Origin of the sequence: Tenacibaculum sp. 190524A05c, assembly GCF_964036595.1 — a bacterium.
GTDB lineage: Bacteria > Bacteroidota > Bacteroidia > Flavobacteriales > Flavobacteriaceae > Polaribacter > Polaribacter platacis.
Map to the genome: position 1 here is coordinate 57,672 of NZ_OZ038523.1, position 57,671 is coordinate 115,342.

The 57,671-nt window shown below is 31.3% G+C and carries 30 protein-coding genes (1 of these 30 only partly in view); 24 read left to right on the forward strand and 6 right to left on the reverse strand.

Features of this window, described 5'->3' with window-relative positions; translation table 11 throughout:
• Positions 1 to 826, reverse strand: partial view of a hypothetical protein gene (locus ABNT61_RS00290; RefSeq protein ID WP_348744372.1) — the 5' portion only. It extends 533 nt beyond the left edge of the window; 826 of the gene's 1,359 nt are visible here — the first part of the coding sequence; its start codon is at positions 824 to 826; its stop codon lies off the left edge, out of view.
• Between the two features lie 180 nt (positions 827 to 1,006).
• Between ABNT61_RS00290 and ABNT61_RS00295 the strand changes: the two genes are divergently transcribed.
• Complete coding sequence (locus tag ABNT61_RS00295) at positions 1,007 to 2,629, forward strand: ABC-F family ATP-binding cassette domain-containing protein (RefSeq protein ID WP_348744373.1); 1,623 nt, start codon at positions 1,007 to 1,009, stop codon at positions 2,627 to 2,629.
• Between the two features lie 55 nt (positions 2,630 to 2,684).
• Here the strand turns inward: ABNT61_RS00295 and ABNT61_RS00300 are convergent, their stop codons facing one another.
• Positions 2,685 to 3,626 (reverse strand): LysR family transcriptional regulator, encoded by a 942-nt coding sequence (locus ABNT61_RS00300; protein ID WP_348744374.1) that lies wholly within the window; start codon positions 3,624 to 3,626, stop codon positions 2,685 to 2,687.
• Positions 3,627 to 3,725: 99 nt separating this feature from the next.
• Between ABNT61_RS00300 and ABNT61_RS00305 the strand changes: the two genes are divergently transcribed.
• From ABNT61_RS00305 to ABNT61_RS00410, 22 genes are all read left to right on the forward strand, one after another.
• Positions 3,726 to 4,199: a Dps family protein gene (locus ABNT61_RS00305; RefSeq protein ID WP_348744375.1), complete on the forward strand. Its 474-nt coding sequence runs from the start codon at positions 3,726 to 3,728 to the stop codon at positions 4,197 to 4,199.
• A gap of 269 nt (positions 4,200 to 4,468) precedes the next feature.
• Positions 4,469 to 6,007 carry an alkaline phosphatase PhoX gene (locus tag ABNT61_RS00310; RefSeq protein WP_348744376.1) on the forward strand — a complete coding sequence of 513 codons (1,539 nt, stop codon included), beginning with the start codon at positions 4,469 to 4,471 and terminating at the stop codon, positions 6,005 to 6,007.
• Between the two features lie 3 nt (positions 6,008 to 6,010).
• Positions 6,011 to 7,807, forward strand: coding sequence for a cytochrome-c peroxidase (locus tag ABNT61_RS00315; protein WP_348744377.1), 1,797 nt, complete (start codon positions 6,011 to 6,013; stop codon positions 7,805 to 7,807).
• Positions 7,808 to 7,921: 114 nt separating this feature from the next.
• The gene (locus ABNT61_RS00320; protein ID WP_348744378.1) at positions 7,922 to 8,689 is read left to right on the forward strand and encodes a hypothetical protein; all 768 of its coding nucleotides are present in this window, start codon (positions 7,922 to 7,924) and stop codon (positions 8,687 to 8,689) included.
• 141 nt (positions 8,690 to 8,830) lie between these two features.
• Positions 8,831 to 10,525 (forward strand): sodium:solute symporter, encoded by a 1,695-nt coding sequence (locus ABNT61_RS00325; protein WP_348744379.1) that lies wholly within the window; start codon positions 8,831 to 8,833, stop codon positions 10,523 to 10,525.
• A gap of 218 nt (positions 10,526 to 10,743) precedes the next feature.
• Positions 10,744 to 15,444, forward strand: coding sequence for a hypothetical protein (locus ABNT61_RS00330; protein ID WP_348744380.1), 4,701 nt, complete (start codon positions 10,744 to 10,746; stop codon positions 15,442 to 15,444).
• Positions 15,444 to 17,543 (forward strand): hypothetical protein, encoded by a 2,100-nt coding sequence (locus tag ABNT61_RS00335; RefSeq protein ID WP_348744381.1) that lies wholly within the window; start codon positions 15,444 to 15,446, stop codon positions 17,541 to 17,543. Before ABNT61_RS00330 ends, ABNT61_RS00335 begins: the two co-directional genes overlap by 1 nt.
• A 28-nt stretch (positions 17,544 to 17,571) precedes the next feature.
• Entirely contained in the window at positions 17,572 to 18,861 is a 1,290-nt protein-coding gene (locus ABNT61_RS00340) for a hypothetical protein (RefSeq protein ID WP_348744382.1), read from the forward strand.
• Positions 18,851 to 20,161, forward strand: coding sequence for a hypothetical protein (locus tag ABNT61_RS00345; protein ID WP_348744383.1), 1,311 nt, complete (start codon positions 18,851 to 18,853; stop codon positions 20,159 to 20,161). Before ABNT61_RS00340 ends, ABNT61_RS00345 begins: the two co-directional genes overlap by 11 nt.
• A gap of 25 nt (positions 20,162 to 20,186) precedes the next feature.
• A complete protein-coding gene (locus ABNT61_RS00350) occupies positions 20,187 to 30,056 on the forward strand; it encodes a SprB repeat-containing protein (RefSeq protein ID WP_348744384.1) in 9,870 nt (3,289 codons plus the stop codon).
• Positions 30,056 to 31,411: a PKD domain-containing protein gene (locus ABNT61_RS00355; RefSeq protein ID WP_348744385.1), complete on the forward strand. Its 1,356-nt coding sequence runs from the start codon at positions 30,056 to 30,058 to the stop codon at positions 31,409 to 31,411. Before ABNT61_RS00350 ends, ABNT61_RS00355 begins: the two co-directional genes overlap by 1 nt.
• A 6-nt stretch (positions 31,412 to 31,417) precedes the next feature.
• Complete coding sequence (locus ABNT61_RS00360) at positions 31,418 to 37,726, forward strand: deaminase domain-containing protein (protein ID WP_348744386.1); 6,309 nt, start codon at positions 31,418 to 31,420, stop codon at positions 37,724 to 37,726.
• A 2-nt stretch (positions 37,727 to 37,728) separates the two neighbouring features.
• Complete coding sequence (locus ABNT61_RS00365; RefSeq protein WP_348744387.1) at positions 37,729 to 38,007, forward strand: hypothetical protein; 279 nt, start codon at positions 37,729 to 37,731, stop codon at positions 38,005 to 38,007.
• A 4-nt stretch (positions 38,008 to 38,011) separates the two neighbouring features.
• Entirely contained in the window at positions 38,012 to 38,629 is a 618-nt protein-coding gene (locus tag ABNT61_RS00370; protein ID WP_348744388.1) for a hypothetical protein, read from the forward strand.
• Between the two features lie 3 nt (positions 38,630 to 38,632).
• Entirely contained in the window at positions 38,633 to 40,054 is a 1,422-nt protein-coding gene (locus ABNT61_RS00375) for a hypothetical protein (RefSeq protein WP_348744389.1), read from the forward strand.
• Between the two features lie 28 nt (positions 40,055 to 40,082).
• Positions 40,083 to 41,402, forward strand: a complete 1,320-nt coding sequence (locus tag ABNT61_RS00380) for a hypothetical protein (RefSeq protein ID WP_348744390.1) — start codon at positions 40,083 to 40,085, stop codon at positions 41,400 to 41,402.
• 24 nt (positions 41,403 to 41,426) lie between these two features.
• The gene (locus tag ABNT61_RS00385; protein WP_348744391.1) at positions 41,427 to 42,794 is read left to right on the forward strand and encodes a hypothetical protein; all 1,368 of its coding nucleotides are present in this window, start codon (positions 41,427 to 41,429) and stop codon (positions 42,792 to 42,794) included.
• Position 42,795: 1 nt separating this feature from the next.
• Entirely contained in the window at positions 42,796 to 44,124 is a 1,329-nt protein-coding gene (locus tag ABNT61_RS00390) for a hypothetical protein (RefSeq protein ID WP_348744392.1), read from the forward strand.
• Between the two features lie 27 nt (positions 44,125 to 44,151).
• Entirely contained in the window at positions 44,152 to 45,522 is a 1,371-nt protein-coding gene (locus ABNT61_RS00395) for a hypothetical protein (RefSeq protein WP_348744393.1), read from the forward strand.
• A 27-nt stretch (positions 45,523 to 45,549) separates the two neighbouring features.
• A complete protein-coding gene (locus ABNT61_RS00400; RefSeq protein ID WP_348744394.1) occupies positions 45,550 to 47,919 on the forward strand; it encodes a hypothetical protein in 2,370 nt (789 codons plus the stop codon).
• Between the two features lie 501 nt (positions 47,920 to 48,420).
• Positions 48,421 to 48,828, forward strand: a complete 408-nt coding sequence (locus ABNT61_RS00405; RefSeq protein WP_348744395.1) for a hypothetical protein — start codon at positions 48,421 to 48,423, stop codon at positions 48,826 to 48,828.
• Positions 48,829 to 48,880: 52 nt separating this feature from the next.
• Positions 48,881 to 50,065 carry a hypothetical protein gene (locus ABNT61_RS00410; protein ID WP_348744396.1) on the forward strand — a complete coding sequence of 395 codons (1,185 nt, stop codon included), beginning with the start codon at positions 48,881 to 48,883 and terminating at the stop codon, positions 50,063 to 50,065.
• Positions 50,066 to 50,079: 14 nt separating this feature from the next.
• On the opposite strand, the gene ABNT61_RS00415 is transcribed toward ABNT61_RS00410, so the two are convergent.
• On the reverse strand, positions 50,080 to 50,601 hold the full coding sequence (locus ABNT61_RS00415) for a DUF4442 domain-containing protein (protein WP_348744397.1): 522 nt from the start codon (positions 50,599 to 50,601) through the stop codon (positions 50,080 to 50,082).
• Positions 50,602 to 50,695: 94 nt separating this feature from the next.
• Positions 50,696 to 51,541, reverse strand: a complete 846-nt coding sequence (locus ABNT61_RS00420; protein WP_348713996.1) for a DUF2911 domain-containing protein — start codon at positions 51,539 to 51,541, stop codon at positions 50,696 to 50,698.
• Positions 51,542 to 51,654: 113 nt separating this feature from the next.
• On the opposite strand from ABNT61_RS00420, the gene ABNT61_RS00425 reads away from it, so the two are divergent.
• The gene (locus ABNT61_RS00425; RefSeq protein ID WP_348744398.1) at positions 51,655 to 52,317 is read left to right on the forward strand and encodes an MIP family channel protein; all 663 of its coding nucleotides are present in this window, start codon (positions 51,655 to 51,657) and stop codon (positions 52,315 to 52,317) included.
• Between the two features lie 166 nt (positions 52,318 to 52,483).
• Here the strand turns inward: ABNT61_RS00425 and ABNT61_RS00430 are convergent, their stop codons facing one another.
• Both ABNT61_RS00430 and ABNT61_RS00435 read right to left on the reverse strand, forming a co-directional pair.
• Positions 52,484 to 54,652 carry an InlB B-repeat-containing protein gene (locus ABNT61_RS00430; protein WP_348744399.1) on the reverse strand — a complete coding sequence of 723 codons (2,169 nt, stop codon included), beginning with the start codon at positions 54,650 to 54,652 and terminating at the stop codon, positions 52,484 to 52,486.
• A gap of 101 nt (positions 54,653 to 54,753) precedes the next feature.
• The gene (locus tag ABNT61_RS00435; protein ID WP_348744400.1) at positions 54,754 to 57,615 is read right to left on the reverse strand and encodes a tetratricopeptide repeat protein; all 2,862 of its coding nucleotides are present in this window, start codon (positions 57,613 to 57,615) and stop codon (positions 54,754 to 54,756) included.
• Positions 57,616 to 57,671 lie beyond the last annotated feature (56 nt).

Consider the following 57,671-nt stretch of genomic DNA (forward strand, 5'->3'; position numbering starts at 1 on the left):
CTTTAAGTAGTCTGTTTTTTAATACTCTCGATTCTATTTTATCATCTACAGTTTCTAAAACAGCAATTGTAAAGTCGTCACCTTCGTCTTTTACATTCTCTGCATATACATCATAATAGATATTATTGTAAACATAATCACGATATGGAGAATAGAACATCAACGAATCTCCATTAATTCCTACCTCGGGTCTGTGTGAAACAAATCTTTCTTCTTTAAGAGTTTCCGGTTCTTCCTTTAAACGATTGTTGATTGAATAGGTTTCTAGCTTGGTAAATAGAGGATAGAATAAAGCAACTTTTAAAACATCAATATAATTTTCAGATGTTTCTGGATAATCCGTTATGAAATTTTCTAAATAATCATCCTTAAGAACTTTTAAGGAATCTACAGTTCTTAAAAAATCTTCTGAATTAAGTTGGTAATATTTGTAAAAATCTTTTGACTGTTTCTCGTTTATTAAGAAGTTTTCGATTAATGCATTATTTTTTTCTGCATTACTACCACTAAAAACTAAAGACTCATCAAAATCCCAAGTATTAAGACGAAGAAGTAAACTATCTTGAGGCTCCAAGAAGATATATTGAAATTCAGAACCATGTCTAAAAAGGTATAATCCTTCTTTAATATTCTTAAAACTTCCAATAAATGTATTATCAGGATTTAATTTAATAGTGTCTATAAGTTCCTCATAATGATTTTGTAAGGTCACAAAATCAGCCTTAGGATTGATGATTTTTCCGCCTAAATATGTTAAGTTCTCTTTTTTAGTTTCGTTACAACTAAGTAAGAAGACGGATAAAAGGGGAACTATATATTTAATCATTCTATTCAAAGTGGCATATAAATTAACGCTCAAAAATAGAAATATAGAGTAAATCAAGATGTTAATTCGATGTTAATATTCCAAAAAATAAGAGATTTTTAACGATGTAATTTATAGGTCATAAATGCTGAAAAAGTCCCTAGATTTTATACTTTTGCATCGAATTTAAAAAATCAAAAAATGTTAACAGTTTCTAATTTATCAGTTCAGTTTGGTAAGAGAGTGTTGTTTGATGAGGTAAACACTAAGTTTACACAAGGAAATTGCTACGGAATTATCGGTGCGAATGGAGCGGGAAAATCTACTTTCTTAAAAATATTATCGGGTCAAATAGATCCTACTTCTGGACAAGTTCATTTAGAACCTGGAAAAAGAATGTCTGTATTATCTCAAGATCACTATGCGTTTGATGAGTTTCCTGTTTTGGAAACTGTGGTAATGGGGAATAAAGATTTATATAAAATTAAGAAAGAAATTGACGCGTTATATGCCGACTACACAGATGAAAATGCTGAGAAAATTGGTGAGCTTCAAGTTCAATTCGAAGAGATGAACGGTTGGAATGCTGATTCTGAAGCTGCAGCAATGTTATCTAACTTAGGAATTAAAGAAGATTTACATTATTCTTTAGTTAAAGATTTAGATGGTAAGCAAAAAGTACGTGTATTATTAGCGCAAGCATTATTCGGAAGTCCAGATGTGTTGATCATGGATGAACCTACCAATGATTTGGATTTTGAAACTATTTCATGGTTAGAAAACTTCTTAGCTAATTATGATAATACGGTAATAGTTGTTTCTCACGACCGTCACTTTTTAGATGCAGTTTGTACGCATATTTCAGATATTGACTTTGGAAAAATCAATCATTTCTCTGGAAACTACACGTTCTGGTATGAATCAAGTCAATTAGCAGCAAAACAAAGAGCACAACAAAATAAGAAAGCAGAAGACAAGAAGAAAGAATTAGAAGAGTTTATTCGTCGTTTCTCAGCGAATGTTGCAAAGTCTAAACAAGCGACTTCACGTAAAAAAATGATTGAGAAGCTAAATGTTGAAGAAATTAAACCTTCTAGTCGTAGATATCCTGCAATTATTTTTGAAAGAGATAGAGAAGCTGGAGATCAAATTTTAAATGTTGAAGGATTAGCTGCAAAAGATGCAGAAGGAGAATTGTTATTTTCTAATATTGATATCAACTTAAATAGAGGAGATAAAGTTGCTGTAATTTCTAAAAACTCTAAAGCTACAACTGCTTTTTATCAAATTATAGCTGGAAATGAAGATGCATTAGAAGGAAAATTCAGTTGGGGTGTTACTACAACTCAATCATATTTACCATCTGATAATTCTGAATTTTTCCAAAATGGAGATTTAAACTTGGTCGATTGGTTACGTCAATATGCTAAAACTGAAGAAGAAAGAGAAGAGGTTTTCTTACGCGGTTTCTTAGGTAAAATGATTTTCTCTGGTGAAGAAGCATTGAAGAAAAGTAATGTGTTATCTGGAGGAGAAAAAGTTCGTTGTATGTTATCTAGAATGATGATGACAAGAGCTAACATCTTGAAATTAGATGAGCCTACAAACCACTTAGATTTAGAATCTATTCAATCATTAAACAACTCTTTAATTAACTTTAAAGGAACTGTTTTATTCACAACTCACGATCACGAGTTTGCTCAAACTGTTGCGAATAGAATTATTGAGATTACACCAAATGGAGTAATTGATAAGTATGCTACTTTTGATGAGTATTTAGATGATTCTAAAGTAAAGGAGTTAAGAGAGAAAATGTACGCATAAGTTGCGTTTATTATAAAATAAAAAAGGAAGCTTATTTAGCTTCCTTTTTTATTTTTTATTCTTTTCTAATTGGACTAATAATATCTACATCACTAAATGCTATTGCGCCTCGAATAATTCCATCGATGCTGGATTTTAGAGCTTCAATTAACTGCATTTTTAATTGAGATTTATGATATATTAAACTTACTTCTCTTGCTGGAGGAGGAGTTGTGAATTCTCTTAAGTGAGTCCTATCCTCTTCGTTTAAGTCTAAAGTGTTTAAGTACGGTAGTAACGTCATTCCTAAACCGTCTTTTGATAGTTTAATTAACGTATCAAAACTTCCGCTTTCTAGGTGAAACCTTTTCTGATCGTCCTTTTTATTAATCTTACAAAGGTTAATAACACTATTTTTAAAACAATGTCCGTCTTCTAACAATAGAATATCTTCTAATTCTAAATCTTCTACAGTTAGCTTTTCATTTTCGTATAATCTGTGCTCTGTTGGAATTAATCCTACAAATGGTTCGTAATATAAAACACGTTCTTTAATGGCTTCATTACCTAATGGTGTTGCAGCAATTGCAGCATCAATATATCCGTCCGAAAGTTTTCTTATGATTTCTTCAGTAGTTAACTCTTCAATGATCAATTGAACCTTAGGATATGTTTTAGTGAAGTGTTTTAAAAACATCGGTAATAATGTTGGCATTATGGTAGGAATAATACCTAGTTTAAATTCTCCTCCTATATATCCTTTTTGTTGATGAACAATATCAATAATTCTATTACTTTCATCAACAATAACTTTTGCCTGTTCTACAATTTTTTCTCCAACAGGAGTTAGTTCAATAGGTTTTTTTGATCGATTAAAAATTTTAGCATCCAATTCTTCTTCTAGTTTCTGAATTTGCATACTAAGAGTGGGTTGAGTTACAAAACAATGCTCTGCGGCAACCGTAAAGTTTTTATGTTCTGCAACTGCAAGTGTATATTTTAATTGAGTGATTGTCATTAATAATAATTTTCGATAAAGATATTAAAACTATCAATTAAACTAATAATTGTTAGCTTTAATTTTGATCTAATTTTGTGCTTATAAAACAGACAAAATATGACAAAGACTATAATAGGATTAGATAAATTAAAATCAGAGAAGCTTGTTGAGGAGTTAAATTTATTACTTGCTAATTTTCAGTTATACTATCAAAATTTAAGAGGATTACATTGGAATATAAAAGGAAAAAATTTCTTTGAATTACATGCAAAGTTCGAAGAGTTATATACAGATTCTCAAATGAAAATCGATTTAATAGCAGAGCGAGTTTTAACTTTACAAGGAGAGCCTTTACATACTTTTGAAGATTATATGAAAATAGGATCAGTACCAATTGGTAAAAGTATTAGTAAAGATGAAGAGGCGATTACTTTGGTTCTAAACTCACTTACAGAGTTGCTGAAAATTGAACGTGATATACTTGAAACTTCGGATGACGCAAATGACGAAGGAACAAATTCAATGATGAGTGACTTTATAGCAGAACAGGAAAAAACCGTATGGATGTTAAATGCATGGTTAGCGGGTTAGTTTAACGAAAAGTTTACAATAAATATTAAAAAGAGTAGTCATTTTAGGATTACTCTTTTTTGTTTTATTGTTTTTAAACAATTGTAATACAGTTTTTTAGACTGTATTTTATTTTGTTGTGTTGGCTTGTTTAAATTAATTCTAATTATTAAACCTTAGTTTAATTGTGTAACATTTTCTTAAAAAGAAATTAAAATACGATTGATTTAAACTTTAAATAGGTGGACTTGTTTTGTATCGATTAAAAACAAAAACTTAATAAGGACACAATGAAAAATCTAAAACTAACTTTAACTGCTTTATTAGCAATTTCTATCGGTTTTACAACTTTAACATCTTGTGAAGATGGAAAAGACGGAATTGATGGAGTAGACGGACAAGATGGTGCTGTAGGAGCGACTGGTGCAACAGGGGCTACAGGTGCTGATGGAACAGATGCATCAGTATATTTAGCATCTTCTAAAACACCGAACTTTTTAAAAGTAACTAGTGAATTTGTTGGGTTAAAAATTACTCCAATTTTATCTTCTGAAGATGTTATTCCAAATACACCAGATTTCGTTTACGGTTCAATGGCAGACGGTGCTGGTTTATTAGCTGAAGCTGATGGAACATTTACTTTAATTAACAATATCGAAGCTGATTATTCAATTGCTAGAATTAAATTAAACAAAAACTTAAGACCATATTACGGAGAGTATATTTTAAACGCTTCGGCTACTGCTGAAACAGCTCAATGTTCAGGATCTATGATTTCTATGCAAGAGCATGGATTTGGACCAATGTACTTATCTGGAGGTGAGTGGGGAGGATCTTCTAAAGGTGTTTTTGCCACTGATCCATATAAATCAGCTGCTGAAGCTGGTACTGGAAAATTATTATCTGCATTCGGCCAATGGTCTACTGAGAATGCAGTTGTAATTGGTAAAGATGCTTACCCAACTAAAACAGTTGCTTTTATTGGTGATGATCATTCTGATAATGATGTACCTTCAGGACAATTAGGAATGTATGTTGGAAACAGAGGAGATTTAGAAGGTGGAAAATTATACGGATTAAAAGTTACTACTGCTGGAATCGATTACGAAGTTGATATGGTAGAAGGAACTGAGTATGATGCTGAGTTTGTAGAATTAACAGAAAGAGAAATTAGTGCTTTAGATGCAGAGGCTAAATCTAAAGGGGTTATGGGATTCTCTCGTTTAGAGGATATCGACTGGAGAAGAGGAGTTGCTGGAAATCAAAGAGAGGTTTACTTCGCTGTAACTGGACGTAGTAAAGCTGGTTTAATTGGAAAAGGAACTACTTTAGGTCGTATTTATAAAGTTGTTTTAAATGATGCTGATCCAACTGGAGCTGCAAAAATTACATGTGTATTAGATGGTGATAAAGTTGGAGGAAAAGCTGACGGATTCCATTCTCCTGATAACATTTTAGTTACTGAAAACTACGCATATATTCAAGAAGATCCTAACGGATATGCTTCTTTAAATGCTGCAATTACTGGATATGCTAAATTATATCAATACAATTTAAATACTGGTGAAATTAAAACAGTATTAGAGTGTGATCAAGATAGAGCTAATGATATGGGTTACGGACCAAACACAAGAAACTGGGAAATTACAGGTATGATTGATGTTACTGAAGTTGTAAACAATGGAAAGAACACTTTTATCGTAATTACTCAAAATCATGGATGGGAACCAGCAGATGGAACTTCATTTACAGATCCATTAGCAAATCCTGATTTAGGAAACAGAAAAGAAGGTTCAGTATTACATATTATCACTGGATTAGCTAGATAAAACATGAAAGACATATTACGTCGAGCTAAGGCATACCTCTGTGTATGTCTTTTGCTTTTATCAATAGGATGCGGAAAAGAGGAAAAAAAGTATGAATCTGTGGATAATTTTTCTGCAGAAATTTCTGCTTTGTACAATGATTATTTAGCTAAAGCAATTAGTAACTTAGATAAAATTGATTTAGAAGAAACATCTCCTTCTGATCGAAAAAAATACTATGTTAAGGCTAGAAAATATTTCAAGTTGGTTGAGCCTATTTTGTCTTATTCAGATAAAAACAATTATAAATCATTAAATGCCCCAAACATAATTCAAGTTAAAGGTGAGGACACTCAGGATACTAGAATTTTAAATCCAATAGGTTTTCAAGTTATCGAGGAGAATCTTTACGAGGAGCAAATTGATACAGTTACGTTAACCCGAGTCGTAAACGTAACTCGAGACAGATTAAAGCTTATTAAGGAGAATAATAATTTGAAACTTAAAGATTATCACATTATTTGGATGTTAAGAGATCAAATTGTTAGAATTGCAACTGCTGGAATTACTGGTTTTGATTCTCCAGTATTAAGTCAATCGTTGTTAGAAAGTAAATACACTTATAATACAATTGTTGATATTATAAAAATGAACGAGAGTAGATTTCAATCAAAGGAATTAATGAAAGATTTCATTGGTGCTATTCAAGCCGCTCAGAAAGATTTGGATTATGACTTTGATACGTTTGATAGGTTTGGTTTTATTAAAAATCATACAGATAAGCAATTGAAATTATTAGTTGAAATTCAAAAAGATTGGAAGGTTACTTTTCCTTTTGAAATGGCGCTTTCTAACACAATGACAACTCTTTTCTCAAAGGAGGCTTTAAATATTGATTATTTCTCTGATCAATTAAGTGATACTACCAATCTTGCTAAAAAAGTTGCATTTGGTGAAATGTTATTTAATGATAAGTCATTGTCTAAAGATTACAATATGGCTTGTGCTACTTGTCATATAAAAGATTTAGCATTTACTGATGGAAGAAAAACATTCGATGCTAATCAAGCTAGAAATACACCAACAGTTACCTATGCAGCATATCAACAATCATTTTTTATGGATGCAAGATCAGGAAGTCTTGAAGGACAGGTTGTAGGAGTTGTAAAAAATCATAATGAGTTCAATATGTCAATGGATTCAGTGGTGAGTAGAGTACTGAAAAACGATAGTTATAAAAAGCAGATTTCAGAATTATATAATGATAAAAAAGTAAACTATAATATCAGACACGCTATTGCTTCTTACATAAGAAGTTTGAATACGTTTAATTCTAAATTTGACAAAAATATAAGAGGGGAGGAGAATACTCTAACGGAAGAAGAAAAATTAGGATTTAATGTGTTTATGGGAAAAGCCATGTGCGCAACTTGTCATTTTGCTCCAGTTTTTAATGGTACAGTTCCTCCAAATTACGTAGATACAGAGTTAGAGTTTATCGGTGTTCCTGCTTTTAAAGATACTGTTAATGCAAAGTTCTCTTCAGATTTAGGAAGGTATGAATTATTCAAAACTCCAGAACGCAAACATTTCTTTAAAACTCCAACAGTTAGAAATGCAGCTGTAACAGCTCCGTATATGCATAATGGAGTGTATTCAAACTTGAAAGAAGTTATGGATTTTTATAATAAAGGTGGTGGTGCTGGATTAGGAATAGAAAACGACTATCAAACATTACCGTTTGACAATTTAAACTTAACCGAAAAAGAAATAAATGCGCTAATAGCATTTACTAAAACGTTAACAGATGCCGAATATTAGGGGCTGTGTAGTTGTGTTGTGTAAGCTCCTTGATATTATCTCAAGGAGTTTTTTTATGTTAAAAATGTAATGTTATGAAATAACTTCGACGAAGTAATATAAAATCAATTTTCAATGAAAAAACTAATAACATTATTTTTACTTGTTGCTTTAGTTAGTGCATGTAAATCAGAAGAGAAAAAAGAGTCTAAAGAAGAAACTAAAACTGAGGTTGTAAAGGAACCAACGTATCCAAAAGTTTTAGGAGAAATATTGGAAAAACATGGTGGAATAGAGGCTTGGAGAAAAGCAAAATTCTTATCATATAAGGTGAAAGGAGAGGAGCATACTACAGATTTACACTCAAGAAGAGCAGTAGTTCATGGAGATAAATACTCTCTTGGGTATGATGGTAAAGAAGTTTGGTTAAGTCAAAAGGACACTATTTTTAAAGGTAATCCAGAGTTTTACTATAACCTTTATTTCTATTTCTACGCAATGCCTTTTGTACTTGCAGATGATGGAATTGTATATTCTGATATCGATCCAATTGAATTTGAAGGAGTAAAGTATCCTGGAGTGAAAATTTCTTACAAAGCGAATGTAGGAGTTTCACCAGATGATAATTATTTTATATTTTACCATCCAGAAACTAAACAAATGGCTTGGTTAGGGTATACAGTTACATATTTTAGTAAAAAGCCATCTGATAAGTTTAATATCATTAGATATAATGATTGGGAAAACGTTAACGGTTTCTTATTACCAAAAACAATAACTTGGTACAAGAAAAACGAACAAGGTATTCCAACTGAGCCAGCCGGTGATCCAATTGAATTTTCATCAGCTTTAGTAAGTCAAGCACCATTAGCTGATAACTTTTTTAGTAAGCCAGCTGAATAATTAGAATCAACAAAACAAACTAAAATATTATGAGTAAAAAGTATATGTGGAAAAAAGAGTACACACTCGTCTTGGTAGCAAATTTTGTGTACATCGTTCTTTTTTATTTAATCACTAACGCATATACTAAATAACATACTCATGCAAATTTTAGACTGGATTGTACTTTCACTTACCTTATTATTTATTGTATTATACGGAACTTGGAAAACAAGAGGAAGTGAAAATGTAGAACAATATATCAAAGGAGGAAATGATACAAAGTGGTGGACTATCGGATTGTCTGTAATGGCAACTCAGGCTAGTGCCATCACTTTTTTATCTACTCCTGGGCAGGCTTTCCATAGTGGAATGGGATTTGTCCAATTTTACTTCGGGTTACCTCTTGCGATGGTAATCATCTGTTTAGTATTTATTCCTATTTATCATAAATTAAATGTTTATACTGCTTATGAATATTTAGAAAGTAGGTTTGATCTTAAAACAAGAACTTTAGCGGCAATTTTATTTTTAATTCAAAGAGGATTAGCTGCCGGTATTACCATTTTTGCTCCTGCGATAATCTTATCAGCTGTATTAGGTTGGGATTTAGTTATTCTGAATATTATTATCGGTATGTTAGTGATTGTTTATACTGTGAGTGGAGGAACAAAAGCAGTTAGTGTAACTCAAAAACAACAAATGGCAATTATATTCTCAGGAATGTTTATTGCATTTTATTTGATTTTACAGTATTTACCAGACGGAATTACTTTTGGAAAAGCACTTGAAATTGCTGGAGCTAGTAATAAAATGAAAGTCCTTGATTTTTCATGGGATTTGAATAATCGATATACCGTTTGGACAGGTTTTCTTGGAGGAACGTTTTTAATGCTTTCATATTTTGGAACAGATCAAAGTCAAGTCCAACGATATTTATCTGGAAAATCAGTTCGTGAAAGTCAGTTAGGATTAATTTTTAATGGATTATTAAAAGTTCCTATGCAATTCTTCATTTTATTAGTTGGTGTAATGGTTTTTGTATTCTATCAATTTAATGCGTCACCATTAAACTTTAATCCGAAAGCACAAGAAGCTGTAATTAATTCTCAGTATGCCTCAGAATATAAAGTTTTAGAAGAAAGACATAGCGAGATTGAAGCGGAAAAGAAAACACTTATTTTAAGTGGAATTACTGAGGAAAATAAACCGAAGTTACAAGCTTTAAATGAGGAAGATTTAAAACTGAAAAAAGAAGCTAAAACAATCATAGAAAAATCAGATGCTAAGGTAGAAACTAATGACAAGGATTATGTGTTCATTCATTTTATATTAAATAATCTACCAAAAGGGTTGATAGGATTATTATTAGCTGTAATTCTATCTGCGGCTATGTCATCTACAGCTTCAGAGTTAAACGCATTAGCTTCTACAACTGCAATAGATTTATACAAGAGAAATGTAAAGGAGGAGAAGAGTGATCAGCATTATGTGAAAATGTCAAAATGGTTCACTTTAGGTTGGGGGATTCTTGCAATATTAATTGCTTGTGTAGCCAATTTATTTGATAATTTGATTCAGTTAGTAAATATAATTGGATCCATTTTTTATGGAAATGTGCTAGGTATGTTTCTAATAGCATTCTTTCTAAGGTTCGTAAAATCAAATGGCGTGTTTATTGGCGCAATTATTACACAAGTGATAATAATATGTATTTATTATTTCGGTATATTCTTACCTGAACAAAATGGAGAGCAGGCTATGATAAGTTATTTATGGTTAAATGCACTTGGCTGTGGATTAGTTATGTTGTTGTCTGTGATAATTCAATTTTTTGTTCCTAAATCTTCGGAATAAAATCATAAAACTAAAATATAAATTGTTCTAGTTTACTGATTTTCTGTATAAATGGTTTTATATACATTATAAACGGTTTTTTCTAGTTTTTAGGTTGCTTAAAGACCTAATGGTTAGGTTGTTGTTTGGGGAATGATTTTGGTTTTTATATAGTTGTTTTTCAAAAAAACTATATATTTGCACCCGAATTTAATGTTTGTTTCACACTCCCATTGCTTATGAAAAAAAATACTTTATTATTTTTTTCGATACTATTTTATTGCCTAAATTTATTTGGTACCACACCAATAGATTCTATTCAATCAACCCAAAAATTAATTAAAGGACTAACGTTTTCACATGACGTTAAAGGAGAGTTTACTAGTGATTATATAAAGAGTAATTACACACAGGATCCTCGAATTGATACTCTAGTGAGTAAAGCTAAAGATGTGTTTAATGCCATCGAAGAAACAGGTAGTTATGCTAGCGTTTTAGGTACTGATGATATGATTGCTCTTCCTGTTGGGGTGAAAAAAGTAATTGGTAAAACAACTACAATAATGGGAGTGAGCGAGGCGAAGTTCTACCCTGATTATACCGAAGTTACTTTATTTATAAAATTAATTCTGCCACAATCTGGAGCAGATGGTAAACAAAAAGAATTATTCTTTGGAGCTAATAATGTCAAAATTTCTCATTCTGGAGGGATTTATGGTGACATGAATATTTCTCTTTTAGGAGATGTCGCCATTCCTGTTAGTGGTAATAAAGCCTTACTTAAATTAAAAGGAGGTTTTAATATGAAAACTGGTATAATTGAAGATAAAACTTATGTTACTATTGATTGTACTGGGATTAAAGAAATTGGTGTAGCAGCAGATGTTATATTTTCAAGAACACTTTTAGAACCTCTTAATCAAGACTTCTCGTTAATTACTGATAAAAAAGAGAAGGTTATGGGATCTTTCCAAATCAAGGTTTCTGATTGGAATGATATTCTAGCTGAAGTTAATATCAATCATCCTTTTCAAATTACAAATGATAAAAGTACAAATGGTACGGGTAAAGGAGGTTTAGTTTTTGAAGTAAGTAACGCAATTTTTGATTTTAGTGATTTGAGAAATTCAGAAAATATGAGTTTTTCAAATAGTTATAAAGAAAAATACTTGATACCTGGTAATAATGAATTATGGAGAGGTGTCTATATAAAAACTATAAAAGTTAGTTTACCCAAGGAATTTAAAGAAAAAGGAAGTCCAGAAAGGATTACAATTGGAGCGGAAAATTTACTTATAGATTCTGAAGGTATTACTGGAGAATTTTCTGCAGACAATGTTTTGGATTTAGGAAAAGGAAATGCCTCTGGCTGGCAATTTTCGGTTAAAGATCTTCATGCTGAGTTAGAAGCTAATAAACTTATTGGTGGTGGATTTGGAGGTCACATCGTCTTACCACTTTCTAAAGAAGTTTCTCAACAAGAAGCGAATAGCTTATCGGAAGATGAACTAGCAAAGAAAACTATTAAGTATACAGCAGTTATTGATGTTGAAAATGAGGAATATAGTTTGGTGTTAGAGCCATTAAAGCAACTAGAGTTTAATGTATTTAAGGCGAAAGCAATCTTAGAATCTAATTCTAAGGTTGAATTAAAAATTGCTGATGGGAAGTTTAAGCCAAAAGCAAATTTATATGGTAGTTTAAATATTAATGCTAGTAATGGTGAGCTTGAAGATGGAAAAAAAGGTGTTGTTGATTTTAAAGGAGTAACCTTTCAAAATCTTCAATTGCAAACAGAATCACCTTATTTTTCAGTAGATTACATGGGGTATACAGGAGATGTAAAGTTTGCTAAATTCCCAGTGACTATTTCAGAAATTGGTGTAACAGCGAATGATACTAAGGCTTCTTTAAAATTTGCAATAGATGTAAATCTAATGGGGAAAGGATTTGCTGGAGGAACAAAATTAGAGATTCAAGGTAAGTTTGAAAATGGTGAGGGTTACCAAAGATGGAAATACGATCGTCTAAAAATTGAAAGAATAAATATCGCAGCTGATTTAGGTAAAGTTAAGTTTAAAGGATTGGTTGATATTAAAGACGATGATCCGGTATATGGAGATGGATTCTATGGAGAGTTAGAAGCCGATTTTAATGCGATTAATGTAAAAGCAACTGCTTGGTTTGGAAAAACTGACGTGAGATATTGGTATGTAGATGCATATGCGGACTTATCAGGAATGCCAACAAAACCAATGATTGGTCCTGTTGAAGTTAATGGTTTTGGTGGAGGAGCTTACTATCACATGACCAAAAAATCTAATCCGCAACCTTTAGTTTATGAAGGAAAGCCAATTAAAACTCCTGGGCCTCCATCTGGAATGGATTATGTGCCAGATTCTAAATCAGGACTTGGTTTTAGAGCAATGGTAGGATTTGCTTTAGGAAATGAAAAAGCATTTAATGGGAAGGTCGGATTTGAAATGGCCTTTAATACTTCTGGAGGACTGAATAGAATTATGTTCTTTGGAGAAGCCCATATTATGAAAACCATTGATTTTAAGTTTGGTGATAAGTTCAAGAACAAGCTTACTGCTATGCAAAATAAAATCAATGATTTTGGAGAAAATAATTCAGTAATTCAAGATCTTAAGAAAAAGAACTTAGTTGAATATAGTAAAGTAGCTTTCCCACAAGACGGTCTAACATTCGATGCAGGTATTGATGCTAACTTTTCAATGGAAATGGATTTTGTAAATAATTCATTCCATGCCGAAATGGAAGTATATCTAAATACACCTGGAAACTTCTTTAGTGGAGTAGGACCAAGAGGTAGAGCAGGATGGGCCGTTTTCCATACAGGTCCAGATGGATGGTACCTACACATGGGAACCCCTAAAGATAGAATTGGAGTAAGAGTTGGAATTGGAGGATTTAGTGTTCAAGCGACTACCTATTTAATGATTGGAGATAAAATTCCAGGAAGTCCACCACCACCTCAAGCCGTAGCAGATATCTTAGGAGTTGAATTAGATAATTTAGATTACATGCGTGATTTAAATGCCTTAGGAGATGGTAGAGGTTTTGCTATTGGTATGGATTTAAGTATAGACACAGGAGAAATGACTTTCCTAGTATTCTATGCTAGATTTAGAGCTGGTTTAGGTTTTGATATAATGATTAAGGATTATGGAGAAACTGCATGTAAAGGAAGTGGACAAATTGGTGTAGATGGTTGGTATGCAAACGGTCAAGCCTATGCATATCTTGAAGGAGAGCTGGGTATTAAAATAAATCTGTGGTTTTTCAAAGCAAAAATTCCAATTATAAAAGCTGGAGCCGCCGTCTTACTTCAAGCAAAATTACCAAATCCATCCTGGTTTAGAGGATATGTTGGAGGTCATTTTAGTGTCTTAGGAGGTGCAATTAGAGGTAGATTTAGATTTAAAATTGAATTAGGAGATGAGTGTGAGATTATAAATGGAGCACCTTTAGGAGGATTAAAAATTATTTCAGGTGTTTCCCCAGACGACAATTCGACTGATGTTGATGTATTTGCCTCGCCTCAAGCAGCTTTTAATATGAAAATTAATGAGCCTTTTGAATTAGAAGATGACGAAGGAGTGAAAACTTATAGAATTTTATTAGATGAGTTTTCTGTTAAAAAAGAAGGGGAAGAAATTCAAGGAGAATTGCAGTGGAGCGCATCAAATGACGTAGCAAATAATCTTTCTTTCGACGTATTACCACCGAATTCAACAATTAATGTAAAAGTAGCAGTTAGTTTTCAAGAATTAAAGTCGGGCTCTTGGGTTACTTTGATGCATAACGGTAGCAAGGCTCAGGAAATAGAAGAAAGAACTTTTACTACTGGAGATGCTCCTGATTACATTCCTATGACAAATATAGTCTACACATACCCTGTGGTAGATCAGGCTTATTTTTATCAGGATGAGAGTGATTCTGGTTATGTTAAATTAAAGAGAGGACAACCATATTTATTCAAGCCAGATACGGAATGGAATCAAAAAGTAAGATACTCGAATGAAGATGGACAAATTTTAATTAATGATGTTTCCTACAACAAAAGTCAAAAAGAAGTAAGCTTTAATTTTAAAGAGTTTGCCTTCCAGAAAAAATATACACTAGAAATAATTAGTCTACCTCCGGGAACTGAAGCAGTTGAGAATGCTACAAATTATGATGAGCTAGATACTGGTGGACAAGAAGGAAATACTGTAGAAGTAAGAAATAAAGAAGTACAGAATACCATAAACAACGATGCTGAAACACTTATTCTTAAGTATGAGTTTACAACAAGTAAGTATAAGAATTTCTCAGATAAATTAAAGGATAAGGATATAGTACAACATTATTTAGAACCTATTTATTCTGATGTTCATGCAATTCAAACAGATGTTGAAGAATCAGAACGTATGGATGTATTGGAGCTTGAAGGAGGTGAGTATACTCAAGGAAAAGCTTTGGTTACGGTTGAGGCTGTATTAGATGATAATTATTATGAGGACATTATTTATCCTTTAATTTATGAAAACTACCCTCTAGAACCTGAGTTTACCGTAAATAGAGATGTTGAAGAATTAGGATTACCTCCTAAAAAGGCTGTTGATATTCTTACTTGGTTTGTACCATATTTAAAACAAAACCCAACGTATTCTCTACTTGATAGAAGAATTCCGTTTAGGTATCATTTACCTTACTACTATAAGCATGATTTTATTGATATACAATATAAAATTGTAAACAAGTATTTGAGCAGCCCAGAACAATATGCATCTCAAATTAGTAAGTACGATTATATAATTAATGGTGCATTCCCAGCAATTAGATCTGGAAAATATAAAGTTAAAATGCAATATGTAATGCCTGGTAATAAAACAGGAACTAGTTACATATTTAAATATAAAAATCCTTTTTAATGTTAGATAATAGATATATATCATTAAAAAAAGTAGTGTTATTAATAGGACTATTATTAGGAACTACGGGGCAATCTCAAGCTACGAAAGAAGAAAATGCTATAATGGTTTTAGCAAGACCTCAAACAGATAACAAAATTATGTTACGTTGGGGACCAACAACACCTAGAGCATTCCGAAAATTGAACAAATTCGGATATAAATTAAAACGTTATACCATAAGTATTAGTGGTAAAACACTTTCTAAGCCTATAGAAGAGGATTTAGGAAACTTCAAGCCAGCTGAACCTTTGGAGTGGCAAAAAATTATTGAAAAAAATAATAATGCCGCTATTATGGCTCAATCCATTTTTGGTGAAAGTTTTAACGTTGAAGGAGTTGGAACTTTGCAGGGTATTATTAATATGTCACAAGAGCAAGAACAAAGGTTTACATGGGCTTTATATGTAGCTGATCAAGATTTTAAAGTAGCAAAGTTAGCAGGATTAGGATATGAAGATATTAATGTGAAGTCTTCTGAAAAGTATGTATATAAGGTATATCCATTAGTTCCAAAAGAACAATTAGATATAAAAGATGGAGGAGTTTTTGTTGGTTTACAAGATTATCAAGAATTACCTAAACCTTTGGATTTAGCTGGGATTTTTAATGATAAACAAGTTATGCTTAACTGGAATTATGCCATTCATAAACAGGAGTATAATAGTTATTTTGTTGAAAGATCAGAAGATGGTATCAACTATAAGCAATTGAATAAACTTCCGTATACAACACTTAATAGTGGAGGTAGAGTAGATACTAAAAGAATTTATTATGTGGATTCAATTAAGAACAACACAAAATACTACTACAGAGTAAAAGGAAGAACTCCTTTTGGTGAATTAAGCCCTCCTTCAGATGTGATCTCTGGTAAAGGAATAAAAGTATTACCATATGTTCCTAAAATTTCTACTAAAGAGATTGTGAATGAGGAGAAGAGTGTAATATTAGAATGGCAATTTTTAAAAGAAGGTAATGAATTTATTAAAGGTTTTGAATTAAACAGGAGTGATAAGGCTAATGGAATTTACAAAACTGTAATTAGAAATATTTCACCTACAGCACGTAAAATCAGATATGATAATCTGAAACCTACGAATTACTTTAAAATTTCTGCCATTGGAAAAGAAGGAAATAGCAGAGATTCTTATCCTGTTTTGGTACAACCAATAGATTCTATTCCACCGGTAAAACCAGTCGGACTAAATGGAAAAGTCGATAGTTTAGGTGTTGTTACGTTATCTTGGAAAGCAAATGCTGAATTAGATATGTTGGGATATAGAGTTTTTAAGGGGAATAATAAAAACGAAGAATTTTCTCAAATAACAGTATCTCCTCATTTAGCAACTACTTATTATGACAGTGTCTCTGTTAAAAGTTTAAATGATAAAGTTTATTATAAAATTGTGGCAGTTGATCAGAGGTATAATATGTCAAAATATTCTGATGTTTTAGTACTGGACAAACCCGATTTTATTGCACCATCTGATCCTGTAATTACTTCTTATAAAGTAAAAGATAAAAAGGTTTTATTAAAATGGGCTAATAGTAGCAGTACGGATGTAGTTAAACATGAAGTGTATAGAAAATTAAGAGATAGTATTAACTGGAAATTAATTTCAACTGTTGAGAAAGATACCTTAAAACCATCATATACTGATTGGCAAGATACAAATGTAGATGGAGGTTATGATTATAATTATTTAATTAAAGCCGTTGATGATAGTGGATTAGTATCAAAAAATGAAAAGGGAATAACGATTGAAGTTCCAAGATTCGAACTTTTAACAGGGATAAAGAATTTCGGTAGTTATGTAGATAAAACAAACAATTTCATTGAATTATTCTGGAAGGTTTTGGATGAAAAAAATATAGCGGAACTGATGTTATATAAAGAGGTTAAAGGAAAGAAAATGTCTTTATTAAGAGTAATGCCTCCAAAATTTAAAAGGATAGTAGATGAAAATATAAAACCAAATAATATCTATACCTACATTATAAGACCTGTATTTATAGATGGAAGTTTGGGACAAATTAAACGATTAGAAGTTAAGTATTAGTGAATATACTTATTAAATAATCCCCATTATGAAAATAAAATTACTCACAATTATTTTGTTGCTGTCTTGGTCTTTAACTCAATCTCAGTCTGAGTTATATGTTCTTTCTAAAGATATTAGTTTAACGAACAATGCGGACTGCGATAGAATTGACGATCGAGGACTTTTTAAATCATATGATCAAGGTAGATTTGTGATTAGTCAAAATCAAGCAACAGTAAATGTAAATGCTTTTATAGATATAATTGTAGAGGATGAAGGTGATTTTGGATGTGGAGGACCATGTGGTCAAGGAAATATCGAGACTGAAAATTGTTCCTTCACTAATGGTGATCAAGTAATAGCCCATTATCAAAAGATTTATAGTAAATATACAGGTTCTGAACCTGCAAATTGTTTTACTTGTATGCCATTAAGTTATCAGGCAATATTATTACCTAGATTGATTACTCCAGTGGATAAAAAATGTGAAAAGGAAATTTTATTTCCGCAATACCCAGGAGGACAAAATAAGTTTGTTCCTGAATTAAAATGGCAATATGAAAATGCATCTGGTCAGTTTGTTGATTTACCAAATCATAAAAACAGATATCCACTTAATGTGAGCTTACTCGATATTTTTGGAACAAATTGGAGATCCAACTTTAATGGAAATCTGAATTTGCAATTTGTAATATCTGCTGATTTTACAACCCAAGTTGTCAAGTCCAGTATAGTTACTATAAGTATAAACGAATGTACTCCTGATTTAGTTGCAGGTCCAATTCCTGTTGATTTAGAATGTTCCTATGATGAAAATGCTAGTTTTGAATTAAAATTGGGGCGTAATTTATTCACGGATAGAAATGAAGAATTAATAGTTACGTTAAACAGTCTTCCAGATAATCAACTAATAGGTCAAAAATCAACAACTTCATTAATCAGTAATTCTGATGGTACGTATAGTTATAAATGGCCGGAAGAATTAAAAGGAGGAAATTATAGTGTTATATATCAAACGAAAATAGGAAATAATCCTTCATCTCTTTCTCCATTAAGTTCTTTTGAGATTAAAACTCCTTCAAATTTTCAGTTTAAAGTAGAAAAACTTAATGATAAATCTTGTTTCGAAAATAGTGATGGAATGGTTAGAATCACTGTTGATAAGTTTGAATCTGGAAGAACTTTTCAATATAGACTATACAAAGTCTCTGGATCTGCAGTAACTGTATTTAAAGATTGGACTGACTTTTCGAGTGATAGTTTTGACGTAGGAGGATTAGATGAAAGTACATTTAGAATTAAAGTTCGAGATAATAAAAAATGCTATGCGAGGTAAATTTTATAAGATAAATAAACTGGCTTTTGGGACACTCTTACTACTGTTTTTTATTTATAGTTCAGTAAATGCTCAAAAATATAGAATAGTCTTTTCTGCTGAGGCAGCTGCAGAACCATGTAGTCCTGACCCAATTAGAAACTCAAGAGATATTGTAAAATTAGAGAATACAAATACTGGTAGAGCAGCTATTTTGGCAATTGGTGTTTGTGCAGATTTGGTTGATACGCAGGTGAATGCTGTTAGAATTATTGATTTTCTTCCGAATGCAGTTTCAAGAGAACGTTATGCAGAAACCAATAGCGGTTCTGTAGTAGTTGATGAATTTCAAAGAGTAAATGTCAATTTTAATCATTGCGATTCAAGGTCAACAACACTTTCTACTTTTGGTGCAACTGTACTAGTGAGTATTGAGCCTCATGTAGATATTATTGATAGACCCAATAATAATGCCATATGTCAAGTAAATTTAGAGGTAGATGTTGAAGGATTTGCACCTGAAGTGTATAAATGGCAGTTTTATGATCAGTTTAGTTCTGCTTCAAATAAATGGACAAATTTTCCTAGTGCTTTACAAGGATCACATATTGCAAGTTTTGATTTAGATCAATTAGTAGGAAACAGAGCATCACAATTTCATAATACTTCAATGAAATTCAGAATGCAAAAATATTGTACAGGGAATTATACCCCTGAGGTTATTTATTCAATAATTGCTTGTTCCCCCGGATTGATAGGTAATCCGAATCCAAAAGATTTAGATTGTTCCTATGATGAAGATGCAAGTTTCGAACTAAAACTAAATCGTAATCTAATTACAAGTAAATCAGAAAGGTTAATTGTTACTCTTTACGATGCGAATACGGGAATTTTAAAGGACCAGGACGATGTACTTTCATTAACAAATAATGGTGATGGGACATACAGTTATAATTGGACCAAGCGATTGGTTGGTGGAACATACGAGGTAAAATATCAAACTAAAACAGGAAACGACGTAGCGACATTGGTAGAGCCGAATTCCTTTATTATTGATACACCAGATGCTCTGAATTTTAATGTAGTTAAAGTTAATGACAAGAGCTGTTTTACCAATGCCGATGGAAAAATTAGAATTACGATTACAAACAGTGAATCTGGAAGAACATTTCAATATAAAATTTATAGAGAAACCACTTCAGGTGTTATAACCTACAGAAATTGGACAAATTTTTCTGCTTCATCTATAGAAGTGGGAAGTTTAGAAGATTATGATTACAGAATAAAAGTAAGAGACAATAAACAGTGCTATGCAAGATAAAAGTAGAAAGTATAATAATTTACAAATGAAAAATTTGAAGAATTTAATATTATTATTTGTTTTACTAATAAGTTCTACATTCAACTTATTTGGTCAAACCCCAGATCCTGCTGATGATAATAACATTTATTATCAAATAACTATTAACGGGCCATCAGCTGTTTTATCATCAGGGCTATCAGAATCGGCTCCAATACAATCTACCAATGCCACAACTGGAGCTGTTAATATTACAGCATCTGGAGGTACACCACCGTATAGGTATTTCTTATATAAATCAGGAACTTCAGCTCATGTCGCTACAGGAAGTATTGCTAGTAATAATGGATCTCAAGAAATAACAGGATTAGGACATGGGACTTATTATGTAGATATTTATGATGCAAATTATTCTGGTAGTTTAACTAATCCTACATATAGCGCAAGTAATTGTAATAACAAGAGGAGTACTACAGTACTTCTGGCTAATCCTAACCCTTTATTTATTAATGCTTCGATTCGAACAGTAATTGATTGTAAGGGAGAAAAAGGAGCAATTAATGTAGATGTTAAAGGAGGAGTTCAACCCACAGTAAATAGTGGGAATTATAGGGTAGAACTATTATTAGGTGGCGTACTTCAAGCAACAAAGTTTGCTAGTTTTAATGCAACAACAAACCAACGTGTATTTTTTGATAATTTGTCTGCTGGAAATTATTCTGTAAGAGTTACTGATAGATTCATTAACAATACGGATACCCAGTCATTATCAGAACCTAGTGCGTTTGTAACTTTTCAAAAGATTACAAATAGTGAGGTAGATGCAACTTGTAATGGAGTTTCTAATGGTAAGGTTACTGTTAAAGCTGGAGGTGGAACACCTCCTTATAGTGTATTCTTAGATGGAAGCAGTTCTGCTTATGCTACATTCTCTACAACAAGTAATTTTCAAATAACAGGATTAGGAGCTAAATCGTATACGTTAAAGGTTAAAGATTCAAATGGGTGTACTCCAGTTGGTGATCCTACATATACATTTACAATTGGAGAACCAGATGAATTACAGGCGATAAATCCTATCGCAACAACTACTGTTAGTCAAGGAACTTCAAGCGGAGGAACTATTCAAGTTGAAGTAATTGGAGGAACTGAAGCGTACACTTATGAATTAAAACAAGGCTCTACAACATATACGAACTTTACAATTGAAAGTTTACCAGGAAATAGAGAAAAGGTTAAATTTTTAAATTTATCGAAAGGAACATATTCTTTTAAAGTCACGGATAGCAAAGGATGTGAAGATACAATTACATCTATTCAGGTTAAAAACCCAGCAATTCTTGAAATTCCATTTACTTCGGCTAATGCTACTTGTTTTGGAACTGATGGAAATATTAATATTAGTGCTTCTGGAGGATTCACCAATAACTATCGATATGAATGGTTTAAAAAATCTGGAGCTACTTTTAATAAGTTGAATTCTTTAACTGGTAATTCAGAGAATATTAGTGCTGGAATCTATAAAATTACAGTTAGTGTTTTATCAACCTCTAATTCTGTACTGGAATCGAAGGATACTCCGGAAATAACGATTACACAACCAACTCAGATTACTTTAGATTCTTCCACGGCGATTACACATTTAGGATGTAAAGGAAATGGGAGTGGAGCAATTACTTTAGGTAATGTAACAGGAGGAACTCCATTATCTGGTAACAATTACAATTATAGCTGGACAAATTCAAGCTGGTCAACAAACAGAACTACTCGAAATCTTACAGGATTAGCTGCAGGTGTGTATGAAGTTACAATTTCTGATGCTGTAGCCGGATGTTCTATAACAAGATCATTTACTGTTGAAGAACCTTCTTCTGAACTTACAGTAAGTTTAAGGGGAGCAGTAACTAATCCATCAATTAATTCAGCGAATCTCGGAGGAGTAGCTCCAGATGGTAAAATTGAAGTGAATGTTTCTGGTGGTTGGGGTGATTATACATATAAATGGACCAATGGATCAGGAACAGTTGTTAGTACAGATAAAGATTTATTAAATGTAGGTGCTGGAATTTATTCTTTAGAAGTTACGGATAAGGATGGAAGAGGAAATACTTGTGTTGATACTTCAATCATGGAAACACTAACCGAACCAGCTGAACTAAAAATTACTATAAATACAAGAACTGGAGGAGAATTATTTTGTAATGGAAATAGTGATGGTAGTTTAGAAGTTTCTGTGACTGGAGGAACAGGAAATTATAACTACGCTTGGTATAAAAAGAATGGAGCGTCAAGAGATTTTATATCTGGGCAATCAGGAACTATTAATGATTCTACTCTTGCAACAATTACAGGTTTATCAGCTGGAACTTATGGTGTACGAATCAATATGACTAACGCAAATGGTACAGTTATTAATTATTCAAATCCTGATTTCAATTTAACTGAACCAACGAAGTTAGAATTAAACCGAGCAAATGTTCAAGTGAATACAATAGATTGTTTTGGAGAATCAGGTTCAGTAACAATAGCTGCTACTGGTGGTACTCAAAACTATATTTATTTTTTAAGTAAAAATAGCGTTTTGACTAATCCATCTGGTACTGCTTTTACAGGAACCAGTACAACAGTATCAGGATTATCAGAAGGAACTTATTCAATTGAAATTCGAGATCAGAATGGTTGTCGAATTAGAAAGAGTGATAATTCATTAGATACAATTGACTTTACTCTTACAGAACCAGATGAGCTACAGATTATTTCTGGTAGTACGGTTGCAACAGATGCATCTGGATTTAATATTGCAGATGGTACTATAATGTTAGCAGTTAATGGAGGTACACCATCATATTTTTATAGAATTAGTCGTGGTGGAGCAGCTTATAGTTCTTGGACTACATTTAATTCATCAACCGTAATAACAGGATTAGCAGCAGATAATTATAGCGTGCAAATCAAAGATGCAAATGACTGTTTATTAAAAGAATCAGGAAGTACAAAAACTTTAGATTTTACAATTAATCAACCGGATGAGTTATTAGTTAGTTTTAATACAAATCCAGTAACAACAAGATGTAACGGAGAAACAACAGTACTTAACCCGACAATAAGTGGTGGGTTTTTGTCGACTCCAACAACTGATTATACTTATGCTTGGTCATTAGCTAATGATCCAACAAATACAGTTATCCATACAGAAAGAAGCTTAATTCGAGGAAAAGGTAGATACAAGTTAGTGGTGACTGATTCGAATGGAAACTTTAATTCTGCAACTGTTGAAGTAGTAGATAACCCACTTTTAGAAATACAGTATACTGCATCAGATGTAAGCAATGTTAGTTGTTTTGGAGGTAATGATGGAAGCATAAACGTTAGTGTAACAGGAGGAACAGGATCGTATGATTATAAATGGAGTAACAATGCAACAACTCAAGATCTTAATAATCTTACAGCAGGATCATATACGTTAACAGTTGAAGATACTAATGGATGTAAGGCTGATGTAACTATAGTAATTACAGAGCCAGCAACAAGTGTGGCTATTGATACAAGTTCAGAAAATATAGTTAATGTAACAGGTTTCGGAAAGTCTGATGGAAGTATTACAGTTTTAGGCTTAGCAGATTCAGGGACACCATTTGTTGATGTTTCAGGAACAAAATATTATCAGTATTCATTAGCAAACAAAGTTACTGGAGTTGTAGTAGGTACAACAAGTACAGTAACAGGGTTAGCAGGTTCAGTTTCAGGAATTGTTTATACAATGACAGTAACTGATGCTAATGGATGTTCAGTAAGTAAGGATTATACAATTACTCAACCCGAAGCATTAGTTGTTAGTGTAGTTGTTAGTAGTGAGATTGCATGTAATGGAGAACAAGGAACATTGAGTTCTACAGTTACAGGAGGATTCTTAAATCCAAGTTCGAATTATACCTATGCATGGTCATTAGCAAGTGATGCTACAAATACTGTAATCGGAACCAATAGTACCTTAACAGCAGTAGCAGGAAGTTATAAGTTAGTTGTAACTGATTCAAATGGAAATACTGCTGAATTTACAGCTACATTAACTGAAAACCCACTTTTAGAAATACAGTATACTGCATCAGATGTAAGCAATGTTAGTTGTTTTGGAGGTAATGATGGAAGCATAAACGTTAGTGTAACAGGAGGAACAGGGTCGTATGATTATAAATGGAGTAACAATGCAACAACTGAAGACCTTAATAATCTTACAGCAGGATCATATAAGTTAACAGTTGAAGATACTAATGGATGTAAGGCTGATGTAACTATAGTAATTACAGAGCCAGCAACAAGTGTGGCTATTGATACAAGTTCAGAAAATATAGTTAATGTAACAGGTTTCGGAAAGTCTGATGGAAGTATTACAGTTTTAGGCTTAGCAGATTCAGGGACACCATTTGTTGATGTTTCAGGAACAAAATATTATCAGTATTCATTGGCAAACAAAGTTACTGGAGTTATAGTAGGTACAACAAGTACAGTAACAGGGTTAGCGGGTTCAGTTTCAGGAATTGTTTATACAATGACAGTAACTGATGCTAATGGATGTTCAGTAAGTAAGGATTATACAATTACTCAACCCGAAGCATTAGTTGTTAGTGTAATTGTTAGTAGTGAGATTGCATGTAATGGAGAACAAGGAACGTTGAGTTCTACAGTTACAGGAGGATTCTTAAATCCAAGTTCGAATTATACCTATGCATGGTCTTTAGCAAGTGATGCTACAAATACTGTAATCGGAACCAATAGTACCTTAACAGCAGTAGCAGGAAGTTATAAGTTAGTTGTAACTGATTCAAATGGAAATACTGCTGAATTTACAGCTACATTAACTGAAAATCCAGTATTAGCAATTTCATATAGTGCATCAGATGTAAGCAATGTTAGTTGTTTTGGAGGTAATGATGGAAGCATAAATGTTAGTGTAACAGGAGGAACAGGGTCGTATGATTATAAATGGAGTAACAATGCAACAACTGAAGACCTTAATAATCTTACAGCAGGATCATATACGTTAACAGTTGAAGATACTAATGGATGTAAGGCTGATGTAACTATAGTAATTACAGAGCCAGCAACAAGTGTGGCTATTGATACAAGTTCAGAAAATATAGTTAATGTAACAGGTTTCGGAAAGTCTGATGGAAGTATTACAGTTTTAGGCTTAGCAGATTCAGGGACACCATTTGTTGATGTTTCAGGAACAAAATATTATCAGTATTCATTAGCAAACAAAGTTACTGGAGTTGTAGTAGGTACAACAAGTACAGTAACAGGGTTAGCAGGTTCAGTTTCAGGAATTGTTTATACAATGACGGTAACTGATGCTAATGGATGTTCAGTAAGTAAAGATTATACAATTACTCAACCCGAAGCATTAGTTGTTAGTATAGTTGTTAGTAGTGAGATTGCATGTAATGGAGAACAAGGAACGTTGAGTTCTACAGTTACAGGAGGATTCTTAAATCCAAGTTCGAATTATACCTATGCATGGTCATTAGCGAGTGATGCTACAAATACTGTAATCGGAACCAATAGTACCTTAACAGCAGTAGCAGGAAGTTATAAGTTAGTTGTAACTGATTCAAATGGAAACACTGCTGAATTTACAGCTACATTAACTGAAAATCCAGTATTAGCAATTTCATATAGTGCATCAGATGTAAGCAATGTTACTTGTTATAACGGTAATGATGGAAGTATAAATATAACAGTGACTGGTGGTACAGGAGCAGGAACTTATACTTATGAATGGAGTAATGGTGCTACAACTGAAGATATTAATACTTTAGTTGCGGGGGATTATGAAATAAGAGTTACGGACAATAATGGTTGTAGAACTTCTCAAACGATAACAATTACGCAGCCAGATACCTACGAAATAGTTGTGGACAAATTTGTGAGACCAACAGGATTTGGTGTTTCAAATGGTGAAATTTCATTAATAGTAAATGGAGGAACAGATCCTAAAACATATAGCTGGAAAAATGAATCAGGTACTGAATTCAGTACTTCATTAAATATTTCAGGTTTAGCAGCAGGGAAGTATTTCTTTACATCAACTGATGCAAATAATTGTGTTCTTACAGCTGAATACAACTTAGATCAACCAGATCCATTATTAATTTCAATTAAAGAAATAGGAGCTATTCAATGTAATGGGGATAGTTCTGGAATGTTAGAGTTAGAAACTTCAGGAGGTTTTGGAGGTAATGTTTACTCTTGGTTCAATGCAACTACAAATACTCAAATAGGAGGAAACTCAACTTCTATTTCGAATTTATTAGCAGGTTCGTATTACGTAAGAGTTGTTGATGCAGGTGGAAATGAAACTACAAGTACAACTTATACTATTACTCAACCAACATTGTTACAAGTATCAAGTAGTAAAACAGATTTATCTTGTTTTGAAAGTTCAAATGGAGAAATTTCATTAACAGCTACCGGAGCCACAGGTCCATATTTTTATAGGTCAAGAAAAGATGGAGGAGCCTATAGTTCTTGGATTCAATTCAATGGAAATACTACAATTTCAGGGTTAACTATAGGTACTTATGATGTTCAAATTAAAGATTCTAATGATTGCTTATTGAAGGATTCATCAGGATTTACGCAAACACTAAATTTTGTATTGACTCAACCAAACATTTTAGCAGTTACTGAGGTTATTACTAATGTTACTGGATTTGGTTTAAGTAATGGAGATGTAAATATCACAGTTACTGGAGGAACATTGCCATATAGTTTTATTTGGAAAAATGCTAGTGGAACAGTGATCGCAAATACAGAAGATGTTTCAAATCTTCCTGCGGGATCTTACAGTGTTGATATTGAAGATGCTCAAGGATGTACAATATCTGATAGTTATACTATTACTCAGCCTGATTTATTGGTAATTTCAATCAGAGAGATTGGAGCTATTCAGTGTAATGGAGATACTTCAGGTACTTTAGAATTAGAAACTACTGGAGGAATTGGAGGAAATGTATTTACTTGGTTTGATGCAAGTAGTAATACTCAAATTGGAAGTAATTCATCTACAATTACTAATTTATCTGCAGGATCATACTATGTTAGAGTAGTTGATGCCAATGGTAATCAAGCAACAAGTTCTACATATACAATAACCGAACCTACGTTGTTACAAGTATCAAGTAGTAAAACAGATTTATCATGTTTTGAAAGTGCCAATGGAGAAATTTCATTGACAGCTACGGGAGCAACAGGTCCATATTTCTATAGATATAGAAAAGATGGAGGAGCTTATGGAGCATGGAATCAATTCGCTGGTTCAACAACTTTATCAGGATTATCAATCGGTAATTATGATGTTCAGGTAAGAGATTCTAATAATTGTGTTTTACAGGAATCAGGATCAGATAAAATAATTTCATACACATTAACACAACCAGATATTTTAGCAGTTACTGAAATTATTACTAATGTTACTGGATTTGGTTTAAGTAATGGAGATTTAAATATCACTGTTACTGGAGGAACATTACCTTATAAATTTACATGGAAAGACGCTAGCGGAACAGTTATCGCAAATACAGAAGATGTTTCAAATCTTCCTGCGGGATCTTACAGTATTGATATAGAAGATGCTCAAGGATGTACAATATCTGATAGTTATACTATTACGCAGCCTGATTTATTGGTAATTTCAATCAGAGAGATTGGAGCTATTCAATGTAATGGAGATACTTCAGGTACTTTAGAATTAGAAACTACCGGTGGAATTGGAGGAAATGTATTTACTTGGTTCGATGCAAGTAGTAATACTCAAATTGGAAGTAATTCAACTACAATTACTAATTTATCTGCAGGATCATACTATGTTAGAGTAGTTGATGCTAATGGTAATCAAGCAACAAGTTCTACATATACAATAACAGAACCTTCGTTGTTACAAATATCAAGTAGTAAAACAGATTTATCATGTTTTGAAAGTGCCAATGGAGAAATTTCATTGACAGCTACTGGAGCAACAGGTCCATATTTCTATAGATATAGAAAAGATGGAGGAGCTTATGGAGCATGGAATCAATTCGCTGGTTCAACAACATTATCAGGATTATCAATCGGTAATTATGATGTTCAGGTAAGAGATTCTAATAATTGTGTTTTACAAGAATCAGGATCAGATAAAATAATTTCATACACATTAACACAACCAGATATTTTAGCGGTTACAGAGGTTATCACTAATGTTACTGGATTTGGTTTAAGTAATGGAGATGTAAATATCACAGTTACTGGAGGAACTTTACCTTATAACTTTACATGGAAAGACGCTAGCGGAACAGTTATCGCAAATACAGAGGATATTTCAAATTTAATAGCTGGTTCATATAGTTTAGAATTAATAGATGCTCAAGGATGTATTGTTAATAGAACTTATACTATTACACAACCAGACGCATTACAAGTTCAAGTAACACAGCAAAGTATTGTATTATGTAAGGATGATAATACGGCAAATATATCATCTGTAGTAACAGGTGGGGTTTTACCATATTCATATCAATGGTTCGCACAAGGAAACACTAATATTCTAGATACTTCTTCTAGTTTAAGTGGAATTGGTGTTGGTACGTATTATGTAATAGTAACTGATGCACAAAACAATGTTACACAGAGTTCGAATGTTACAGTTACAGAGCCTGAAGTGTTAGCTGTTACCTTAGATGCACAAAGTGCAGGGTGTGGAACAGATAACGATTGGACAATTACCGCGAATCCAACAGGAGGAACGCCACCATATAGTTATTTCTGGAATTCAGGTGAGAAAACTCAAACTATTCAAAACAAATCCTTAGGAACTTACTTTGTTTACATTACTGATGCTAACGGTTGTCAGATTACTGAAAACATTGTACTTGAAAATAATTCGCCGCTTAATGTTCAAGAGACAATTACAGATATTATTTGTTTTAATGAATGTACAGGTGAGATTGATTTAACTATTGAAGGAGGAGTTGCTCCTTATTCTATAGTATGGAGTTCAGGTCAAACAACAGAGAACATTTCTGGATTATGCAGTGGCGAGTACACTGTTCAAATTACGGATTTAGCTGGTTGTAGTATTGTGAAAACATATTCATTACAAAATCCTGCTGAAATTACATTTGAACTAATTCCTAATGATGTAACACTTTGTGTGGGAGAATCAATTGAGTATGACGTAACCATGAACGGAGTTGTTGATTACAGTTGGACATCTACTAATGGATTTACAAGTAACGATAGTGTTGTAGAATTATCAGAAGAAGGAGAATATACGTTAACGATAACAACCACTGAAGGATGTACAGTATCTAAATCTGTAACAATCACAAAGTCAGATGCAGTTGTCGATGCACAATTTATAGTGTCTTCTCAAGCTTTTGTTGGTGAAGAAATAGCAATTATAAATTTATCCAACCCAATTAGTTCTGAAGTAGAATGGGAAATTCCTTCGAATGTTGAAGTAATTCAGAAGGAAAAAGAAGGATTAATACTTAAGTTCAATGCTCCAGGAGACTATGTACTTTCTTTAAAATCAATTGAAGGAAATTGTACTAAGAAAGCAACTAAAACAATTACTGTTTTAAAAGAGAGATTCTTAACAGATGTAGGAGATGCTGCAACACCATTTATTAAAGAGTTCAAAGTGTATGCAAATCCAAACCAAGGACAGTTTAAAGTAGATGTTGAACTAGAGAAGGAAGCAGAAATATCGTTAAGATTATTCGGCTTAGGTGCAAATAATGTGGTAGTTGATAAAACTTTGAATGGACAGAAAGAATATACTGTAGATTATGATATGAATACATCTGCAGGAATTTATATCCTTTTATTAGAAACACCTAAAGCTAAAAGAATAAGAAAAGTAATTATTGAATAATGAGGAGAGTACTATATTTTTTATTAGTTAGTATCGCTTTTGTTGCTTGTATTGATGAAGTAGCATTACCAGTAGAGGCTAAATTTGAAACTGAGATTGTTGATGGAGATAATTCTGCACCGGTAAGAGTTAAAATTACTAACGAAACAGAGGGAGCAGATACTTACAGTTGGTCTTTTGAAGGAGGAAACCCAAGTACTTCTTCCGATAGGAATCCTGGAACTATAATCTATGAGCAAGAAGGAGAATATACAATTATTCTAGAAGCAAGTAATAGAGATGGAAGTATTGATAGACAAGAAGTAAATATTCAAGTTAAACCAGCTATTAATATCGGCTTTACAGCTACAATTATCGATAATAATTTTTCTCCTGTAGAGGTTAAAATTGTAAATACTACTCAAGGAGCTACTTCATTTAATTGGACTTTTGAAGGAGGTAATCCAGCATCTTCAACAGACGAAAATCCTTCAAATGTAATTTTTACAACTCCTGGAGAACATAAAATCAAGCTTCAAGTAAGTAATGGTGAGGAACAATTTGAAATGGAAGAAACCATTGAAGTTGCTCCATTATTAGTTGCAGATTTTGATTATTCAGTAGCACCAGAAGATGATGACTTTCAAGTTCCTGTAAAACTTTCTTTAGAAAATAAAAGTATTAGTGCTACTAATTATGCTTGGACCTTTCAAGGAGCAAGTATCAATTCTTCAATGGAAGAAAATCCTGAAATTGAATTTACAACTCCTGGAGTTTATAATATAGAGCTGAAGTCATCAAACAGTAAAGTTGAAGAGACTATCACCAAAACTATAGAGGTTTTTGAGAATACTAATCTTAGAGTTTTAGAAAATGTTGAATTAGGAATTAATACAGCTCATAATGACAATATTAAAGGAGCTTATTATTCAACAGAAAGCAGAACGGTGTACACAAAGGATGAAGTTACGGATGAAATAGGTAAAACTATAGATATTGCCTTCTTTGGATTAAATAGCGACTTTACATTTAATCGATTTGTGAGTCCAGATGATGTTCAGTCATTCGCTTTTGAGGCGGTACCAAATGCTACAAAAACTAAATTTATCAATCGCTTAGAAGATTGTAATTGCGGAATCAGTTTCACAAGTAGTGATTTTGATGCGATGATAAACGATACTTCAATCAAAGATTTGGTAATAACAGAAACACCAGAAGGACTAAAAGAGTTCGATAATACTGTACTTCCAAGAATTATTATTTTCCAAACGGCAAGTAATAAAAAGGGAGTTATAAAAATAAAAGAGTTTGTTAACGACGGACTAAACTCATTTATAAGAGTTGATATAAAAATGCAAAAAGAGGCTAACCAATAAAAAGTTATGATGAAACAAAGCTGTAGAAAAACACTTCAACGATTATTATTTCTAATAACTATTGTATTTGCAAATGTTGTAGATGCACAAACATTACCTGTTCAGGTAACTCCTCAGTTAATACCACCACATAGTGTGAAGATATCAGATTATGCCACGATATCAAATGAAAAACTATTTGTGAATATTTTATTAACTGATGTCAATGAAATAGGAAGAAGAGTACGTTTAAAAATGTACATCGAAGGACAAGGGTTAAACATTGCGACCATAGAAAATGTTGTAGGAGCAAACCCTATTTTCTTAGATGGTGGTGTAAACTTACGTTTATCAAATTTAGATTTACAACCATATTTTCAATTCAACAACTTAACTGGTATTAGCCCACAACAGTATAATAATCCACTACCAAACGGAGGATATAACTATTGTTTTGAAGTTTACGATTATTTTACTGGAAGAAGAATTTCTGAGAAGAGTTGTACAACTGTATTCTTATTACAGAATGATCCACCGATATTAAACTTACCATCAAGAGATAATATTGTTACAGCTACAAATCCTCAAAACATTTTATTCACTTGGACACCACGTCATACCAATTTGAATGACGTTCAATATGAATTTACATTAAAAGAATTATGGGATACTCAGAATCCACAAGCAATATTTTTAGGATCTGTACCATTTTACCAAACAACAACCAGAAGCACAACATTATTAGTAGGTCCAGAAGCACCTCAATTAATTTCTGGAAAAGTTTATGGTTGGCAAGTAAGAGCTTTTGTTAGTGACGGAATTAATGAAACATCAGTATTTAAAAATAATGGAGGAAGTGAAATCTTTTGGTTTAAATATTTAGAAGATTGTCGCCCACCAAGTTTTATTTTATCTCAAGCATTAACTGCAGAATCAGTAAAAATTGAATGGCAGTTATCGGATCATATAAAATATAATATTCAATACAGAAAGAAAGGTTTTGGAGATGACGATTGGTTTGATGTAAGTTCTTATACTAACGAAGGAAATATCTTCAATCTAGAGCCAGATACGGTATACGAGTTTAGAGTTGGTGGAGAATGTACGCCTTTATCGGGTTTTGCATACTCGAGCATTCAGGAATTTACCACACCAACAAATGATGAATCTGCATATTACAATTGTGGAATTACACCAGAAATTAAAATTGAGAACCAGGAATTATTACCTTCTTTAGGTATTAATGAAACATTTACAGCTGGTGATTTCCCTGTAACCACAAGAGAGGTAACAGGAAGTAATGGTACTTTTAGTGGATGGGGATATATAACATTACCATTTCTTGAAAACTTAAAAGAGATTATTGATGCTGCCAATATTCTTACTTCAGGCGAGGTCAATATTGGAAAATATACTCGTATTAAAGTAGAATTTGAAAGTGTAAAAATTAATACAAGTAAGCAATTAATCGAAGGAGTTGTAAAAACTACTTATGATCCAGATTGGGGAGGAATTATTGACGCTGATGAAATCATTAATGATATTGCTGGAGATAATGGAAATATTTCTACGTACGATGCTACAGATATGGATATTGATGAGGTTATCGTAAATGAAGATGGAGATATTGTAATTATTAGAGATACAACTGATGATGGACAAGAAGAAGAATTTTTAGATGATGAAATTGTTATTGTCACAAATTTACCAGTTGTAATTACAGATGAAAATGGAGATCAATGGACAGTTGATGAAGAAGGAAACGTAACACAAGGTACATCTGCTGAAGGAGGACAAGCCACAAATGACAACACAAATGGTGTATCAGGATCAGGTAATGTAAATGAAATCACATCAAAAGATGTATCGGTAAAATTTGTACCATCAGGATATTATGGAACGGATGAATACAATTCAAAAATTAGTTCAGATAGCTATAAGAACAAATATGAATTCATAAAAACGTATGATGATAAAGAGTACTCTGTATTATATAAGTTAGTTAGTGATAAACCAGAAAGTACTGATATCATAAAAGCTGAGGTTACATTTGCTAATGGAAAAACCAAGGATGATATTGTTTTCAAAACAAAGCAAGGAGGTAAAGTAGATACAGAATGGTCTGGAAATACCGCTACGTTAACGCTTAAAAAGCAGTTTGATTTTGGTAAAGATGAAATTATAGCAACAGTAAAACCGAAAGATTCTACTCAAAAGTATGAAGTTGCAGGTAAGTTAAATACTTGGCATGTAAAACAGAGAGAGATTAACTTAACATTGGTGTCGGTAAATAATACTCCTCTGACAGGAATTAAAGAGAAAATTAATGAGATTTATAATGTTGCAGGTGTAAACTTTAATATTTCAGAAAAATCAGTAAGCATTGGATTAGATAAATTGAATGTTGGAGATAGTGATATGCTATCAAATTATACTGATGACGAAAAATCCGTAATTCAAAGTTTTAAAGACCAAAATGGAACGGAAAAAGAACAATATTATATGTTCTTTTTTAATGACATTGAATTAAGTAAAGATATTGAAGGTTTCATGCCTTTGAAACGTCAATTTGGTTTCGTATTTAAAAAGCAAAATGCAGGTAAAATTGCTGCTCACGAGCTTGGACATGGTATTTTTGGATTAAAGCATCCATGGGATCAATATAATGATGAAGGTTCGAAAACGAAGACTGATTATCTGATGGATTATGGTGGAGGTACTAAGTTTAGTCATATGGATTGGCAAAAACTTCACGCTCCTGGAATTCAAATTTATTGGTTCCAAGGTGATGAAGCCGGGGAGTTTGATCCTACCCAAGCGATGATCGGATATAATGTTATTCCAGGCGAATTTTCTAAGCAAGTAGGCAATGATCCAAAAGGTTTTTCATTTGTTACTAGTGTTGGTAAACTAATAACGATTCCAAATAATTCTTTAGATGTGGCTTTTAATGGAGATGGTTCCTTAATTGCTTTTACGCTTCCAGAGAATGGGAAAAAGGAGAGATATATCGCTTCTAGAAAAGGAGATAAATTTAGAGGATATTTAAAAACTTTTGATAAAGATACTGAATGGAGCAAAAGAGTTTATCAAGATAAGTTGTCCAATAAAAAGGGAATTGGAACAAAAGTTAAAACTTACACAGGTAAATTCAATAAGACACAAGATAAATGTGGTATCGATTTATATGAAGGTTTATTTAAAAACTCTGTGGATCCAAATGAATGGAATAGCGGCGGTAATGGTGTCGTTATACCTAGCTCTTATAAAGTTTTTCCAAATATTGAATCTAAAAAATTAATTAAAGAACAGGTAGAATCTCCTGAAGCTTGTGATTTATGTAATAAAGGAGAAGAGTTTTATAATAAGTTCAGTTACCTGGCCAAAAGTGATTTAAGTAGAATCTCTTTAATACAAACTGCAAAGTTAATGTGCGAAGATCCTGCTTTTTATGATGTTCTTCTAGCACAAATTGAAAAGGATTTTGATGAGAATTTAGATAATATATTTTGGTTATCCGATAAAGCAGAATATAGAAGAGCCAGAGATGCCTTTTGGGAAAGAGATGATGCTTTTGAACAATATTACCATGCATTAACTAAAGTAGAGTATAATATTAATTATTATAAGAATAACTTAAGTATTGAAGTTTCGGAGAAGAAATTAAATTCTGCTCTTTATTATTTAAATGATGAGTTTATAAAAACTTTAAGTTTAGCTAAGAAAATAGAAATTTTACAAGCGATATTTAAGAATAACTATTTTATAAATGATGATTTATTTAAGAAAGGTAAAAGCGATATTTCATTTATTAAGAAGGTAGTTAGAACTATTGACACTAAAGATTTAAATGAACTGTTATTAGAGGTTGTTAAGGAAAATAGTAAATATGAATTTTCTAGTAGTAAAAAAGAGGTTATTCTAGAGATTTGTAATGCGTTAGAACTAGAGGAATTATCTAAAATTGATTTAGATGTAAAATTAGTTGCTATTAACAGAATGTTAGATTGGAGTATGCTTTCAATTGCAGGAAGTAATTACCATGATGTCATTGTTAAGGTAATTAAATCTGTAACAGATGATGAAGCTAATACATTCCTAAATAAATTAGAAACTGTAAAAGGAACATATGGATTCCAAAAAGTTCTTGTATATAGATTAAAAGAAAAACTTAGTAATCTTTTATCTCAGAATGATGCATATACTGAGTTTTATAAAGAGTTAATTAGATTAACGGAAGCAAGAGCTAGAAGAGCACCTAATGAGTACGAGATTGTTGCGGGATTCCCTTATAATGTTGACAACAAGGATTACATATTGGTGAGTTTTGTAAGAGATCGAAATAATTTTATATATAAATACGATAACTCAACAAATAAGGTTGATATATTAACGTGTGAGAACAGTAAGGAAAATATTAATTCTTGTAAAACGGTTAAAATTGTTGACCAAGCATCTCCTTTTGATACAGTAATGCTATATTTTATAGGAAGTGCATCTCCTTTTGATCCAATACCAAATGTTCCATTTCATTCAAAAAGAGGTGAAATTTCAGCCAAAGGATATTTGGTTCCAGTTTTATTCTTAGAGCATTTACAAAATGAAAAGGACAATAAGCAGCTTAAGAACTTTGCATGGAATACCTTTAATGTTGTTTTAACTGTAGCGACTTTAGGAGAAGGTGCAGCTGCCATAACTGCGGTAAGAGTGGCTGCTGGATCTGGAATTAAAATTTTAGGAAGAACTGTTGCTAGAAACCTATATTCTTTATTTGATTTTGGATATACTATTACTAAAACTACATATCAATTTAGTACAAGTGATAAACTCCCAGATGGATTTAATTATATAGATAAATTCCTAATGGCGAAAGGAAGTTTTGATTTAGTAAATGGCGGGTTGAAAGGTTTAGCTTCTTTACAAAAGGTTAAACAGATTAAAAATGTCAATGAAAGAAGAGAAAAACTTCAATTGATTATTGATAGGTTAGGACTTAAGAGTTTAGATGACAATAAGACAATGACTGATGATCAGTTAGAAGCTTTAATTGAGAAAAGTGTTAGAAAACTTGAAAATCCTAAAACAGATGAACGACTTCGTATTGCTTGGGAAGATGCATTAAAGTACGATCCTCGTTTCGCTTTTGGTAGTTTACTTACTAAAATTGATGGATTCGATGTTAAAAATGTAGACTTTAAAAACTGGGTTAAGTCCTTAGATAAGGAATCAGATTTAATTAATAAACTTGATGAGTTTAAAGGTTCTGATCTAGAAAATTTTGCTAAGGAATTTAACTTTAAAGAAGCAGCAATAAAATCTAAGTTTTCATCTAATCCTGATTTAGTAAGTAGCTGGCATGTACTAAGAGGATCACCTCAAATTAGAGTAAAAGAGGGTAATTTAGAGATTTTAGCAGATGTTCATAAGAGATTCCAATACAATAATGAAGTATCCTTTGATGGATTGAATAAATTATTCAATGAAGGAAGTGCAGTAGCGAGTAAGCAAAAATTATTAGATGGATTAAAAGAAGCTAATAAGTTATTTGATGACGTAGATTTACCTATTGAATTTAGCGCCATTAAAAAGGGTGAAGTAACAGTAAATATTTCTAGTCCAAATGATGCTGTAAAGGTTGTTGATAGATACGGTCGTGGAGAAGAAGTTGGTAGATATGTTGACGGAATTTTACAAAAAAAGAAAGTAATACCTGATGGAGATGACGTAAAACTTGCTAAAAAAGGAAGCACATTAGATGATGATATTTTACAAAAGGGCGAGGAAATTGGATTTAGAAGATTAGAGAATGTACCTTCTAAATTGGTAGAAGGTAATAATATAATAAGAGGCTCTTCCGTTGAGTATAATCTAGCAAAAAAGAGATTAAAAGAGTACATGGATGGAGAAATTTATAAAATTAAAAATTCAGGACTTCCTAAAGAAAGACAAGACGAATTAATAAGGGTATTGAATAAGAAGAATAAGGCTTTCATGGAGGGTAAAATAGGAGATATTTCATTTGATGGAAATAATGTTCGTACAAGTGGGGATACTTTCGATGGAGAGGATATATTTAGTTCTTATAAGGTTGATAAAAACGGAGGTATTAATACTTCAGGGTCTTGGATTAGAAATGCAGATACCGAGTATGTAATGCTTTCTGAGATAGCGAAAAAACTAGGCGCAAAAGCTGGTAAAACTTACCCTAATATAACTGGAGAGATTAAAATTATATCTGAATTACCTTATTGTATGTCATGCCAAGGAGTGATTCAAGATTTTAGTATGATGTTCCCTAATGTAAAAGTAGTTTTGATAGATAATCTTAAATATTAATTATGAAACTTAGAATCATTGTTTATGCACCAACTGCCGTTGAACAATTTATCTATAGATTTAATAGAGAAAATATTACTAAAGTGAAGTTTATTAAGTCTGAGGTAATTGATGGAACACCTTTTGTAACCGTTGATGATAATAATATTTCAAAAGAACTTCTGTTCGACTTCGCCTATCGTTTAGGTACTCTTCAGAAAGATTTAGCAATAAAAGGAGAAAGTTGGTTGCCTTTAAAAGATTACCCATTTCCTCCAAAAGAAGATGAATTCAACCAATAAGTTAATGTCAAAGAATAATTTTATAATCTACACTTTTATCTATTTAGCACTTTCAAGTTTTTTTCTACTTAAAGTAGGACCAAACATGTTAAAGTCAGGAAAGGCTATGGTTATAAAATCAGAAGATGCTGGAAATATAAAAAGTATAAATTTCTCTTTTCATATAGCGAGTAAACAATATTTGAATGTACAATTTAAGACAACGAAGAGAGATATAAAATTTCAATATTACCTTCCAGATAATGATCAAAAAAAAATGATAGATATTTTACTTGACAATAATTTAATTAAGGGAGAGCAAGAGCTTTTGAATCAAGTGCCTGTTGTTTTTGACAATAATAACTTGGAGTCTCTTGAAAATATCGAAGTTATTTATAAAAAAGATGAATTAACTTTTTTATCCATTAATGGTAAAACAGTATTAGGTAGTAAAAATGTTCTAGGAAGAATAATAGTAATAGTCTTAAGTTATTTTATAATGGTTTTAGGAGGTCTAGGGTTGTTAATTTTTCCTTTGAATTTGTTCCTACAGATTAGAGATAATGAAAATTCAGGAAAACCAATTTATGTTCCCAATAGATTAGATGGATTAAAATATATTTTAAGGTTTTTTAGAAAATAAAAAATGAAAACTCGTATCCTACATATCATCCTATTTTTCATAAGCATTGCTGGTTTTGGTCAACAATACTCACTATGGGTCTCTGGAGAAAATGGTTTTACAAACGATTTAGATTTCTCTGCTTGTAGAACAAGACAAGTATTTACCATCAAATACACAGATTTTACTTTAAATAATGGTTTATTAAGTACAGGAATCTATGATGTTCCGGCTGGACGAACAAGTTTAAGTGGAGAATTAAGAGTAGGTACAACTGGTTGTGGTGCTCCATGTAGTGATTCCGAAAATTTTACTTTAAATAGATTACAAACACAATTTATAGGAGTTCAGGGAGACGGATCTATATTACCAAGATGTTATACTATTGATAAAACAAATGTATATAGTACGGCAAGAAAATTAGAACAATCTGCAGTTGTTTTACCGAAATATGTACAACCAATAGGATTAAATAGAGAGAGAGTATTAACAGATAACTTATTCAAAAGTACTGCAAATATTTTTGGAGGAGCTTCTGCAACAATACCAAATGTTAAATGGCAATACCAAACTAATACAAATACATTTTTTTGGAAAGATTTTCCAGATAGCTATAAAAATAAATTTCCGATAAATCCAACTATTGAAGATATTTTACAAAATGAGACAAACACTTCAGCAATTACACAGTTAAGGGTTAAAATAGTATTTACACCACCAGGTTTTACAACTCCAGGATTTCCTTTTCCAACAACCTCGAGAACACCAATAGTAGAATCACAAGTATTTTTATTCGATATATTCAATCCTTCTCCAGAGTTTGATAGTATAGATAAAGAAGATACAAGATGTAATTATACAGTTGATGGAAGCTTTACTTTAAATGTTAAAAGAGATTTAAATACAGGAGAAGAGTTAGTAATAACACTTTATGATAATAATAATGATGCACTTGTTGGACAACAGTTTACAACAAGTTTAACAAATAATGGAGATGGAACATTTGGTTATAAATGGACTGGAAGTTTAGATGGGGGAAATTATAAGGTGAAATTTCAATCTCATGGTGGTACAGGCGGAATCAATCCTAATGATAACTCATGGAATTTATTAAACTTTTCAAATCCTTTCGAGGTGAGAAAACCAGCAAGAGTTATGTTTATTATTGATGGTAAATCAGATGAAAATTGTTTTAATGTGAATGATGGATATGTTGAAGTTTCGGCCTCAAGAGATGGTACGAGAGGATTATTTTATCAATTATCAGATAACGGTGTGATACAAGTTTTTAACGGAACAAATTGGGTGAATTATACAGGTTCCGACCCAGAGAACGAAACATTTTATTCCTTTACCAATGGAGATAAAACCATAATTAGTAAGCTGGGAAAAGGAATTTACAGGATAAAGGTAAGGGATTCTCAAAAGTGTTACATGAGAAATTAAACTGGAAAAGAAAGTTTTAGAGGAGAAAATGAAAAATCAAATATTTCTATTGGCACTTATCTGTACTAATTTAATAGGTTATGGCCAGACGTATTTCGTAAGTGTAAAGAATTCATTGTATTATCAAAATACGGGAGGAGCTTCTTATTGCTTTAGATCAAATCCTGCTTCAGTACCTAGTGTTGCGGGTTTTTTAAGATTAGAAGATAAAAACGGAATAGTATTACAAAATACAGATGGTGATTTTACTCTAAACACAAGACCAGCAAAATTTATTGAAAACAGTGGTAGTTGTAGATGGATTGAAGGTTCAAATAGAGGAAGTACATATAGTTTGGGAGGATACACGTTTACAATTCCGGAAAATCAGAATGCATATTACGAGGTAAAAACATTTCAAATAGCAGCACCCTCAGCAATTTATTTTGAAACAATTGATAATTCACCAAAAGAACTGAATTGTAACGGAGGTACAGTAATTTCCGCACCTTCTGTTGTACCGTCGTCAGACATCATCGAATGGGAATATTCTATAAATTCAACAGTTGGAGTTGTAAATAATTCTCAAAATAAGCAAAGTATAACGATCTCTTTAAATTCGTTTCAAGTTAATCTTAGAGACAATATTGGTAAAACTATTTTTTTTAGATTCAAAATGAATAATGGAATTCAATCCTCTTTTAAAGGTTATAAAATAGTTTCTTGTTCTCCAGATTTTCATAGTATAAATAAGACCGATACAACATGTAATTATACTACAGATGGAGGATTTAAGTTGAATGTTAAGAGAAATTTAAACTCAGGAGAAGAATTGGTAATTACTTTATATGATGCTAATAATAATGCACTAGTGGGACAAGAGTTTACTACAAGTTTACTTAATAACGGAGGAGGTAATTATGGTTACTTATGGACGGGTAATTTAGATGGAGGAAATTATAGCGTAAAATATCAATCTCATAATGGTTCAGGAGGAATAAACCCAAATGATAGTTCTTGGAATTCGTTGAATTCAGTAGGAACTTTTGAGGTTAAAAAACCACAATCTGTAAATTTTTCAATAACCAACAGTTCTGATGAGAATTGTTTTGAAATTAATGATGGTTATATAGATATTTCTGCTTCAAGAGAACCAGGAAGAGGATTGTTTTTTCAACTCACTAAAGATGGAACTGTACAAATATTTAATGGAACAAATTGGGTGAACTATACTGGGGCAAATCCAAATGATAATGGATTTAACTCTTTTACGAGTACAACAACAACTCGAATAAATAAACTAGGAAAAGGAACTTACAGGGTTAAAGTTCGAGATGCACAAAAGTGTTATATGAGGAATAATAATTAGAAGAAAAAGAGGATTTAGAGGGGAATGAAATTAGAAAATTTACAATTCATGATTCTATTCTTTATAGGTATGGAATTATTTGGACAGTATAAATATAAGCTTGAAGCTGATGTACAGATTAATTCTGGATCATATGCAAGCACCTCAACTTTTTATACGAATACCAGTAATGTTGATTTTGCATTGAATCCATTTAATGGTGGTTTCAATACTCCATTAAATTCAATGTTTTTCGTAACTGTTTATCAGGGGAATACGAGTCAGTCTAGAAGCATCCAAGATAAAGTACTAGAATTTACAGCTCCAGTTAGAGAAGTAGTTGTTGTAAATCAAACATTCTCTAGTCCCTTTTCTCCAGGAAACAAAACCTCTCAAAAAAATGAGTTTAATTCTTGTTTTATCGCTAATTCATATAATCTAATAAACGTAAATTATTTTCGTTTATATAGACTAAAAACACTTCAAGAATTAAATTTAGATTCAGGTAGTAATGAGATTAAAGAATGTGAACCTTATAATTTGCAAGTGTACGAGAAAGCTTGTGCTAATTATATTTCTTATGCACTTGAGTACTCAATAAATTCTGGTCCATGGAAAACTTATTTACCTTTTGCAAAGAATCCTCCTGTGGTTAGTATTACCAAGAATAATCTTGTTGGAATTCAAAGATCAGATAATGTTAATTTCAGAGTTAAATATTTAAATACGGGTTCTAATAATTACTCGGATATCATAACTCTTAATTATAAAGACTGTTCTCCTCAATTAGATGAGATAGTTACAGTTAATGCACAATGTAATTATTCGAATGATGGTGGGTTTAGAATTTCTTTTCAAAGAGATTTAAATCCCAATGAAAAATTGATTATAACATTATATGATGGTATTGACGATTCTATTTTAATTAACCAAGAATCAACAACAAGTTTAATAAATAGCGGTACTGGAACATACTTTTATGATTGGCAAATGAATTTAGCTGCAAATACGTATCGCGTAAAATATCAAACATTGAATGGAACTGGAAATATTCCTACTTCTGATCCTTCTTGGGATATTCTTGAATTCAGTCCGATATTTTCGATAACTAAACCTGCTAAAGTTGTCTTTTCAATTGATAGTAAATCTGAAGAAAATTGTTTTAATGAAAAAGATGGTTATATAGAAGTTTCTGCTTCAAGAGAACCAGGAAGAGGATTGTTTTTCCAACTCACTAAGGATGGAACAGTGCAAATATTTAATGGAACAAATTGGGTGAACTATACGGGAGCTAATCCCAATGATAATGGATACAATGCTTTTACAAGTGCAACAACTACTCGCATAAATAAACTAGGTAAGGGAATTTATAGAGTTAAAGTTCGAGATTCACAAAAATGCTACATGAAATAAAATGAACACAATTGATTTAAAATACATATTAATTTTTATTCTAGCATTTATTTCAAAATTAAATAGTCAAAATGAATATGCCTATTTGATTGAAACAAAAATTACAGGGTATTTACATGCCAATAATAATTCTTTAAACATTTCAACGGATAAAGGAAATGTTGGATCCACAAGTTATTTTGCTAATAATTCCAATGTGGGAAGTACATATTATGACTTCTTTTATCTTCAGAATAATTTTAATAAAATAAATATAAAGGTTGATAATTATGCTATTCAAATAGCCTCTTTTCCTGATTGTACTTATGAAAGACAAAGAGAAATAAATAGAGCAGATTTTGGAAAATCATATTTAAATTTTTCGGGCTGTAGTTTTTCTCAAAGATTATATTCTCTACACGTTTATGATGATGAAGATGCTAGAAATAATGGAATTTGTTTTAGCAATAATGTGACATTAAAGTATGGTTATCACTGGCAATTCAAATTGGGAGCAGGAGGGTGGAATGATTTTCCAACCGAATTTAATAATAGAGTTACCACAACATTTAATTTTGAAGAACTACTAACTAAAAGTGGGATTAATTTAGCAACTATCTCAGCGAATACGGTTCAATTCAGAACAGGTTTTAATAATCAATTTACGAATATTGTAACCTACAGTATAATTTCCTGTTCACCAGAATTTAAAGGCATTGTAACAAAATCTCCAACTTGTAATAATTTTGAAGATGGAAGCTTGGAATTAAAGTTAGGTAGAGATATCGAAACCAATGAAAAATTAGCAGTTACCTTGTTTAGGGAGGACATTACATCAGGTGATTTTACAATAATCCCTTCTAACGGGCAAAAATTTAATATTACTTCCTTAGTAGGAAATACAGATGGTACGTTCAGTTATTTTTGGCCAGCGGAGTTACCTGCTGGAAAATATAAGTTAAAGTACCAAACCGTAAATAGTGCTACTACGGTAAGCCCATCATCTTTTGATAGCCTTAATTTTACTGGAGCCCCCTTTATCATAAATTCAATTGCACCAGTAAATTTCTCTATAACAAATAGTTCTAATGAAAAGTGTTTTACAGTTAAAGATGGATATATTGATGTATCTGCTACAAGAGAACCAGGAAGAAACTTATTCTTTCAACTAACTAAAGACGGAACTGTACAAGTATTTAATGGAACTAACTGGGTGAATTATACAGGAACAAATCCAAATGATAGTGGATATAACCCATTTACAAATGAAACAACAACTAGAATAAATAAATTAAGTAAAGGAGATTATCGAATTAAAGTAAGAGACTCTGAAAAATGCTATATGAAATAAGATTAAATAATTAAAAACCCTTCAACAATGAAAAATAAACTATTACTTCTTGTATTTCTTGGTTGTAGCTTTTACAGTTACAGTCAGCATGTATATTTATATGAGTATAGGGCTTCTTTTTCATCATCAGCAACTGGAACTCCGTTATATTTTGAAAGTACAATTTCTACGAATCGCGGACAATTATCAAGTTTTAATCAGACTAGGCCAAGCTCAATTAACATAAACGAATTCAAAATGGTTGAATTTTCTCAAGAGGTAACTTCGGTAACTTCTTTTGCGAGATATTCCCCTGGTTTTATAGGAGGATGCAATAATATTACAAGTAATACTAATACTTTACCTTTTACGGGTTGTATTCAAGGAACTCAATTATTATCAGGGACATTTAATGCTTTTCAATGTTTGAATGAGAGTTACACATCGTTTAAACTGATTAAAATGGAAAGTTTATTTACGTTAAATACAGAAGGAGCAACATCAAATGAGTTAAAAGAATGCGCTCCACGTGATATTAAGATTTCATCAGGATGTCAGTTTAAATTTGCTTTGGAATATCAATTAACAGGAAGTTCTACTTGGCAAGAGGTAATACCATATGGAAGTAATTCAATGACAGTAAGTATTTCTACTTCTGATTTTCCTGGACTAAATACTGGTGATAATTTTCGATTACGAGCTAGATATCTTCCTACATATGGAACTACAACTGCCAATGCATATTCAGACGAAATTATATTAAAATCAGCGTCTTGTTCTCCTGTTTTTGATAATGTCGTGCCGAGTCCTACAACATGCAATTATTCTTCTGACGGAGGATTTAAAATTTCAGTAAAGAGAGATTTAGACACGAATGAAAAAATCATTTTCACTCTATATGATGGAATTAATGACGCCATTTTATTAAATCAAGAATCTACAACAAGTTTAATTAATAATGGTGATGGAACATTTAGTTATAACTGGTTGACAGATTTAGATGCAGCTTCGTATCGCGTAAAATACCAAACACTAAATGGAACTGGAAATATACCAGGTACTGATTCATCTTGGGATACGGTAGAATTCAGTCCAGTATTTACTGTAGCCAAACCTGCTAAAGTCGTATTTTCTATAACAAATAGATCTGATGAAAAATGTTTTGCAGCTAACGATGGTTATATAGATATTAGCGCCTCGAAAGAAAACAGTAGAAGTTTGTTTTATCAATTAACTAAAGGCACTGTTATACAGGTGTTTAATGGTAGTTCTTGGGTCGATTACACAGGCTCAAATCCAATGAGTGAAACATATTATTCTTTTGATAATGAAACAACAACAAGAATTAGTAAGCTAGGAGAAGGAGATTACAGGGTAAAAGTACGTGACTCGCAAGAGTGTTACATGAGAAATAATTAAAAAAGAAAGAGTAGATCTTAATTAGAAATGAGAAACAAAAATTTACGTTTAGTAATATTAGTTAGTATTTTATGTTTGCTGAAAATTGAAGCACAGCAAATTGATTTTGATAATATAGGTAGGGGGAAACCTATAAAAATTAGTGGTAATATTGCTGCAAATACAGTATTTTATTCATCGAATCAAAATAATGCAAGATCTCCTTTTACTTATTTTCTTCAAGGAAGTTTAAACTTTAGTATTTATGAGTTTTCAATTCCAGTTAGTTATAGCTTTTCTAACCAAGGTGAAGATTTAGAGTATCAATTACCTTTTAATTTTAACAGATTAAGTTTACACCCGAGATATAGGTGGATTCAGGCTCATATTGGAGATGTTACAATGTCGTTTTCTCCATATACCTTAGCTGGTCATCAATTTACAGGAGGTGGAGTTGAATTAACCCCTAATGGAGGATTTACCTTTTCAGCGATGTCGGGAAGATTATTAAAAGCTACAGAGGATTCAAGCGATGACAGAACAATCCCGGCTTACAGAAGAATGGGATATGGTGCTAAATTTGGATACACTGGCAAGAAATATAGTGTTGAGGTAATAGGTTTTTATGCTAAAGATGAAGAGAATTCAATTAGCGCTGTGCCAGAGGATAAACAAGTATTACCAAAGGAAAATTTAGTTTTAAGTTTAGGAGGGTCAGTTGCGATTACTGATGGATTACAATTTAGTGGAGAATATGCTTCTACAGCAATAACCAAAGATACAAGGGCTGAGAAAGTTTCTTTTAGTCAAGGATTAGCAGGTTTGTTCTTTAATAATAGAGCTTCAACAGAACATTACAAGGCCTTCAGAACTGAATTAAACTATACATTCGATAAGTATAATTTTGGAGTTGGATATGAGAGAATTGATCCTGGTTATGAAACTTTAGGTGGTTATTTCTTTAATAATGATTTCGAAAATATTACATTAAATGGAACAACTTCTTTATTTAGTAACAAAGTAAATTTATCGTTTAATGTTGGTTTTCAAAGAGATGATTTAGCAAATCAAAAAGAAACGGCTACAAGTAGAACTGTAGGAAGCGTTAATGCGAGTTATGCGATGAATAAAAAGGTAAATATTTCTGCGAGCTATTCTAACTTTACAACATTTACAAACAATAGATTAGATCAGTTTGATATAATTAATGATGATAATTTAATTGATAATCAAGATCAGTTATTCGATTACAGACAACTTTCTCAGAATGCTAATTTCAATGTTGGTTATATCATAGAAAATAGTAAAAACAGAAGACAAAACTTAAATACAAATTACTCTTTAGCCACTGTAGCCAATGAACAAAATGGTATTGTTAGAATTGGAGATGGATCTACTTTTCATAACTTTAATTCTTCATACTCAATTGGGTTACCGCAAAGAAAATTGAATATTTCTACCAGTTTAAATGCGACATATAACACCATTGGTACGCAAGATTCTTATACTTGGGGACCAACAGTTGCGGTAGGGAAGAAATTCCTAAAAGATAAACTAAATACTACTTTAGGTGCTTCTTATAATCAGAGTGTTGGAGCAGAAACAAATTCTAGTAATGCTAATATTAGATTAAATGCAAACTATATTTTACAGGAAAAGCATAATTTCAATTTAAATGTAATTCAGTTATTTAGGTCAACATCATCAGCACCAAGCACTACCGATTTAACCGTAACGTTTGGTTACAATTATCCATTTGATTTATCAGCGGCTAAAAAGAAAAAGAAATCTAAGGATAAAGAGGATAAATCTGACATCTATTACAAGGATCAGACATTTACTGGAGGTTCAGGTAAAATAACTTCTGAGATTATAGAACTTAGGAAAGATAAAAAGTATACTGATTTAGCATTAGTAAATACCTTAGGTGATGAAATGATATTAGCCGAGCAGGAAATGATTAATGCGGAGTTAAAATCAAGAAAAAGATATAAAAAGAAAGCTGAAGAATATCTTGAGTTATTAGAGAAATACGAGAACTTTAGTAATAAGTATTATGATTTAAATTTTAAAATTCTTCAAAAGTTGTATAACGATGCAAGAAAGCAAGAAGAGAAGGTTGAACAGAAGTTTGCCCGTGCTAAAATGTTATATGATAGTACGAATGGACAGCGCAAGAGGAAATTATTAAAAGATTTAAAGAAAAAAGAATCTGCCTACACTTCTAATCAGCTAATGATAGAAGAGCTTAAAAACATTAAGAAAACTGACGTTATTGAAAATAGTAACGAACGTTTAACTAAATTCAAAAAAGCAAATTATAACAAAGTTTATAAAATGATTGAAGAAGGTAAAACGGATAAAGAAATTTCTTTATTCTTAGAGTTATCTTACATAAAAATGTATCATTCAATTTAGAATCAAAAAAAACTAAACACAAAAAACTCTTACGAAAATGTAAAAAAGTTTCATTTTAGATTAGTGAATTTTTGTAATTATTTTAGTTAACGTTTCGAATCTATTTGACATTTTAATTCAATCAGTAAATAAAATCGATCCATTTTTTATGGAAATGTAGTGGGTGTTCTCTTTAAGTTAGTTAAATCGAACCTTGTATTTGTAAGCGTAATTATTATGCAGTTATCAAGAATCAGAGTTTAATTTTTTAGAATCTTTTTACTGGGGTTGAGTAGAAAGGAAAACGCACTTAGTTTTTATGATTAAATGTCTTAGGTATTGAATAAGTGATTTTTAAAGTTAAAATGCTACAAGTAGTTGATTGGAAAACAAAATAGATTGTTAAATTTAATCATCATTGTAATTTATTTAATATCATTTTCCTATAATTAATAATACTATTAAAACAAAAAACTACTTTTATAATGGCCTAATTGATTGTTGTTTAATATTTAATAAATTATGAATGCAGTAATATTTTATCATGCAAATAGTAAGTTAGAGGATACAGCTTATGATTTAAGTACATTATTAAAAATAAAAATCAATACAAAATATAAAAGTTTAATTTTTGATGTTGATTTTTTCATGAAGTTAAGGAGGAATCCTGATGGGTTAGAATTTGGAAGGTTTAATTTTGAATTTCCTGGGGGATGTTTTGAGTTTAATAATAGTATTGAGTTTTCTTATGATGATAATAGTAAGGATGATAAAATAATAGATATGGTTTCCAAAATCCTTTATTTTTTTTGGAGTAAAGATATACCTGCTGTTGCTTCAGGGATAGAGGGAGGTAAATTACCATATAATGGAGGGTATAACCGTAAGGATTTACCTTGGCCAAAGAATGATTCTAATAATTTTTTTTAAACTATTAATGGGTAAGTTAAAAAGTAAATATTGAATTTATAATTTAAGTAAAGTGAAATTCTGGGAAAAATTAAATTTTCATAAAAATAATTCTAAAAATATTTTTCTATTAGGAGAAATAAATAGAGAATACAATCAAATGTTTTCTAAAGGAGATTGGGTTTTTATATTGTTTACTGAATACTCCGAATCTGAAATAACTTTTTTACAGCAATTTTTAGAAGTTGCGAAAAGTCATTCTAATCTTCATTTTGCCTTTAAATTATATATCGATAAATCTAAAATAAATGATTTTAGTGAAGTAATAGGTGAAGTTAAAAATACTCCTGTTATTTTATTTAAAAAAGGAGGAAAAACTAAGTTTTTACCATCTAGAGAATATGATATTACTGAATTAGATGTGTTGTTAGGAAACTTTAATTATCAATTAGAAGAACCTGATATACCTAAATGTTATTTATGTAATACAATTAAAGGATTAAATGAAGTAGGTAAGTGTACATTATGTTCTGGAAGTAATCAAAAAGTTAAACCTAAATGTATTATAGATAAAAGAAAAGTTAGTTCTATTGAAGAGATCAAAGAGTTTTTAAATATTAGTGATCATCTTTTTTTTGAATTTGATAATTACAATACACTAATATTTGGAGATAATATAATAGCTGAATTACTTAAAATGTTGGAAGAAACAATTGATGATGATTTAGATTATAAAATATTCTTAGCATTAAGAATGCTCGGTGTAGAGATTTGGGGATCTTCTAAAGAAAATATTAAATATAGATACCGTTTGCCTGAAGAGGATGTATTTAAGGAAATGGAATATCAAAAATCAAATTTTAAGATAAAAATACAAACAGCTTTAACAGCTAGAGAAAATATATTTACAATAAATACTCAAGCTTTTCCCAAGAATTTATCTATTATAAATTATATAGAATACGATAATAATTCTAAGTTTTTTGATGGTAAATGGATATTTTTTTTATTCAAGGAATATGCAGATACTGATATTAAAACGCTTTATGAGATTATAGAGATTGCCAAAGAATATCCCGATTTAAATTTTGGTTTGAAATCCTTTAAAAGCGTAGAGAAAATTAAAGAGTTTATTACTACAGAAATAAAACATAATAATTTACCTAAGATATTATTTAGAGATCAATTAGAATGCTATCCTTTAGCTAATCAGTTCAAATCAAAAGAAGAATTGAAAAAAATATTAGATAATATATAGATATGGAGGAATAATTATTTTTTACGATTAAGTTTGTCTTTATAGAAAGCTTTATCGGCTACATAGATAGTTTTATGTACCTCACAAAAAGTCTTATCTTTTCCTTTATTGGTAAGTAATGTAGTCTTTATAATTTCTATTTCATTTTCTTCAGAAACTCTTCTTTTAATTTCTTCAAGTTCTTCTAAAGAATAATTAAAATCAGCATAAACATGCTCTTTTGCAGGCCTTTTAAATTTTATCTGTGCTGATTTATCCCAAACCACATAATCATCACCTATTAAATTGATTAATTGAACCATTGGAATTGGATCAACAGAAGAAAATAGACTACCTCCAAAAATAGAATTTACGTAGTTTCTATTCTTATAACTAAGTTTTACCTTAACTACTACTTTTAGTAAATCATCTGAGACCTCAATTATACGTCCTGTACTTCTTCGATACATTGGAGATAAATTAAAGCCATATTTAAAAAGCTTTGCTTTTGGTATAAATTTGGTTCCTATTTCGGCTACTTTTTTATAAATGGACATCCTGTAAATATTGAGAGTATAAAGGTAAGAAGAATAAAAAAACTCGAGTTGGTTGGACTCGAGTTTTACTTTTAATTAAATTTAGATAGATATACTAAGCTCCCCATTTTTTTAGAGACTCTTTGTTCATCTTAACGTAGTCAGCGTTTTTAGCTTTCTCTGCGTGCATTAAAGAAGCTTTAGCTGCCTCAATTGCACCTTTTTTATCTCCAGCTTTTGCGTGAATTAAAGACTGCTTACGTAAGTACCAAAAACGTGGTTGGTCTTTAGTCATATCAACAGCTTTGTCAATCCACATCATAGCTTTCTTAACATCTTTACCTTCATCCATATAGTAAGAAGCAGCAGCGTAATAATCGTTAGGAGCTGGTCCAGACATTACAGAAGCAATACTTGCTTCAACAGCTTTATCAGTTGGAACTTCAAACTTAATTCCAGCATATGTGTTTTCCCATAAAATACCTAATACAGCAGAACTGTTTGTGATATCATCAAAAGAAATAGTAAATGTTTCAACAGTCATTGGCATATTTACAACACTTGCAGTTGTAGTTAATGCAACTTTACTATCATCCCATTTTCTAGGAGTTCCCCAGTTGTTTGTATCACTATAAAACATAACTTCCCAAGAAGAAGCAGCTGGTTTAGTGAAAATAGCATAAGAACCTTTCTTAAGTTTTTTACCGCCAATCATAACATCTTGGCTAAACGTAACAATAGTATTCTTATTAGCTCCAGTTCTCCATAAAGATCCAAAAGGAACTAAATCGCCAAAAACTTTTCTTCCTTTTACTCCAGGTCTAGAGTATTCAACAGTAACATCAGTTAAACCTACTTTTTGCTCTAATTTTGAAAGTGGACTTGGTTGCGGGGTTTTAATTTGTGCGTTAACAGATAATGTTAATGAAGCAACAAATAATCCTAAAAGTATTTTTTTCATGATAATAAATTAGTTTGTTTTTTTAGTCTGTATAAAATTACGGCTTAAAGAGGCGATAAATGTTAACAAAAACTTAAAAAACCAGATTGATTCTGGATTGTATCTTTGTAGGCATGAAAAAATATATTTCTGAGTTTGTCGGAACTTTTGCATTGATTTTTTGTGGAACTGGGGCAATGACTATTAATGAAGTTACTAACGGATCAATTGGGCATGTTGGAATTGCGATTACATGGGGATTGATTGTAATGGCAATGATTTATGCTTTTGGAGAAATTTCTGGAGCACATTTTAATCCAGCGGTTACTATTTCATTTGCTTATGCTAAAAAGTTTCCTTGGTCTGAAGTTCCGAAGTATATTGTTTTTCAAATTCTTGGAGCACTTTTAGCCAGTTTTACTTTATGGTTTTTATTTCCTGAAAGTGAATTTTATGGTGCAACAATACCATCAACAGATGCCATACGGGCTTTTGTTTTAGAGTTGTTACTTACGTTTTTCCTTATGGTTACTATTATAAATGTTTCTACAGGAAGTAAGGAAGTAGGCGTAATGGCAGGAATTGCAATTGGTGGCGTAGTTTTATTGGAAGCAATGTTTGCAGGACCAATTACGAAGGCTTCTATGAATCCTGCAAGATCTTTAGCACCAGCTATTGTTTCTGGACATTTCCAAGATATTTGGTTGTATATGATAGCTCCTGTTTTAGGGGCGTTATTGGCTGTAGCTACTTGTAAATTGGTAAAAGATGACAATTGCTGTGATGGCGATTGCTAAATTTTGCACTATAACAAGAAGAGTTTATCGAATGATAAACTCTTCTGGGGGAGTCTAAAAAAATAGACTAGGAATAACAATAAGTAATCATTATAAATATTACAATGTATATACCTATAAGTATCAGTTCTACTTTGTAATCCTTTTTAATTTTGTTATTCATTTCTTATTCTTTAATCATTTTCCTTAAAGCTATTTTTCCCTTAAGATCTTTAAGTTTTACTAAATAAATTCCTTTAGTAAGACCTGCTACATTTATAATTTTATCTTCGGTTGAAACTACTTTCATTCCAAGGATATTGTATATTTCAACACTGTTAATTTCATATTCAGAAGATGTCGATTCTATTTGAATACTATTTTTCATAGGGTTCGGATAGATTAGAATAGCATTATTGTATTCCAAATCAATAATGCTTGCGGTAGCACTGCAATTTTCGCTGTAGCTTGCTGTTGAATCTTTCACCCAAGTTCCATCGGTTGGAGGTGTAAAACCAGCATCAATTTGAATACAACTTAGAGTTGAATTATTATTCACTTCCATGACAGTAAAGTTTCCATTTTCACCATTAGCAAGATTTAAGCTAGATAACGCGTTATTTCTAGCGTCAAACTCAATTAGTTTTGAATTACTAGATAGATCTAAATCCGAAATTTGGTTATTATAACAGTATAAGTTTCTCAATTCAGTGTTAGAGGAAAGATCTAATGATGTAATTGTATTTGAAAAACAAATTAATGTCGTAATATTTTTAAAAGCCTCAATTCCTGTTAAGTCTGAGATAGATTGGTTAGAAACATTTATTGAAGAAGAATAGTTTAAAGCTTCTGTCAACTGAATTTCTGAATCACTATTTGTATTAATTGAAGAGTTATTTACGAGTACATTTTTAAAGTTGGTATCTGGAATATTAACTATAGGCGCTAAACTAAAGTTTGCTGTTACTGTTTTATCTCCATCCATAGTAATATTTATTGGGTTGGTTGTACCTGTAATATCACCAGACCAACTATCAAAAATATATCCTGTATTAGCAACTGCTGTTAAAGTAACTTCCGTTCCAGCATTAAATTCATTACCTGTAGCGGTTGGATTTGTATTTATTGAGCCATTAGTTGCATTAAGTGTCAATGTATATTTTGTAAGGCAGTTATCTCCATAACTTGTAGTACCATCTTTTAACCAAGTTCCATCTGTAGGAGGAGTAAAACCAGCATCAATTTGAATACAACTTAAACTAGAGTTTGTACCAGCAAACATTTGTGTCATATTACTATTGTTTCCATTCGCAATATTTAGGCTTGCAAGTTGATTTGAAATACATGATAATGTTCTAAGCGCAGAATTAGCAGATAGATCTAAAGCGGTTAATTGATTACTATCACAAGTTAATTCTACTAAGTTTGTATTATTAGTAAGATCTATTGAAGTAAATTGATTCCCGTTAAAATATAGAGCCTGTAATTGTAAATTGTTACTTAAATCTATACTAGTTAAGTCATTTGCAGAAAAATTTAGAGTTCTTAATTGAGTATTCGTTGAAATGTCTAATGAAGTTAAATCATTAACAGCACAAACCAAACTCCTTAAATTTATATTCAAACTAACATCAATAGTAGTTAATTGATTAGTATTACAAGTTAAGTTTGTCAAATCAATATTCTTTGCAACATCAACTGAGGTCAATAAGTTTTCATCACATTGAAATATTTGTAATGCTGTGTTTTTTGAAACGTCAATAGATGTTAATTGATTTTTAGAACATTGAAAGATTTGTAAATCTGTTGAGTTTGATACATCTATTGAGGTAATATTTGCATCATTAACAAGTAAAGTTATTAAACCTGTTGCTCCAGAAATATCTAAAGAGCTAAGGTTGTTTTCACTACAGTTTAAAAAACTCAATAGTGAATTTGAAAGCGCTTTTAAAGAAGTAATGCTATTTTTATTACATGAAACACTAGTAAGTTTTTTATTACTAGAAATATCTAGAATAGTTAAGTTATTATCGGCAATATTAAGCTCATTAATATTTATAAATGCTTCAATACCCGTTAAATCTGAAATTGATGAACCATTTGCCGTAATTCTCCCCGTAAAAGCTTCCGCTTCTGTTATTTGAATTTCATTATCTCCGTTGGTGTCAATAGTTGGAGTATGATTCAATAATACATTTTTAAAGTTAGTATCTGGAATGTTAACTATAGTAAGAATTTTACTTTTACCAGAATTTAAATTATTATCATTTTTAGTGTTGGCATATACTGATTTTGCACTTGCAAAAATCAATAAAAATGAAACTATAAAACGTAGTTTAAATGTAATTGTTTTCATAATACTTATTATTAAAATTATTCCCGATACAAAGGTTTTAATTAGGAGTAAATTTTAATATGAGTATTCTTGCAAGCTATTGGAGTATTATTGCAAACCCTTTATTTTCTTAAGGAATTTGGGGTTTCTCCGAATTTTTCTTTAAAGGTTTTATTAAACCAACTCGGATCACTAAATCCTGTTTTGAATGCAATTTCAGAAATACTTAAAGAAGATTTTAGGATTAATTTTTTAGCTTCATCTAAACGAATTGTTCTGATAAAAATAGAAGTAGAAGAATTGGTAGTTGCTTTTATTTTTCTATACAATTGAGATTCACTAAAATGCAATTCAGATGCTAATCTTGAAGCATTAAAACTAGAGTCATCAATATTTTCTTTTATAACTGAAATCACTTTAGAAATAAATGTATCATTTACATTCTCATTTTTAGAATTCAATTGATTTTCTATCGTTTCTCCAAGAGCATATTTTGATTGTAGTTTTTTTCTTAATTCAATCAGTTTTTCCAATCTAACAAGTAATTCTTCTTGATCAAAAGGTTTGGTTAAATACGCATCGGCACCTTTTGTATATCCTTCCAAACTATCATTTTTAGTAGCTTTTGCGGTAAGTAATATTACTGGAATATGAGACGTAATCTCTTTTTGTTTGATATCTTCACATAATTCAAAACCATTTTTCTTTGGCATCATAACGTCGCTTACAATAACATCTGGAATATGTTCAATAGCTTTCTTTAATCCTTCTTCACCATTTTCAGCATATAAAATTCGATATTGATCTTCCAAACAATGTGTAAGATATTTGGCTATATCTTTATTGTCTTCTACAATGAGTACAAGAGGTTGTTCAATATTACTATTAACCTTAATTGATTTTCTTGTTTTTTGCTTTCCACCAGAATATGCAGGAATATGAAACTCATCTGTTGCTTTATTTTCAATTGGCAAAGTAATTATGAATTTTGTCCCTTCATTAACTTTACTGTTAACTGTAATTGTTCCTTTCATCAATTCAGTTAATTCTTTGACAATAGCTAAACCGATTCCACTACCTTCATAATTTTTAGTAGAGCTATTGTCAACCTGATAAAAACGATCAAAGATTTTCTTTTGATGTTCTTCCGAAATACCAATACCAAAATCTTGTACGGTTAACTCAAGAAATTTTTTGTCATTTTTTATGAGTTTATGTGATTCGATTAAAACTTCTGAGTTCTCAGGACTAAACTTAATTGCATTACTAATTAAATTGGTAATGATGTGAGAAATTGAGTTTGGATCGAAGTCCATTTCTATTTGTTCTTCACTTTGAAACTTTAAATCTACTTTATGAGTAGTTGCATGTGAACTCAAACTTTCCACTAAGTAGTTAACGTAATTAGTAATGTTTCCTCTTTTATAATTAAGCTTAATTTTATTTTCTTCAAGCTTAGAAAAGTCTAATAATTGATTAATCAACTTTAATAAATGTTTACTATTATTTTTAATAGTATTTACCGAGTCATCAACGTACTTATTCTTTTTGATGTTTTCACTCATTCCCATGATAACCGTTAAAGGAGTTCTAAATTCATGAGTAATGTTGGTATATAAATTCGATTTTAAGGTATTTATTTCTTGTTGTTTTTGTACTTCTAAAATTGATTCTCGTCTTTTAGAAATAAAGAAATAAACAATTCCTGCTAAGGCAATTAATGCAAGTATTAAAGAAGCTAAATACAATTTGTTTTGATACGATTTATTCTTAATTTCTACTTCTTTTAAGGCAATTTTGTTTTCATTTACAATACTATCACGCAGTTTTTGTGTTGTGTATTTAAAACGAACGTCTTGTTCAATTAATTCTTTTTTAGATAACTTATTAGCTATGCTATCTCTATAGTTAATGTAATTTTTATATTGATGAAGTGCTTTTTTATGATTGCCTTTTCTGGTATAAAGAATAGAGAGATTTTTACTCGTCTGTTCTAAGTTTTTAATTCTTCCTTTTTTCTTGAATATTTCTAACGCCTCAAGTGCCAGTTTTTCTCCAGTAGTTAAATTTCCTTTTTGGGTCTCGAGCTGAGAAATATTGTCTAGAGTTAATGCATAACTTGTGGTCATTTTTAACTCTTTTTTCAAAGCAAGACTTTTATTAAAGAACTTTAAAGCAGAGTCTACATCTTTCAAGCGTTGAAATGCTTTTGCAACATTGTTAGTTGTAATCGCTAAACTACGTTTGTTTTTAGTAGCTTCATACCAAGCTAAAGATTGTTTCCACTTGTGTAAAGCTTGTTTATAATCTTTTTTATAGAAGTAAATTGAAGCTACATTGTTATTTGCAAGAGCAAATCCATTAGTATCTTTTCTAGACAATTGAAGTTCGTAACTTTTGTTATAATATTCTAAAGCTTTATCATAATCTTTTTGCTGTCTATGTAGCATTCCAATATTATTTAGTGCTAAAGCTTTTTGATAATTTAATCTGTGCTGTTCTGCTAGTAGTAAAGACTTGTCATAATAACTAAGTGCTTTTTTATAATTACCAGCTCTGTAAAAGTAAGCTCCTAAATTATTATAGATTAAAGAAATTCTATTAATGTCACCTATTTCTTGTGCCATTGAAATTCCTTTTTCATAATAGTAAATAGAAGAGTCTTGTTGTTCTTTTTTTGAAAAATAGTATCCGATATTATTAAAAGCTCTTACTATTAGTTTTTTATACGTTTTTGGTGACTTCCCTTTCGTAAGTGCCTTTTCGGCTTCTTGAATAACATCCTTGCTTATTGGAAGAATTGTATCTAAGTTTCTTCTAAAAATATAGTCTGCTATGTATAATTTAGTTTGTAAACGAATACTGTCTTCAATAGATGTATCAACAGAAACTCGTTTTAAAGAATCCAATTTTTTGTCTTGTGCTAAAACTGAAATAGATTGAAAAAGAAGTAAAAAAGGAATACAAATTTTTAGATATTTCAAACTTAAAGTAAGGGTATAACGCATTGAAATAATTAAGAGTTGGTGTGAAAATATTT

Excerpts from the sequence above, each read along its gene's own strand:
- ABNT61_RS00295 (WP_348744373.1), top strand. The coding sequence starts at position 1,007 with ATGTTAACAGTTTCTAATTTATCAGTTCAGTTTGGTAAGAGAGTGTTG.
- ABNT61_RS00300 (WP_348744374.1), bottom strand. The coding sequence starts at position 3,626 with ATGACAATCACTCAATTAAAATATACACTTGCAGTTGCAGAACATAAA.
- ABNT61_RS00305 (WP_348744375.1), top strand. The coding sequence starts at position 3,726 with ATGACAAAGACTATAATAGGATTAGATAAATTAAAATCAGAGAAGCTT.
- ABNT61_RS00310 (WP_348744376.1), top strand. The coding sequence starts at position 4,469 with ATGAAAAATCTAAAACTAACTTTAACTGCTTTATTAGCAATTTCTATC.
- ABNT61_RS00315 (WP_348744377.1), top strand. The coding sequence starts at position 6,011 with ATGAAAGACATATTACGTCGAGCTAAGGCATACCTCTGTGTATGTCTT.
- ABNT61_RS00320 (WP_348744378.1), top strand. The coding sequence starts at position 7,922 with ATGAAAAAACTAATAACATTATTTTTACTTGTTGCTTTAGTTAGTGCA.
- ABNT61_RS00325 (WP_348744379.1), top strand. The coding sequence starts at position 8,831 with ATGCAAATTTTAGACTGGATTGTACTTTCACTTACCTTATTATTTATT.
- ABNT61_RS00330 (WP_348744380.1), top strand. The coding sequence starts at position 10,744 with ATGAAAAAAAATACTTTATTATTTTTTTCGATACTATTTTATTGCCTA.
- ABNT61_RS00335 (WP_348744381.1), top strand. The coding sequence starts at position 15,444 with ATGTTAGATAATAGATATATATCATTAAAAAAAGTAGTGTTATTAATA.
- ABNT61_RS00340 (WP_348744382.1), top strand. The coding sequence starts at position 17,572 with ATGAAAATAAAATTACTCACAATTATTTTGTTGCTGTCTTGGTCTTTA.
- ABNT61_RS00345 (WP_348744383.1), top strand. The coding sequence starts at position 18,851 with ATGCGAGGTAAATTTTATAAGATAAATAAACTGGCTTTTGGGACACTC.
- ABNT61_RS00350 (WP_348744384.1), top strand. The coding sequence starts at position 20,187 with ATGAAAAATTTGAAGAATTTAATATTATTATTTGTTTTACTAATAAGT.
- ABNT61_RS00355 (WP_348744385.1), top strand. The coding sequence starts at position 30,056 with ATGAGGAGAGTACTATATTTTTTATTAGTTAGTATCGCTTTTGTTGCT.
- ABNT61_RS00360 (WP_348744386.1), top strand. The coding sequence starts at position 31,418 with ATGATGAAACAAAGCTGTAGAAAAACACTTCAACGATTATTATTTCTA.
- ABNT61_RS00365 (WP_348744387.1), top strand. The coding sequence starts at position 37,729 with ATGAAACTTAGAATCATTGTTTATGCACCAACTGCCGTTGAACAATTT.
- ABNT61_RS00370 (WP_348744388.1), top strand. The coding sequence starts at position 38,012 with ATGTCAAAGAATAATTTTATAATCTACACTTTTATCTATTTAGCACTT.
- ABNT61_RS00375 (WP_348744389.1), top strand. The coding sequence starts at position 38,633 with ATGAAAACTCGTATCCTACATATCATCCTATTTTTCATAAGCATTGCT.
- ABNT61_RS00380 (WP_348744390.1), top strand. The coding sequence starts at position 40,083 with ATGAAAAATCAAATATTTCTATTGGCACTTATCTGTACTAATTTAATA.
- ABNT61_RS00385 (WP_348744391.1), top strand. The coding sequence starts at position 41,427 with ATGAAATTAGAAAATTTACAATTCATGATTCTATTCTTTATAGGTATG.
- ABNT61_RS00390 (WP_348744392.1), top strand. The coding sequence starts at position 42,796 with ATGAACACAATTGATTTAAAATACATATTAATTTTTATTCTAGCATTT.
- ABNT61_RS00395 (WP_348744393.1), top strand. The coding sequence starts at position 44,152 with ATGAAAAATAAACTATTACTTCTTGTATTTCTTGGTTGTAGCTTTTAC.
- ABNT61_RS00400 (WP_348744394.1), top strand. The coding sequence starts at position 45,550 with ATGAGAAACAAAAATTTACGTTTAGTAATATTAGTTAGTATTTTATGT.
- ABNT61_RS00405 (WP_348744395.1), top strand. The coding sequence starts at position 48,421 with ATGAATGCAGTAATATTTTATCATGCAAATAGTAAGTTAGAGGATACA.
- ABNT61_RS00415 (WP_348744397.1), bottom strand. The coding sequence starts at position 50,601 with ATGTCCATTTATAAAAAAGTAGCCGAAATAGGAACCAAATTTATACCA.
- ABNT61_RS00420 (WP_348713996.1), bottom strand. The coding sequence starts at position 51,541 with ATGAAAAAAATACTTTTAGGATTATTTGTTGCTTCATTAACATTATCT.
- ABNT61_RS00425 (WP_348744398.1), top strand. The coding sequence starts at position 51,655 with ATGAAAAAATATATTTCTGAGTTTGTCGGAACTTTTGCATTGATTTTT.
- ABNT61_RS00430 (WP_348744399.1), bottom strand. The coding sequence starts at position 54,652 with ATGAAAACAATTACATTTAAACTACGTTTTATAGTTTCATTTTTATTG.